Annotated in this window: 56 protein-coding genes (1 of these 56 running past the window's edge); 22 read left to right on the forward strand and 34 right to left on the reverse strand. The window is 70.9% G+C overall.

What is annotated here, in order from left to right:
- Positions 1-123: 123 nt before the first annotated feature.
- Complete coding sequence (gene tyrS / locus CCR79_RS04960; RefSeq protein WP_201169410.1) at positions 124-1,332, reverse strand: tyrosine--tRNA ligase; 1,209 nt, start codon at positions 1,330-1,332, stop codon at positions 124-126.
- 144 nt (positions 1,333-1,476) lie between these two features.
- On the opposite strand from tyrS, the gene CCR79_RS13880 reads away from it, so the two are divergent.
- Positions 1,477-2,973 (forward strand): peptidoglycan DD-metalloendopeptidase family protein, encoded by a 1,497-nt coding sequence (locus tag CCR79_RS13880; RefSeq protein ID WP_201169411.1) that lies wholly within the window; start codon positions 1,477-1,479, stop codon positions 2,971-2,973.
- A complete protein-coding gene (locus tag CCR79_RS04970) occupies positions 2,970-4,094 on the forward strand; it encodes an anhydro-N-acetylmuramic acid kinase (RefSeq protein WP_274601236.1) in 1,125 nt (374 codons plus the stop codon). The genes CCR79_RS13880 and CCR79_RS04970 overlap by 4 nt, the downstream gene beginning before the upstream one ends.
- Before the next feature lie 15 nt (positions 4,095-4,109).
- Here the strand turns inward: CCR79_RS04970 and erpA are convergent, their stop codons facing one another.
- A complete protein-coding gene (erpA, locus tag CCR79_RS04975; RefSeq protein WP_201169413.1) occupies positions 4,110-4,481 on the reverse strand; it encodes an iron-sulfur cluster insertion protein ErpA in 372 nt (123 codons plus the stop codon).
- A 94-nt stretch (positions 4,482-4,575) separates the two neighbouring features.
- Positions 4,576-5,610: an N-acetyl-gamma-glutamyl-phosphate reductase gene (gene argC, locus CCR79_RS04980; protein WP_201169415.1), complete on the reverse strand. Its 1,035-nt coding sequence runs from the start codon at positions 5,608-5,610 to the stop codon at positions 4,576-4,578.
- A gap of 138 nt (positions 5,611-5,748) precedes the next feature.
- Here argC and hemJ point away from each other — a divergent pair, with 138 nt between their 5' ends.
- Positions 5,749-6,174 carry a protoporphyrinogen oxidase HemJ gene (gene hemJ / locus CCR79_RS04985; RefSeq protein ID WP_201169417.1) on the forward strand — a complete coding sequence of 142 codons (426 nt, stop codon included), beginning with the start codon at positions 5,749-5,751 and terminating at the stop codon, positions 6,172-6,174.
- A 76-nt stretch (positions 6,175-6,250) separates the two neighbouring features.
- Here hemJ and bfr read toward each other — a convergent pair whose 3' ends face one another.
- From bfr to CCR79_RS05005, 4 genes are all read right to left on the reverse strand, one after another.
- Positions 6,251-6,751, reverse strand: a complete 501-nt coding sequence (bfr, locus tag CCR79_RS04990; protein ID WP_201169418.1) for a bacterioferritin — start codon at positions 6,749-6,751, stop codon at positions 6,251-6,253.
- Between the two features lie 48 nt (positions 6,752-6,799).
- Entirely contained in the window at positions 6,800-7,072 is a 273-nt protein-coding gene (locus CCR79_RS04995; protein WP_201169420.1) for a bacterioferritin-associated ferredoxin, read from the reverse strand.
- A gap of 70 nt (positions 7,073-7,142) precedes the next feature.
- A complete protein-coding gene (gene ptsP / locus CCR79_RS05000) occupies positions 7,143-9,410 on the reverse strand; it encodes a phosphoenolpyruvate--protein phosphotransferase (RefSeq protein ID WP_201169423.1) in 2,268 nt (755 codons plus the stop codon).
- A gap of 11 nt (positions 9,411-9,421) precedes the next feature.
- Positions 9,422-9,967, reverse strand: a complete 546-nt coding sequence (locus CCR79_RS05005; protein ID WP_201169426.1) for an RNA pyrophosphohydrolase — start codon at positions 9,965-9,967, stop codon at positions 9,422-9,424.
- Positions 9,968-10,099: 132 nt separating this feature from the next.
- Here CCR79_RS05005 and CCR79_RS05010 point away from each other — a divergent pair, with 132 nt between their 5' ends.
- From CCR79_RS05010 to CCR79_RS05020, 3 genes are read left to right on the forward strand one after another with little or no spacing between them, the layout of a single operon-like run.
- Positions 10,100-10,783 (forward strand): HAD-IB family hydrolase, encoded by a 684-nt coding sequence (locus CCR79_RS05010; protein ID WP_201169429.1) that lies wholly within the window; start codon positions 10,100-10,102, stop codon positions 10,781-10,783.
- Positions 10,768-11,139 carry a CidA/LrgA family protein gene (locus CCR79_RS05015; RefSeq protein WP_201169431.1) on the forward strand — a complete coding sequence of 124 codons (372 nt, stop codon included), beginning with the start codon at positions 10,768-10,770 and terminating at the stop codon, positions 11,137-11,139. Before CCR79_RS05010 ends, CCR79_RS05015 begins: the two co-directional genes overlap by 16 nt.
- Positions 11,132-11,863, forward strand: coding sequence for an LrgB family protein (locus CCR79_RS05020; protein WP_201169434.1), 732 nt, complete (start codon positions 11,132-11,134; stop codon positions 11,861-11,863). Before CCR79_RS05015 ends, CCR79_RS05020 begins: the two co-directional genes overlap by 8 nt.
- On the opposite strand, the gene lnt is transcribed toward CCR79_RS05020, so the two are convergent.
- From lnt to glyA, 14 genes are all read right to left on the reverse strand, one after another.
- A complete protein-coding gene (gene lnt, locus CCR79_RS05025) occupies positions 11,849-13,378 on the reverse strand; it encodes an apolipoprotein N-acyltransferase (protein ID WP_242510830.1) in 1,530 nt (509 codons plus the stop codon). The two genes, CCR79_RS05020 and lnt, sit on opposite strands and share 15 nt — an antisense overlap.
- A complete protein-coding gene (locus CCR79_RS05030) occupies positions 13,365-14,240 on the reverse strand; it encodes an HlyC/CorC family transporter (protein ID WP_201169448.1) in 876 nt (291 codons plus the stop codon). The genes lnt and CCR79_RS05030 overlap by 14 nt, the downstream gene beginning before the upstream one ends.
- 8 nt (positions 14,241-14,248) lie before the next feature.
- Positions 14,249-14,713 carry an rRNA maturation RNase YbeY gene (ybeY, locus tag CCR79_RS05035; protein WP_201169450.1) on the reverse strand — a complete coding sequence of 155 codons (465 nt, stop codon included), beginning with the start codon at positions 14,711-14,713 and terminating at the stop codon, positions 14,249-14,251.
- Positions 14,710-15,783, reverse strand: coding sequence for a PhoH family protein (locus CCR79_RS05040; RefSeq protein ID WP_201169452.1), 1,074 nt, complete (start codon positions 15,781-15,783; stop codon positions 14,710-14,712). Before CCR79_RS05040 ends, ybeY begins: the two co-directional genes overlap by 4 nt.
- Before the next feature lie 4 nt (positions 15,784-15,787).
- Positions 15,788-17,158 (reverse strand): tRNA (N6-isopentenyl adenosine(37)-C2)-methylthiotransferase MiaB, encoded by a 1,371-nt coding sequence (gene miaB / locus CCR79_RS05045; RefSeq protein ID WP_201169825.1) that lies wholly within the window; start codon positions 17,156-17,158, stop codon positions 15,788-15,790.
- 94 nt (positions 17,159-17,252) lie between these two features.
- Positions 17,253-17,753 (reverse strand): phosphatidylglycerophosphatase A family protein, encoded by a 501-nt coding sequence (locus CCR79_RS05050; protein ID WP_201169454.1) that lies wholly within the window; start codon positions 17,751-17,753, stop codon positions 17,253-17,255.
- The gene (thiL, locus tag CCR79_RS05055) at positions 17,750-18,724 is read right to left on the reverse strand and encodes a thiamine-phosphate kinase (RefSeq protein ID WP_338018462.1); all 975 of its coding nucleotides are present in this window, start codon (positions 18,722-18,724) and stop codon (positions 17,750-17,752) included. The genes CCR79_RS05050 and thiL overlap by 4 nt, the downstream gene beginning before the upstream one ends.
- Complete coding sequence (gene nusB / locus CCR79_RS05060) at positions 18,721-19,188, reverse strand: transcription antitermination factor NusB (protein ID WP_201169456.1); 468 nt, start codon at positions 19,186-19,188, stop codon at positions 18,721-18,723. Before nusB ends, thiL begins: the two co-directional genes overlap by 4 nt.
- Positions 19,188-19,658 carry a 6,7-dimethyl-8-ribityllumazine synthase gene (gene ribH / locus CCR79_RS05065; protein WP_011813696.1) on the reverse strand — a complete coding sequence of 157 codons (471 nt, stop codon included), beginning with the start codon at positions 19,656-19,658 and terminating at the stop codon, positions 19,188-19,190. The genes nusB and ribH overlap by 1 nt, the downstream gene beginning before the upstream one ends.
- 96 nt (positions 19,659-19,754) lie before the next feature.
- On the reverse strand, positions 19,755-20,876 hold the full coding sequence (gene ribBA, locus CCR79_RS05070; RefSeq protein WP_238634782.1) for a bifunctional 3,4-dihydroxy-2-butanone-4-phosphate synthase/GTP cyclohydrolase II: 1,122 nt from the start codon (positions 20,874-20,876) through the stop codon (positions 19,755-19,757).
- A 4-nt stretch (positions 20,877-20,880) separates the two neighbouring features.
- Positions 20,881-21,549, reverse strand: coding sequence for a riboflavin synthase (locus CCR79_RS05075; RefSeq protein WP_201169461.1), 669 nt, complete (start codon positions 21,547-21,549; stop codon positions 20,881-20,883).
- 4 nt (positions 21,550-21,553) lie between these two features.
- Positions 21,554-22,669, reverse strand: coding sequence for a bifunctional diaminohydroxyphosphoribosylaminopyrimidine deaminase/5-amino-6-(5-phosphoribosylamino)uracil reductase RibD (gene ribD / locus CCR79_RS05080; RefSeq protein WP_238634043.1), 1,116 nt, complete (start codon positions 22,667-22,669; stop codon positions 21,554-21,556).
- Positions 22,656-23,123, reverse strand: a complete 468-nt coding sequence (gene nrdR, locus CCR79_RS05085) for a transcriptional regulator NrdR (RefSeq protein WP_201169462.1) — start codon at positions 23,121-23,123, stop codon at positions 22,656-22,658. The genes ribD and nrdR overlap by 14 nt, the downstream gene beginning before the upstream one ends.
- 23 nt (positions 23,124-23,146) lie before the next feature.
- On the reverse strand, positions 23,147-24,397 hold the full coding sequence (gene glyA / locus CCR79_RS05090) for a serine hydroxymethyltransferase (RefSeq protein WP_201169464.1): 1,251 nt from the start codon (positions 24,395-24,397) through the stop codon (positions 23,147-23,149).
- Positions 24,398-24,943: 546 nt separating this feature from the next.
- Between glyA and trhA the strand changes: the two genes are divergently transcribed.
- The 4 genes from trhA to CCR79_RS05110 are packed head-to-tail and all read left to right on the forward strand — an operon-like array spanning position 24,944 to position 27,451.
- A complete protein-coding gene (gene trhA / locus CCR79_RS05095) occupies positions 24,944-25,621 on the forward strand; it encodes a PAQR family membrane homeostasis protein TrhA (protein WP_201169466.1) in 678 nt (225 codons plus the stop codon).
- 31 nt (positions 25,622-25,652) lie between these two features.
- Complete coding sequence (locus tag CCR79_RS05100; protein ID WP_201169467.1) at positions 25,653-26,717, forward strand: calcium/sodium antiporter; 1,065 nt, start codon at positions 25,653-25,655, stop codon at positions 26,715-26,717.
- A gap of 33 nt (positions 26,718-26,750) precedes the next feature.
- Positions 26,751-27,296 carry a lactoylglutathione lyase gene (gene gloA / locus CCR79_RS05105; RefSeq protein WP_201169469.1) on the forward strand — a complete coding sequence of 182 codons (546 nt, stop codon included), beginning with the start codon at positions 26,751-26,753 and terminating at the stop codon, positions 27,294-27,296.
- 2 nt (positions 27,297-27,298) lie between these two features.
- Complete coding sequence (locus CCR79_RS05110; protein ID WP_201169471.1) at positions 27,299-27,451, forward strand: hypothetical protein; 153 nt, start codon at positions 27,299-27,301, stop codon at positions 27,449-27,451.
- Positions 27,452-27,454: 3 nt separating this feature from the next.
- Here CCR79_RS05110 and CCR79_RS05115 read toward each other — a convergent pair whose 3' ends face one another.
- The 3 genes from CCR79_RS05115 to djlA all read right to left on the reverse strand — a co-directional run bounded on the left by CCR79_RS05115 (position 27,455) and on the right by djlA (position 30,294).
- Positions 27,455-28,870, reverse strand: coding sequence for a M20/M25/M40 family metallo-hydrolase (locus CCR79_RS05115; protein ID WP_201169472.1), 1,416 nt, complete (start codon positions 28,868-28,870; stop codon positions 27,455-27,457).
- Positions 28,863-29,408, reverse strand: a complete 546-nt coding sequence (locus CCR79_RS05120; RefSeq protein WP_201169475.1) for a macro domain-containing protein — start codon at positions 29,406-29,408, stop codon at positions 28,863-28,865. The genes CCR79_RS05115 and CCR79_RS05120 overlap by 8 nt, the downstream gene beginning before the upstream one ends.
- Before the next feature lie 79 nt (positions 29,409-29,487).
- Complete coding sequence (gene djlA, locus CCR79_RS05125; RefSeq protein WP_201169478.1) at positions 29,488-30,294, reverse strand: co-chaperone DjlA; 807 nt, start codon at positions 30,292-30,294, stop codon at positions 29,488-29,490.
- 146 nt (positions 30,295-30,440) lie between these two features.
- Between djlA and CCR79_RS05130 the strand changes: the two genes are divergently transcribed.
- The 7 genes from CCR79_RS05130 to CCR79_RS05160 all read left to right on the forward strand — a co-directional run bounded on the left by CCR79_RS05130 (position 30,441) and on the right by CCR79_RS05160 (position 37,803).
- Positions 30,441-31,778 (forward strand): FAD-dependent oxidoreductase, encoded by a 1,338-nt coding sequence (locus tag CCR79_RS05130; RefSeq protein ID WP_201169481.1) that lies wholly within the window; start codon positions 30,441-30,443, stop codon positions 31,776-31,778.
- Positions 31,775-32,539, forward strand: a complete 765-nt coding sequence (locus CCR79_RS05135) for a DUF1365 domain-containing protein (protein ID WP_201169484.1) — start codon at positions 31,775-31,777, stop codon at positions 32,537-32,539. Before CCR79_RS05130 ends, CCR79_RS05135 begins: the two co-directional genes overlap by 4 nt.
- The gene (locus CCR79_RS05140) at positions 32,536-33,759 is read left to right on the forward strand and encodes an SAM-dependent methyltransferase (RefSeq protein ID WP_201169486.1); all 1,224 of its coding nucleotides are present in this window, start codon (positions 32,536-32,538) and stop codon (positions 33,757-33,759) included. The genes CCR79_RS05135 and CCR79_RS05140 overlap by 4 nt, the downstream gene beginning before the upstream one ends.
- Positions 33,752-34,648 (forward strand): MerR family transcriptional regulator, encoded by an 897-nt coding sequence (locus CCR79_RS05145; protein ID WP_201169489.1) that lies wholly within the window; start codon positions 33,752-33,754, stop codon positions 34,646-34,648. The genes CCR79_RS05140 and CCR79_RS05145 overlap by 8 nt, the downstream gene beginning before the upstream one ends.
- Before the next feature lie 3 nt (positions 34,649-34,651).
- Positions 34,652-36,085 (forward strand): FAD-binding domain-containing protein, encoded by a 1,434-nt coding sequence (locus CCR79_RS05150; RefSeq protein WP_201169492.1) that lies wholly within the window; start codon positions 34,652-34,654, stop codon positions 36,083-36,085.
- Between the two features lie 10 nt (positions 36,086-36,095).
- The gene (locus tag CCR79_RS05155) at positions 36,096-36,983 is read left to right on the forward strand and encodes a phosphoribosylaminoimidazolesuccinocarboxamide synthase (protein WP_201169495.1); all 888 of its coding nucleotides are present in this window, start codon (positions 36,096-36,098) and stop codon (positions 36,981-36,983) included.
- Between the two features lie 124 nt (positions 36,984-37,107).
- The gene (locus CCR79_RS05160; RefSeq protein ID WP_201169498.1) at positions 37,108-37,803 is read left to right on the forward strand and encodes a Crp/Fnr family transcriptional regulator; all 696 of its coding nucleotides are present in this window, start codon (positions 37,108-37,110) and stop codon (positions 37,801-37,803) included.
- A 122-nt stretch (positions 37,804-37,925) separates the two neighbouring features.
- Here the strand turns inward: CCR79_RS05160 and gap are convergent, their stop codons facing one another.
- A complete protein-coding gene (gap, locus tag CCR79_RS05165) occupies positions 37,926-38,936 on the reverse strand; it encodes a type I glyceraldehyde-3-phosphate dehydrogenase (protein WP_201169501.1) in 1,011 nt (336 codons plus the stop codon).
- Positions 38,937-39,139: 203 nt separating this feature from the next.
- On the opposite strand from gap, the gene metK reads away from it, so the two are divergent.
- On the forward strand, positions 39,140-40,300 hold the full coding sequence (gene metK / locus CCR79_RS05170) for a methionine adenosyltransferase (protein WP_201169503.1): 1,161 nt from the start codon (positions 39,140-39,142) through the stop codon (positions 40,298-40,300).
- A 32-nt stretch (positions 40,301-40,332) separates the two neighbouring features.
- Positions 40,333-41,109, forward strand: coding sequence for an SDR family oxidoreductase (locus CCR79_RS05175; RefSeq protein ID WP_201169504.1), 777 nt, complete (start codon positions 40,333-40,335; stop codon positions 41,107-41,109).
- Positions 41,110-41,376: 267 nt separating this feature from the next.
- Here the strand turns inward: CCR79_RS05175 and CCR79_RS05180 are convergent, their stop codons facing one another.
- The 3 genes from CCR79_RS05180 to CCR79_RS05190 all read right to left on the reverse strand — a co-directional run bounded on the left by CCR79_RS05180 (position 41,377) and on the right by CCR79_RS05190 (position 43,447).
- Positions 41,377-42,252 carry a PfkB family carbohydrate kinase gene (locus CCR79_RS05180; RefSeq protein ID WP_201169505.1) on the reverse strand — a complete coding sequence of 292 codons (876 nt, stop codon included), beginning with the start codon at positions 42,250-42,252 and terminating at the stop codon, positions 41,377-41,379.
- Positions 42,253-42,313: 61 nt separating this feature from the next.
- On the reverse strand, positions 42,314-42,706 hold the full coding sequence (locus CCR79_RS05185; RefSeq protein ID WP_201169506.1) for a YajD family HNH nuclease: 393 nt from the start codon (positions 42,704-42,706) through the stop codon (positions 42,314-42,316).
- Positions 42,707-42,829: 123 nt separating this feature from the next.
- The gene (locus tag CCR79_RS05190) at positions 42,830-43,447 is read right to left on the reverse strand and encodes an NAD(P)-dependent oxidoreductase (RefSeq protein WP_201169507.1); all 618 of its coding nucleotides are present in this window, start codon (positions 43,445-43,447) and stop codon (positions 42,830-42,832) included.
- A gap of 228 nt (positions 43,448-43,675) precedes the next feature.
- Between CCR79_RS05190 and CCR79_RS05195 the strand changes: the two genes are divergently transcribed.
- Complete coding sequence (locus CCR79_RS05195; protein WP_201169509.1) at positions 43,676-44,884, forward strand: DEAD/DEAH box helicase; 1,209 nt, start codon at positions 43,676-43,678, stop codon at positions 44,882-44,884.
- Between the two features lie 93 nt (positions 44,885-44,977).
- Here the strand turns inward: CCR79_RS05195 and CCR79_RS05200 are convergent, their stop codons facing one another.
- Entirely contained in the window at positions 44,978-46,240 is a 1,263-nt protein-coding gene (locus tag CCR79_RS05200; protein WP_201169512.1) for a M20/M25/M40 family metallo-hydrolase, read from the reverse strand.
- A 75-nt stretch (positions 46,241-46,315) separates the two neighbouring features.
- On the opposite strand from CCR79_RS05200, the gene CCR79_RS05205 reads away from it, so the two are divergent.
- Positions 46,316-47,590 (forward strand): FGGY-family carbohydrate kinase, encoded by a 1,275-nt coding sequence (locus CCR79_RS05205; RefSeq protein ID WP_201169515.1) that lies wholly within the window; start codon positions 46,316-46,318, stop codon positions 47,588-47,590.
- Here the strand turns inward: CCR79_RS05205 and CCR79_RS05210 are convergent.
- The 5 genes from CCR79_RS05210 to CCR79_RS05230 form a co-directional block, all read right to left on the reverse strand.
- The gene (locus tag CCR79_RS05210) at positions 47,587-48,105 is read right to left on the reverse strand and encodes a hypothetical protein (protein ID WP_201169518.1); all 519 of its coding nucleotides are present in this window, start codon (positions 48,103-48,105) and stop codon (positions 47,587-47,589) included. The two genes, CCR79_RS05205 and CCR79_RS05210, sit on opposite strands and share 4 nt — an antisense overlap.
- A 322-nt stretch (positions 48,106-48,427) precedes the next feature.
- On the reverse strand, positions 48,428-52,114 hold the full coding sequence (locus tag CCR79_RS05215) for a PAAR-like domain-containing protein (RefSeq protein ID WP_201169521.1): 3,687 nt from the start codon (positions 52,112-52,114) through the stop codon (positions 48,428-48,430).
- Positions 52,111-53,145, reverse strand: coding sequence for a hypothetical protein (locus CCR79_RS05220; RefSeq protein ID WP_201169524.1), 1,035 nt, complete (start codon positions 53,143-53,145; stop codon positions 52,111-52,113). The genes CCR79_RS05215 and CCR79_RS05220 overlap by 4 nt, the downstream gene beginning before the upstream one ends.
- Positions 53,142-54,161 (reverse strand): DUF2169 domain-containing protein, encoded by a 1,020-nt coding sequence (locus tag CCR79_RS05225; protein ID WP_201169527.1) that lies wholly within the window; start codon positions 54,159-54,161, stop codon positions 53,142-53,144. The genes CCR79_RS05220 and CCR79_RS05225 overlap by 4 nt, the downstream gene beginning before the upstream one ends.
- Positions 54,162-54,172: 11 nt before the next feature.
- A complete protein-coding gene (locus CCR79_RS05230; RefSeq protein WP_201169530.1) occupies positions 54,173-54,634 on the reverse strand; it encodes a hypothetical protein in 462 nt (153 codons plus the stop codon).
- A 178-nt stretch (positions 54,635-54,812) separates the two neighbouring features.
- On the opposite strand from CCR79_RS05230, the gene CCR79_RS05235 reads away from it, so the two are divergent.
- On the forward strand, positions 54,813-55,589 hold the 5' portion of the coding sequence (locus CCR79_RS05235; protein ID WP_201169533.1) for an adenosylmethionine--8-amino-7-oxononanoate transaminase. The gene runs 582 nt beyond the window's last position; 777 of the gene's 1,359 nt are visible here — the first part of the coding sequence; it begins with the start codon at positions 54,813-54,815; its stop codon lies off the right edge, out of view.

The raw sequence follows: 55,589 nt of genomic DNA on the forward strand, positions 1-55,589 counted from the left end.
GTTACGCGACTGTGAAAGCTTGTCAACGCTTTGTCTCGTCGCCGGCGGATCCCTTGGAATCCGTTCGACGCCGCGTTGCCGCCGCGTCGAGAGCTGCGCATTGTACGGGCTGCACGGAGCAGGTCAAGCCCCTTTTTCACTGACCCGCGCAAACCGACGCTTGCCCACCTGCAAGAGGCACCCGACGCCGGCCTCCAGGCGCGCCTTGGGATCCTCCACGCGCTCACCGTCGACCCGCACCGCCCCTTGTCGGACCATGCGCAGCCCTTCGGAGGTCGAGCCGACCAACCCCGCCTCCTTGAGCGCCGTGGCGATGCCGATCCCGCCCTGCTCATCATAGGACAGGGTGACGTGCGGCACATCCTCCGGGACGGCGCCGTGCCGGAACCGCGCGACGAAGGCCTCACGCGCCCGCTCGGCCTCCGCCCGCCCGCGGAAGCGCTCGGCCAGCTCGAAGGCCAGGGCGTCCTTGGCATCCCGCGGGTTCATCCCCTCCTCGCTAATGCGGCGCTGCATCGCCTCGACCTCATCCCAGGGGCGCAGGCTAAGGAGCTCGAAATAACGCCACATGAGCTCATCCGAGATGGACATCAGCTTGGCGTAGATGTCCTCCGCGGACTCCTTCACACCCACGTAGTTGCCCAGCGACTTGGACATCTTCTTGTGACCATCGAGACCGACGAGCAGGGGCATGGTCATCACCGTCTGCGGCTTCTGCCCGAACTGACGCTGGAGCTCGCGGCCGACGAGCAGATTGAAGCGCTGATCCGTGCCTCCCAGTTCGAAATCGGCCTCCAGCGCCACCGAGTCGTAGCCCTGGATCAGGGGGTAGAGGAACTCGTGGATCGCAATCGCCGAACCGGCCTGGTAGCGCTGGTGGAAGTCGTCGCGCTCGAGCATGCGCGCGACGGTGTAGCGGGAGGCGAGCTGGATCAGATCCCCAGCCTGCATGGTGCCCATCCAATCGGAGTTGAACACCAGCCGCGTGCGCTCCGGATCGAGGATGGCGTAGATCTGCTCCTCGTAGGTACGCGCGTTTTCTCGCACCTCCTCCGGGGTCAGCGCCGGCCGGGTGGCGCTCTTGCCGCTCGGATCCCCGATGGTGGCGGTGAAATCGCCGATCAGGAACAAGACCTCGTGACCGAGGTCCTGAAACTGCCGAAGCTTGTTGATCAGCACCGTGTGGCCGAGGTGAAGATCCGGCGCGGTGGGATCGAAGCCGGCCTTAATGCGCAGCCGCTTGCCCGACTCCAGGCGCTCTTCGAGCTCCGCCTCCGGGATGATCTCCTCGACCCCGCGCCGGATCAGCGCCCGTGCATCTTCCTTCGTCATGCCTCGCCCCCTGCCCATCACTATGTAAAATCGCGTATTGTACCGTAACCCCCGGATTGTGGCCGAGCCCGGCGCCGCGTCAGTGGCTGCCGCGCACGCTCGCCCGGGACCGATCCCGCGAAGCGCCGACTGGAGCCTAGCCCCGTGCAGACCCGACTGACCGAGCTCGATTTCAAGGGCCGCCGGCCCGCGACGGGCCGACGCCGCCGGCACCGCCGCCCCGTGCTGCGCATCGCTGCCATCACCGGCAGCGCGAGCGCCGCCGCCGTCCTGATCTGGCTCTGGATGGATGGCTCACCGTCCCCGCAAGGGTCCCCAGCCGACTCCGAACTGGTGCTGCCCCCCGCCGAGGCCGCACCGGCCACCGCAGGCACGCGCACGGACAACGCCAACGGCCTTGAGGAGGCGCCGGCCGGCCGACTGACCACCCTGGCGCTCGCCCCTGCAGCCGACGAAAGCGATCCGCTGCCGGCCTCGACCGAAAGGGAAGACGAGGCCGCGCGGGCCGACGTACGCCCAGAGCTGGAGGAACACGAGGTCACGGTCCGCTCCGGCGACAGTTTTGCTCGCATCCTCTCCCGGGCCGGGCACACCGCCGGTGACGTGCAGCGCATCCTCAACGCCGGCGAGCCCGCCGAGTCCGCGCTCACGCGCCTGCGCCCGGGACAGACCCTGACCCTGCTGCGCGACGACGAGGGGACGTTGGCCGGGGTGCGTTTCGCCATGGACCCCGAGCAGAAGCTGCTCGTCCGCCGCGGCGATGACGGCTTCGAGGCGAAGACCGTGCCCCGGGAATTGGAGCGCGAACTGCGCCAGGTCGAGGGGACGATTGAGGGCTCGCTGTTTCTCTCCGCCCGCCGTTCCGGCTTGGACGATCGGATGATCATGCAGCTCGCCCGGGTTCTCGATGGCGACATCGACCTGGGGCGGGACCTGCGTAGCGGCGACACCTTCTCCGTGCTCTACGAGCGCACCCTTGGCCCCGATGGGCAGACGCTGCGCAAGCGCCTCAAGGCGATGCGCCTGGAAGGCGCCCGCAAGACGCTGGAGGCGCTGCGCTTCGAGGACCCGGACGGCCGGGTGAGCTTCTACACCCCGGACGGCACCAGCCTGGCGCGGACCTTCACCCGCTACCCCCTGGATTTCGAGCGAATCAGCTCCCACTTCGATCGCAATCGCCGCCACCCGATCCTCGGCGTGCGCCGGCCCCACCTGGGCGTGGATCTGGCTGCGCCCACCGGCACACCGGTGCGCGCCGCCGCCGACGGGCGCGTGGTGGAGCGCCGCCGCAACGGGGGCTACGGCCGGGTGATCACCCTGCGCCACGGCGAACGCTACCAGACCCTGTACGCCCACCTGTCGCGCTACGCCTCGGGCCTGAGCGTGGGCGACCGCGTCCAGCGCGGCGAGGTCATCGGCTACGTGGGGGCCACCGGGCAGGCCACTGGCCCGCACCTGCACTACGAGTTTATCGACAACGGCCGCCACCGCAACCCGGTAACCGTGGACCTGCCCCGCGCCGAGCCGCTGCCCGACGAGCATCGCAGCGCCTTCCGCGAGCACGCCGCGCCGCTGCTGGCGAGCCTGCGCGGCGAGTCGTCGGCGGACATCCAGCTGGCCAGCGGTGAGGAGCGCCGTTGAGCGAACGTGGCGCCGAGGGAGGCTACATCGGCCTGATGTCGGGTACCAGTGTCGACGGCATCGACGCCGCGCTGCTCCGCCTGGGTGCCGACGGCGCGGTGGGCGATATTGTCGCCAGCGCCTGGAGCCCGCTGAACGACGCCCTCGCCGCTGCGGTCCACGAGGTCGGCGCAGAGACGCCGCTGCACCGGCTCTGCGAGCTGGACCGGCGCCTGGCAGAAGCCTTCGCCGCAGCCGCGGCGGCGCTGCGGCAGCAGGCTCCCGCCGAGCTGCCGGTGCACGCCGTCGGCTGCCACGGCCAGACCGTCTGGCACCAGGGGCCGGACCCCACCACCGGGGAGCCGGGACACAGCCTGCAACTCGGCGACCCGAACCGTATCGCCAGCCGCACCGGGCTACCGGTGGTGGCTGACTTCCGCCGCCGGGATATTGCCGAAGGCGGGCACGGCGCACCGCTGGCGCCCACCTTCCATGCGCATTGTTGGGAGCAGCAGGATGAGGCGGTCGCGGTGGTCAACCTGGGCGGGATCGCCAACCTGACCCTGCTACCGGCCGACGGCGGCCCGGTGATCGGCTTCGACAGCGGGCCGGCCAACACGCTGCTCGACGCTTGGGCGCGCCGCCACCTGGGCGCGCCCTTCGACGCCGACGGCACCTGGGCGGCCAGCGGCCGCGTGGATGCCGCGCTCCTGGCGCGGCTGCGCAGCGACCCCTACTTCGCCCGGCCGGCTCCGAAGAGCACCGGCCGCGAGTACTTCAACGCGGCCTGGCTGCTGAAGCACTGCCAGGGCACCGAGGAGCCGGTGGACGTCCAGGCCACCCTGGCGGAGCTGACAGCCAGCACCGTGGCCGATGCGCTGCACGCGGGAGGGGGCACCCCGCGCCGGGTACGGGTCTGCGGCGGCGGGGCCCGCAACGAGCACCTGATGAGACGGCTACAGGCGCACTGCCCGGGGGCGGACGTGGCCAGCACGGCAGTGCTGGGTATGGACCCGGACTACGTGGAGGCGGCCGCCTTCGCCTGGCTGGCCTGGGCCCGCCTCCACGGCCACCCCGGCAACCTGCCGTCGGTCACCGGAGCACGGCGCCCCGCCGTTCTGGGCGGCGTCTACGCACCGTGACCCCGGCGGCGCGGCTCAGATGGAGAACGAGGAGCCGCAACCACAGGTGGTGGTGGCGTTGGGGTTGCGGATGATGAACTGCTCGCCCTCAAGGCCACTGGAGAAATCGACCTCCGCGCCCTGCAGATAGATGCCGCTGACCGGGTCAACGACGATCTGCACCCCGCGCTTCTCGATGATGGTATCGCCCTCCTCGACGGTCTCGTCGAAGGTAAAACCGTACTGGAAGCCGGAACAGCCGCCGCCGGTGATGAACACGCGCAGCTTCACGTCACCGCCCTGCTCATCCTGGAGCAGCTCGCGGACCTTGTCCGCGGCGGCATCGGTGAAGATCAGCAGCTGATCGTCGGCCGGGGCGTGGGTCTCGGGCTCGGCGATATCGCTCATGGGTGGTCCCTCCGCAGGTGGACGCCGGGGCCGACAGGCCCCTAGCGGATAACATGCATTTTGTAGGCGCCTACCCGCCAGGTCAAACCGGCCCCTAGGGCACGTAGGCCAACCCCTCCAGCCCGGCGGTCTCGTCGAGGCCGAACATCAGATTGAGGTTCTGGACCGCCTGCCCGGCCGCCCCCTTGGTGAGATTGTCGATCACCGAGAGGATCACCGCCCGGTCGCTGCGCCCCGGCGGCTGGTGCAGGCCGATGCGACAGTCGTTGGTGCCCCGGACCCAGCGCGTCTCCGGATGGGCGCCGCGGCCGACGAGGCGGACGAAGGGCTCTTCGGCGTAGCGCTGCCGGTAAAGGGCCTCGAGCTCGTCCAGCGGACGATCCACGGCCACGTGCAGGGTGGCCTGCATGCCACGGGTCATCGGCACCAGATGGGGGACGAAGGTCACATCCACCGGTGCCCCGGCGGTCTGCGCCAGGGTCTGCTCGATCTCCGGCAGGTGGCGGTGGCCGCTGGCGCCGTAAGCCTTGAAGCCCTCGTTGGCCTCGCAGAAGAGGGTGGCCACCTTGGCCGCCCGGCCGGCACCGGAGACACCGGACTTGCAGTCGGCGACCACCGGTCCATCACCGAGCGCACCGACCTCGAGCAGCGGCAGCAGCCCCAGGGCCACGGCCGTGGGGTAGCAGCCCGGATTGGCCACCAGCCGCGCCGCCGGCAGGGCGTCGCGGTAGCGCTCGGGCAAGCCGTAAACGGCCTCTTCAAGCAGCTCGGGACAGCTGTGGGCCATGCCGTACCACTCGTTCCAGACCGCCGGGTCGCGCAGCCGGAAGTCGGCCCCTAGGTCGATCACCCGGCAGCCGGCCTCGAGCAGCGCCGGCGCCGACTCCATGGCAATCCCGTTGGGCGTTGCGAAGAAGACCACATCGCAGCGGCTCAGACGCTCGGTGTCGGGCGCGGTGAAGACATTGTCGACCACCCCCTCGAGCGCCGGCATAAGCTCGTCCACCCGGGTACCGGCCTCGGCCCGCGAGGTGATCTCCGCCAGCCGCAGCCCGGGGTGGCGCGCGACCAGGCGCAGCAGCTCCATGCCGGTATAGCCGGTACCGCCGACAATGCCTACTTCGATCATGGGTCTTTCCTCTCCCCCTGGTTTCCGGTTACTGATAGCCGCATGGGCTCCCGCCGCCACGCGGGCAGGGCCTACAATACGCGCGGAGCCGGCGCCGAGCGAGACGCCGCCCCTATCCAAACGTCAGGAGGACCCGTCGTGCTGTACATCTGGATCCAAGCCTTCCACGTTATCGCGATCGTGACCTGGTTCGCGGCCCTGTTCTACCTGCCCCGGCTGTTCGTCTACCACGCCATGGCCGAGGACGAGATCAGCAACGAGCGTTTCAAGGTCATGGAGCGCAAGCTCTACCGCGGGATCATGAACCCGAGCGCGATTGTCGCCGTGGGCCTGGGCATCTGGATGCTGGTCTTGTTCCCGCAGCTGCTCAACGAGGGGTGGATGCTGACCAAGCTGGCCCTGGTCACCCTGCTGATCGCCTACCACCTGTACTGTGGCCAGCTCCTGCAGGCCTTCGCCGACGACCGCAACGAGCGCAGCCATGTCTGGTACCGGGTCTTCAACGAGTTGCCCGTACTGATCCTGATCTCGGTGGTCGTCCTCGCCGTGGTCAAGCCCTTCTAGACACCCCCAAGCGCACGGGACCCCGCCGGCGTCGCCGACGGGGTCCCGTGCAGCAGCGATCCGCTAGGCGGCGGGCTCAGCCCTCGCCTTCGCCCTCGCCTTCGTTAGCCGCAACCATCTGCATCTGCAGATAGCTGGCCTCGCCGAGCTGGTCCATGAGCTTGATCTGCGTCTCGAGCCAGTCGGCGTGGCCCTCCTCGTCGGCGATCAGGCTGGTGAACAGGTCGCGCGAGGCGTAGTCCTGCACCGACTCGCAATACGCCGCCGCCTCGCGGTAGTAGGCCAGGCTGTCGTGCTCACCGGCCAGGTCCGCCTCGAGCATCTCACGCACGTTCTCGCCGACCTTGAGCTTCTCCAGCTCCTGGAGGTTGGGCAGGCCACCGAGGAAGAGGATACGCTGCATGAACTGGTCGGCGTGCTGCATCTCCTCGATGGACTCCTCGTACTCCTTGGCGCCGAGCTTGTCGAAGCCCCAGTCGTACGCTAGGCGGGAGTGGAGGAAGTACTGGTTAATCGCCGTGAGCTCTTTCTTGAGCCCGCCGTTGAGGTATTCGATGACCTTCTTGTCACTTGCCATGGCGCCCCCTTGTGAACGCGTTCCTGAATGTAACCGTGGCTGATTCTATCAAGGCCCGGGCGCAGCGTCTGTCGATCCGGCGGCCGCCCGGGGGGCAGGCGGCTCCACTGTCACCGGTTCCGGCCCGGTCGAACCGGCAGCACGCCGCTCCAGCGGGCAGTCGGCGCACTCGCCGAGCAGCTGCCGCGCCTCGGGGCCGCATTTGCCGCAGCAACCGGCCACCCCCAGCCGTGTGCGCAGCTCGCGCATGGAGGCGCACCCGCAGGCCACTGCCTCGCGGATCTGCCGCTCGGTTACGGCGTTGCAGATACAGACGTACATGGCAGGCCCCCGATCACTCCGACAAGGGACCATCACACCTTGAACGCGAGTGATTGTCAATTGCGAGGATTTACTTGCCCGCGCGCATCAGTCCGCCGAGTTCGTATTCCTCCAGCGTGCGGCGCAGCATACGCCGGACCTCCTCGGGGGAGTCCATCTCGACGGCGCGGTTGGCCAGCTCGGCAGCGCGGGCGACCGGCACCCGGCGCACCACCCACTTGATGCGCAGCAGGCTCGAGACGCTCATCGACAGCCCCTCGATGCCGAAGCCGACCAGCAGGATCGCCCCCGCCGGATCGCCGGCCATGCCGCCGCAGACGGTCAGGCGCTTGCCGTGACGCCGCGCCGCCTGTGCCACATGGCGCACGGCCCCGAGCACGGCCGGATGGAGCTCGTCGTAAAGCCCGGCAACCCGACTGTTGTTGCGGTCCACCGCCAGCAGATACTGGGTCAGGTCATTGGAGCCGAGGGAGAGGAAGTCGGCCTGATCGCAGTAGCGATCGATCTGGTAGATGGTGGCCGGCACCTCGATCATCACGCCCAGCGGAGGGATGCGCGCCTGGATGCCCTCCTCGGCCAGCTCCTGGCGGGCACGCAGCAGCAGCCGGCGCACATCGGCGATCTCCTCGAGCCGGCTGACCATCGGCAGCAGGATCTGCAGGTTCCCCAGCCCCACGTCAGCGCGCAGCATGGCGCGCAGCTGCGTAAGGAAGATCTCCGGGTGGTCCAGGGTCAGACGGATGCCGCGCCAGCCCAGGAAGGGGTTCTCTTCCTCGATCGGGAAGTAGGCCAGCGACTTGTCGCCGCCGACGTCCAGCGTGCGCAGGGTTACCGGCTGCGGCGCGAACTGCTCCAACACCCGGCGGTAGAGATCGGCCTGCTCCTCCTCGCCGGGAAAGCGATCGCGGATCAGGAACGGGAACTCGGTGCGGTGCAGTCCAATGCCGTCACAGCCGGCGGCCAGCGACAGGTTGATGTCCGAGATCAGGCCCGTATTGGCGTAGAGGGCGATCGTGCGCCCGTCGGGGCTGGTGGCCGGCTCGTCACGCACCGCCTCAAGCCCCTCGGTGAACTCCGCCTCGTCGCGGATCAGGCGCTGGTACTCATGCTCGACGGTCTCGGTCGGGTCGACGTAGAAGCGCCCGGCGTAGCCATCCACTACCACCGGCCGACCGTCCATCTGCCGGGTGCGCAGGTCGTCGACGCCCATCACCGCGGGGATGCCCAGCGCCCGGGCGAGGATGGCCACATGGGAGTTGCGCGAGCCGGTGGCCGAGACGACGCCGACGAGATGGTCGTGGGGGATCTCGGCGAGCTGCGAGGCGCTCACCTCGTGGCCCACCAGCACGGCCTGATCGGGCAGGGCCTCGACCCGGCCACCCTCGTCGCGCAGCCGCCCGAGGATCCGCCGGCCAAGATCGCGGATGTCGCTCGAGCGCTCGCGCAGGTAAGGGTCGTCCATGTTCTCGAAGACCTGCACGTGCTCACCGATGACCTGGCGCAGCGCCCCGGGCGCCCAGTTGCCGGCGCGGATGCGCTCGACGGTCTCGTTGACCAGGCTGTCGCCCTCGAGCATGCGCAGGTAGACGTCGAAGAGCATCTGCTCGTCGGCGGTGACCGAGGCGGAGATCTGCTGACCGAGCTGGCGAAGCTCCGCCGTGACCTCCGCCACCGCCTGCTCGAAGGCCGCCACCTCGGCTTCCGGGTCGGTGGCGACGCGGTCGGGGATGGCATTGAGATCCGATTGCGCGTAGGGCACCACCGCCGTACCGATGGCCACCCCGGGCGCCCCGGGCAGTCCGCGCAGCGCGCGGCTGTCCTCGGCCACCGGCTCGTCGCCAATACCGTGGATGCCGCCGCTGGCCCGAGCATGGGCGATGGCCCCCGCGAGCTGCGCGGCGAGGGTGACGAGGAAGGCGACCTCGCTCTCCTCGAAGCGGCGCTGCTCCGTCTGCTGGACGACGAGCACGCCGAGCACCGAACGGTAGTGGATGATGGGCACGCCGAGAAAAGAGGAGTAGCGCTCCTCGCCGGTCTCGGGGAAGTAACGAAAACGCGAGTGCGCCGGGGCGTTCTTGAGGTTGATCGGCTCCTCGCGCTCAGCGACCAGGCCGACCAGCCCCTCGGCGGAGGTCAGCCGCACACGGCCCACGGACTCGCTGTTGAGTCCGCGGGTGTCCATGAGCACGAAGTCGCCCTGGGCGGCATCGAGGAGGTAGACCGAGCAGACATCCACCGCCATGGCGTCGGCCACCCGCTCGACGATGATTCGCAGCCCCTGGCGCAGGTTGGGCGCTGCGTTCACTTCCCGGGAGACGCGGTGGAGGATTTCCAGCATGGGGCCCCGCCCTATCGCAATCGTCGCCGCGCCGCCGGCGGGATGGCTGCAGGGGTGCCACCCTCGGTACCGGTTCCGGCCCAGTCACCGGCCTGCAGGCAGCCGGAAAGTTCCTGCAGCGCCTGGCGGTAGACCTGGCGCTTGAAGAAGATGACCTCGTCGACCGGATACCAGTAGTCGACCCAACGCCAGCGGTCAAACTCGGGACGCGGCACCCGGTCGACGCGCACCCGCTGCTCGTCGGCGAGCAGGCGCAGCAGGAACCAGATCTGTTTCTGCCCGATACACCGGCTGCCACGGCGCCGGATCATGCGGCGGGGCAGGCGGTAACGGAGCCAGCGGCGCGTCGCACCGAGCACGGCCACGTCCGAAGGCGTCAGGCCGATCTCCTCGCGCAGTTCGCGGTAGAGCGCCTCCAGCGGGGTCTCGTTGGCCTCGACCCCGCCCTGCGGGAACTGCCAGGCGTCTTCTCCGGCCCGCCGAGCCCATAGCACCTGGCCGTCGTCGTTGGCGACGATGATGCCGACATTGGGCCGAAAGCCGTCAGAATCGACCACCCGGAGACGCCTCCCTACGCGGAAATTGCCGATGTTATTCTTTCACAGGGGGTGCAACCCGGGCAACGTTGCCGCAGGGCCGGGCCCGCCTGATCCCCGCTCCCCACCCACCCGATAACCGGAGGAGGTGCAGTGTCCGTCGCCCTGTTCGACCTGGATAACACTTTGATCGCCGGTGACAGCGACAGCCTGTGGGGCGAGTACCTGGTAGCCCGCGGAGCCGTGGACAGCGAGGCCTTCGCCGAGACCCACCGGCGCTTCCACCAGGACTATATCGAGGGGCGACTGGATATCGACGCCTTCCTCGCCTTCGCCCTCAGCCCCCTGGCCGAGCACCCGGAGGAGCAACTGAACGCCTGGCGTGCCGACTTCGTCCGCGAGTGGATCGAGCCGCTGGTGCTGCCCGCCGCCGAGGCCTTGCTCGACGAGCACCGCCGCGCCGGGCACCGCCTGGCCATCGTCACCGCCACCAACCGCTTCGTCACCGCGCCCATCGCCGAGCGTCTGGGGGTTCCCACACTGCTGGCCACCGAGCCGGAGCGCCGCGACGGCCGCTACACCGGCCGCCACACCGGCACCCCGACCTTCCGCGAGGGCAAAATCCGGGTGGTCGACGCATGGCTGCGCGAGCGCGGGCTGGAGCGGGCCGAGAAGTGGTTCTACAGCGATTCGCTCAACGACCTCCCGCTGCTGCGTCATGTCGAGCACCCGGTGGCCGTGGATCCGGACGAGACCCTACGCAGCGAGGCCCGGCGCAACGGCTGGCCCGTGCTGACCCTGCGCCAGACGGAGACGCCCGAGTGCTGCTCGGCCTGACCCTGCTGCTCGGGTTCCAGCTGCTCGGCGAGGTCATCGCCCGGCTCTTCGGCTTGCCGCTGCCCGGCCCGGTGATCGGCCTGGCCCTGCTGTTCGCCACGCTAATCGCCGTGGGCCGCGTCCCCACGGGGCTGCGCACCGCTGCCGAGGGGCTGCTGCGCTACCTGGCGCTGCTGCTCATCCCAGCGGGGGTGGGCATCCTCCTGCACCTGCCGCGGCTGCAGACGGACGCCGTGGCCATTACCGCGGCGCTGGTGGTCAGCACCGGGGTGGCGCTGGCCGTGACCGCGGCGCTGTTCCAGTGGCGCTGGCTGCGCCGCGGGCGCGCTGGTCGGGCGGAGGACGACGGTGACTGAGGATTTCCAGGACATCTGGGCCTTCCTGGCCGAGAGCCCGCTGCTGGGGCTCACGGTCACCTTGGTGGCGTTCCTGATCGGGCAGGCGCTCTGGCGACGGCTGGGCAACGCCCCGCTGGCCCACCCGGTACTGATCGCCACCGCCCTGCTCATCCCCTTCCTGCTGCTCACCGGCACCGACTACGACACCTATTTCGAAGGGGCTCAGTTCATCCACTTCCTGCTCGGCCCGGCCACCGTGGCCCTAGCCGTGCCGCTGTTCGATCAGCTGCCGCGCATCCGGGAACTGCTGCTGCCGATCACCGTCTCGGTGGTGGCCGGCAGCCTGGCCGCGGCGCTGTCGGCGGTGTGGGTGGGGGCGGCACTGGGCGCCTCGCGGGAGACCCTGCTGTCGCTGGCGCCCAAGTCGGTCACCTCGCCAATCGCCATGGGCATTGCCGAGCGGCTGGGCGGGCTGCCGTCACTGACCGCCGGTCTGGTGCTGATCACCGGCGCGCTGGGCTGTCTGATGGCACCACTGATCTTCCGCCTGCTGCGCATCCACGATGAGGCGGCACGCGGCCTGGCGCTGGGCCTGTCCGCCCACGGCTTCGGCACGGTGCAGGCGTTCAGCAGCAGCGCCGCGGCCGGGGCCTTCGCCGGCTTGGGCCTGGGGCTGGCCGGACTGGTGACCGCCTTCCTGCTGCCGGTGGCCCTGCCTTGGTTGGCGTCAGTCGGCGGCTGAGGCCCGCCGGCGCCGGGCGTACCAGCGCAGCCCACCGGGCAGCACCAGCGCGGCGGCGAGCAGCCCGAGCAGCGGTCCATCGCCGATGCGGGCGTAGGGGGTGACGCCGCTGCGCCGCTCCACCTCGGTAACCAGGGTGGCCACCTCGAACTGCGCCCGTCGCTCCACCACCCCACCGTCGGGACCGATCACCGCGGTGATCCCGGTGTTGGTGGCGCGCAGCATCCAGCGCCCGGCCTCGGCCGCGCGCATGCGCGCCTTCTGCAGGTGCTGATGGGGCGCCAACGAATCGCCAAACCAAGCGTCGTTGCTGACGTTCACCAGCAGATCCACCGCGCCCGCCGTGCGCCGCACGGCGACGGGGTAGGCCACCTCATAGCAGACCGTGGCGCCCAGGCGCAGGCGATCATCGACGGCCAGCGGCTCCGGGCGCGGCCCGGGGCTGTAGTCAGCCATCGGGGCGCCGAGGAAGTCGAGGCTCCGACCAAAGAGATCGCGGAACGGGACATACTCGCCGTAGGGGACCAAGTGGCGCTTGTGGTAGACATCGCGCTGCTCGCCGAGGACCACCACGCTGTTGTGCAACTGCCCGCCGTCCGGAGCCCACTCCCGGTAGGGGATGCCGAGCACCAGCGTCCCCCCGGCCTCGCGGACCCGCTCGGCGACCTGCTCCAGGTACGGCTGTACCGTATCGAAGCGACGCGGTATGGCGGTCTCCGGCCAGACCACCAGGTCCGCCCCGGCGTGCTCGGCGGTCAGCTCAGCGTAGCGGCTCTGGATGCGCTCGAGCTGCACCGGGTCCCACTTGATGTCCTGACTGAAGTTGCCCTGGATCAGCGCCGCGCGCACCGGCTCGCCTTGGGCCTCGGTCCACGGCCGGTCCGCTGCCAACCCGGCGGCGACCGCCGCCACAGCCAGCGCCGCCACGCTCGCCCCGCGCCGCCACCCGGGGGCCGTCACCAGCCACGCCGCGGCGCCGGCGAACAACACCAGCAGGGCGCTCAGCCCGAGCACACCGATCACCGGCGCCAGCCCGGCCAGCGGCGTGTCCAGGGCGGCGTAGCCGACGAACAGCCACGGGAACCCGGTGAACAGCCAGGTACGCAGCCACTCCACCGCCACCCACGCCGCCGGCAGGGTGACCAGCAGGCGCAGCCCGGGGCCGCGCCCCAAACCGCGCCCGAGGGCCACCGCCAGCATGGGGAACAGCGCCATAAAGGCGACGAACACCACGGTGACCAGCCCCGAGAGCGCCGGACCGGCACCGCCGTAGTCATTGATGCTGACGAACACCCAGGAGACGCCGACGCCGAACTGCCCCAGACCGAAGGCGTAGCCGGCCTGCAGGGCGCGCCGACGCGGTGCCAGCGCGGCCACGGCAAAGAGCACCGCCGGGGCGAGCACCGCCAGCAGCGCCCAGTCCAGCGGCGCGAAGGCCAGCGGCAGCCCGGCTCCGGCCAGGCCAGCGGCGAACACCCCGGCGCGCCCGGCAGCGAGACGCTCAGCCGTCGTCATCGCCCTCGCTCCCCACGGGCATGACCCGCAGCAGGTGGATGCGGCGCTGATCGGCGCGCAGGACGCGGAACTCGAAACCGGCGAAGACGATGCGCTCGCCGCGGCACGGCACGTGTCCGAAGCGCTGCGCCACCAGGCCGCCGACGGTGTCGAGGTCGTCCTCCTTGAGTCCGGCGGAGAGGGCCTCGTTGAACGCCTCGATGGGCGTGACCGCCTTGACGATCCAGCTGCCGTCGTCACGGGCCAGGATGGGGGCATCCTCATCGAAGTCGTGCTCGTCGTCGATCTCGCCGACAATCTGCTCGATCACGTCCTCGATGGTGACGATCCCGGCCAGACCGCCATACTCGTCGACCACCACGGACATGTGGTTGCGGCTCTCGCGGAACTGCTTGAGCAGCGCATCGAGCCGCTTGCTCTCGGGGATGAACAGCACCGGGCGCAGGACCTCGCGCAGCCGGAAGCCGTTGTGCCCCTCCTCGTGGAAGAGGCGCAGCAGGTCCTTGGCCAGGAGGATCCCGATGACGTCGTCCTTGCTCTCGCCGGTGACCGGGAAACGCGAGTAGCCGGTGCGCACGATGGTCGGCAGCAGGTCGCGCGGCTCGGCATCCCGGGCCACAGTGGTGACCTGGGAGCGGGGGATCATGATATCGCGGGCCTGGAGCTCGGAAACATGGAGCACGCCCTCGATCATGGACAGGGCGTCGGCGTCGAGCAGACCGAGCGACTGGCTGCGGCGCAGGTGCTCGACCAGCTCGTCCCGCGAGCGAGGTTCGGGCTGGGTCACCAGCCGGCGCAGGCGATCGCGCCACGAGACGCTCTCGCCAGCGCCGCTGCTACTGTTCGCTTCTCCGTCGGGCATGACCTCTTTCAACGCTCTAGATAGGGGTCCGGCACCCCAAGCGCGGCGAGGAGGCGCCGCTCCTCGGCCTCCATCCGCTCGGCCTGCGCCGGCTCCTCGTGATCGTAGCCCAGCAGATGCAGGGCCCCGTGGACCACCATGTGCGCCCAGTGGTCCGCCTCCGGTTTGCCCTGTTCGCGGGCCTCTTGGGCCACCACCGGGGCGCAGAGGACCAGATCGCCGAGGATCTCTGCCGCTTCGGGAGGCAGGCCCGGCGGTAGCTCGCAGGGGAAGGAAAGCACGTTGGTGGGCTTGTCGCGCCCGCGATAGGCGTGGTTGAGCGCCCGGGACTCGTCCTCGTCGACGATGCGCACGGTGAGTTCGCCGCCGCGACCATGCGCATCGAGCACCGGCGCAAGCCAGCGCTGCACCTGCGCGGTGTCCGGCGCCGGCGTCCCGGCGACGTGCTGGAAGGCCAGCTCGAACTCGCTCACTTGCGTCCCTTGCCCGTACCCTGACCGCCGATCTGGCGACTCCGCGAATCGTACGCCTCGACGATGCGCTGCACCAGCGGGTGGCGGACGACATCCGAGGCGGCGAAGAAGGTGAAGCTGACGCCATCCACCTCGTGGAGCACCTCGACCGCATCGCGCAGCCCGGAGGGCTTATCCGGCGGCAGGTCGATCTGGGTGACATCGCCGGTGACCACGGCTGTGGAGCCGAAGCCGATGCGCGTGAGGAACATCTTCATCTGCTCGACGGTGGCATTCTGCGCCTCGTCGAGGATCACGAAGGCGTGATTCAGGGTGCGCCCGCGCATGAACGCCAGGGGCGCGACCTCGATGACGTTGCGCTCGATCAGCCGGCTGACCCGTTCGAAGCCGAGCATCTCGAACAGGGCGTCGTAAAGCGGCCGCAGGTACGGATCGACCTTCTGCGCCATGTCACCGGGCAGGAAGCCGAGGCGCTCACCGGCCTCCACCGCCGGGCGCACCAGGACCACCCGGCGCACTTCCTCGGCCTCCAGGGCCTCGACGGCGCACGCCACCGCGAGGAAGGTCTTGCCGGTGCCGGCGGGACCGATGCCGAAGCTCAGGTCGTTGTCGCGGATGCGCTGCACGTAGGCCCGCTGCCCGGGGCCGCGACCGCGCACGACGGTCTTGCGGGTGCGGATCGCCGCCGCCTCTTCGTCGCGCTCGTCGCGCCGCCGCTGCGCCGGCGCGCTGGCTTCGCTATTGGCCTCCCCATCGGCCTCCTCGTCCGGCTGCCCGGCCTCTTCGTGGAGCTCCTGCAGCCGCGCCTGCTGCAGATAGAGGTGCACGTCCTCCGGCTCGAGGTGCTGCGCGGCAGCGGCCTCGTAGAGTTCCTCAAGCACCTGCCGGGTGACGCGCACCGCCGTGTCCTCGCCGATGACACGGAAGCGATGCCCCTGGTTCTGGATCTCGACCGCCAGGCGCCGTTCGAGCTGGCGGAGGTTCTCGTCGAACTGCCCGCACAGCCGTGCCAGTCGTTCGTTGTCGGCCGGGGTCAGCTCGAGGTCGATAGCTTGCGGCCGGTCGCTCACGCCGTCACCCGCCTGCGCCGACTGCTGCGTGCATGGCTTGTTCCTCCACAGAGACGACGCGCCCCCGCAGTGAGTGGGTGCGCGCGTCGGTGATCTCAACTTCGGCAAAGCGGCCGATCCACGACGGATCACCCGGGAAGTTCACCACCCGGTTGCCCGAGGTGCGGCCACAGAGCTCGCTCGGGTCACGCCGGGACGGACCGTCGATCAGCACCGACTGCTTGGTGCCGAGCAGTGCACGGGCGGCGGCACTCTGCTGGTCGTGCAGGCGAGCCTGCAGGCGCTGCAGCCAGGCGCGCTTGTCGGCCTCGGGGACCCCGTCGTGGAGCTCCGCAGCCGGCGTCCCCGGCCGCGGGCTGTAGACAAAGCTAAAAGCGCCGCCGTCGAAACCGACGCGATCGACCAGGGCCAGGGTCTCTTCGAACTCGGCCTCGGTCTCACCGGGGAAGCCGACGATCAGGTCGGTGGCGAGCACCAGCCCGGGACGGACGGCGCGGATCTCCTCGATCAGTGCCTCGTAGGCGGCAGCATCGTGGCCGCGCTTCATGAGCTTGAGGATGAGGTCTGAGCCGCTCTGCACCGGCAGGTGGAGAAAATCGGCCAGCTCGGGTACCTCGCGGTAGGCGTCGATGAGCCCGCTATGGAACTCCGCCGGGTGCGAGGTGGTGAACCGGATGCGGTCGATTCCCGGGATCCGCGCCACCGCCTCGATGAGCAGGCCCAGATCGGCCGGCTCGCCGTCGTCGAGGGCGCCGGCGTAGGCGTTGACGTTCTGCCCGAGCAGGTTGACCTCGCGCACCCCCTGCCCGGCGAGGCTGCGCACCTCGGCGAGGACGTCGGCCACCGGCCGACTGATCTCGTCGCCCCGGGTGTAAGGCACCACACAGAAGGAGCAATACTTGCTGCACCCCTCCATCACCGAGACATACGCGGTAGGCCCCTCGGCCCGCGGCTGCGGCAGGTGGTCGAACTTCTCGATCTCGGGGAAGTCCGTGTCGACCTGTGCGCCCCCGCCGGCGCGCCGGCGCGCCAGCATCTGCGGCAGCCGGTGCAGGGTCTGCGGCCCGAAGACCAGGTCGACGAAGGGTGCGCGGCGCAGGATCTCGGCCCCCTCCTGGCTGGCCACACAGCCGCCGACGCCGATCAGCACCGAGGGGTTTTCCTGCTTGTAGCGCCGCCAGCGGCCGAGCTGCGAGAAGACTTTCTCTTGAGCCTTCTCGCGCACCGAGCAGGTATTGAGCAGCAGCAGGTCGGCCTCTTCGGGGCGCTCGACCCGGTGGGCGCCGGCCTGGCTGACCAGCACGTCGACCAGACGCTCGGCGTCGTAGTCGTTCATCTGGCAGCCCTGAGTCTCTACATAGACGCGCTCGCTCACCGTCTGCGCCACCTCGCGGTTTGCTCTCGCTTCACGGAATTCGTTTCCCGACATTCTAGCTTTGGCCATGCGGCACGCCCAACGACCCCGACGGTCATCCGGCAAGTGGCGCGAACAGCGCCACGCTGGCGTACCACAGGGCCGCCGCGGCGGCGCCGGCGGCGACGTCGTCGGCCATGATCCCCAGCCCGCCGTGCAGGCGCCGGTCGAGCCAGCGGATGGGGCCGGGTTTGAGGGCGTCGAAGAGTCGGAAGAGCACGAACAGCAGCGCGGCGTCCACCCACACGGAAAACACCCCGAAGCCGGTGACCAGCGGCAATGCGGCCACCAGGTAGCCCCCCACCTCGTCCCAGACAATGGCCGGGTGGTCGTGGACCCCGGCCTCCTCGGCCGCCCGGCCGCAGATCCAGACGCCGACGACGATCACCGCCAGGGTGACCAGCAGATAGAGGCTCAGCGGTGCGACATAGAGCAGCGCGAACAGCGGCAGCGCCGCCAGCGTGCCGAACGTCCCTGGCGCCCGCGGTGCCAAGCCAAGTCCGCCGGCGGTAGCGAGCCAGTGCAGGGGTCTACGCAGACGGAACGGTGTGTTCAAGAGCCCTCCGCGAAGTGGTCGTAGCCGCCGGGATCCAGGGCGCAGACCACCCCGCCGGCGTCCACGCCGCGCAGCCCGGGCGTCTCCTCGACCGTGCCGATGCGCGTCACCGGGGTGGCGGCATGCTCGCGCAGGCAAGCCATCTCATCCTCGCGCTCCACCGGCAAGGTGAAGCAGAGCTCGTAGTCATCGCCGCCGTGGAGCAGGTGGCGCAGATCCCCGCGCTCGTCGATGAAGGCCTGGGAGCGGGGCAGCGCCTCCAGCTCCAGAGTGCCCCCAACACCGCTCTCGTCGAGCACCCGCGACAGGTCGGCGGCCAGCCCGTCGGAGACGTCGATGGCCGCACTCGCCCGGCCGAGCAGGGCCGTCCCGGCCGCCACCCGCGGCTCGGGCCGGAACAGCCGCCCAGCCAGGTAGGCGGGGTCGCCGGCCAGGGGCGTCGCCTCCTCGCGCTCGAGCCACAGCTCCAGGCCGAGGGCCGCATCCCCCAGGGTGCCGGTGACCCAGATGCCGTCACCGGGCCGGGCACCGCCGCGACGCAGGCCGTGCTCGCCGGCGACCGAGCCGAGGGCGGTGACCGACACCGACAGCGGTCCGTGGGTGGTGTCACCCCCGACCAGGGCCACCCCGTGACGGTCGGCCAGCGCCTTGAAGCCAGCGCTGAAACGCTCTAGCCACTGCGGATCCTTCTCGGGCAGGGTCAGGGAGAGCAGGGCCCAGGCCGGCCGGGCACCGACGGCGGCCAGATCGCTGAGATTGACCGCCAGCACCCGGTGGCCCAACGCCTCCGGCGGGATGTCCCCGGGAAAGTGAATGTCCTCGACCAGGGTGTCGCAGCAGGCGGCCAGCAGGCCGGTGTCGGTGTGCAGCAGGGCCGCGTCGTCGCCGACCCCGAGCGCGACCCCGTCACGCTGCGCGGTCAGGTCGTGGAAATAGCGCTGGATGAGCGCTGCCTCGCCTCCGCCGATCACTGCCGATTCCCTCGCCCGGGTTTGCGCTCGCCCCGCTCGGCGGCGCGCAGCCCCACGGTGGCGCCGAAGCGGTCGAGCACGCCGTTGATGTAACGGTGCGACTGGTCGGCGCCGAAGCGGCGCGCCAGCTCCACCGATTCGTCGATGACCACGCGGTAGGGCACCTCCAGGCGCTCGGACAGCTCGTAGGCGCCGAGGCGCAGGATCGAGCGCTCCACCGGATCGAGCTGCGCCAGGGGCCGGTCGAGCAGCGCCGAAAGCTGCTCGTCGAGCTCCGCAGCACGGTCCGTGATGGCGTAGATCAGTTCGCGGAAGTAGGCCACGTCGATGTCACCGAGGCCGGCGGCGAGGAACTGCCGCTCGATGTCCTCGGCCGACGCGCCGGTGACCGCGTACTGGTAGAGCGCCTGGACGAGCTTGGAACGCGCCCGGGAGCGGCGCTTGCCTTCGCCTGAAGCCGCCATTACGCCTCGAGCTGCCGCATCAGATCGACCATCTCCAGGGCCGAGAGCGCCGCCTCGGCGCCCTTGTTGCCGGCCTTGGTCCCGGCGCGCTCAATGGCCTGCTCGACGGTCTCGACGGTGAGAACCCCGTAGGAGACCGGCACGCCGGAGCCCATCATGGCCTGGGCAACGCCCTTGGTGCACTCGGCGGCCACGTACTGGTGGTGGTCGGTGCCGCCGCGAATGACGGCGCCGAGGGCAATCACCGCATCAGCGCGACCGGCGTCGGCCACGCGCTGGACCGCCAGCGGCAGCTCGAAGGAACCGGGCACGCGGATCAGCTCCAGATGCTCCTCCGGGACGCCGTGGCGCCGCAGGGTGTCGGCGGCGCCGTCGATCAGCCGATCGACGATGAGATCGTTGAAGCGCGCCGCCACGAGGGCGAACCGCGCGTCCTGCAGCGCGACGAGTTGTCCTTCGGTTACTTGCATGCCTGGTTTCCTGAAGAAAGTTTCGGTAGGACCGGCGCTTGCGCGGGTTCCGGCGCTAAACTACAAGCCCGGCGGGCGCCCCGCAAGCGCCGGCGGTCAGCCCTCGGGGGTGACGTACTCCACCACCTCCATGCCGAAGCCGGAGAGCGCGTGCATGCGACGCGGGGCGCTGAGCACGCGCATGCGGCGCACCCCGAGATCGGTGAGGATCTGCGCGCCGATGCCGTAGGTGCGCAGATCCAGTGGCACGCCGCCGCTCTCCTCGCTGCAGCCGCCGCCCTGGTAGCAGCGCATGTGCTCGAGGATGTCGTCGTTGGCGTCGGCATTGCGCAGCACCACCACCACGCCCGACTCGGCTTCGGCCACCTGGCGCAACGCCGAACGCAGCGGCCAGCCGCAGCGCGGCCCGGTGGCACCGAGCAGGTCGGCCAGCGGGTTCTCCAGGTGCACGCGCACCAACGCCGGGGTCTCCTCATCCACCTGCCCGGCGACCAGGGCGAAGTGGAGCGCGCCGCTGACATTGTCCTGGTAGGTGTGCATGCGGAAGGTGCCGTACTCGGTGGGCAGCTCGCAGGCGCCGACGTGCTCTACCGAGCGCTCGTTGCGCACCCGGTAGGCGATGAGATCGGCCACGGTGCCGATCTTCAGCCCATGGGTCCGGGCGAACGCCATGAGGTCGTCGCGCCGCGCCATGGTGCCGTCCTCGTTGAGGATCTCGACGATCACCGCCGCTGGGGCAAAACCGGCGAGTCGGGCCAGGTCGCAGCCGGCCTCGGTATGCCCGGCGCGGGTGAGCACGCCGCCGGGCTGGGCCATCAGCGGGAAGATGTGCCCGGGCTGGACCAGGTCCTCGGGGCGCGCACCCGGCGCCACCGCCGCCTGCACGGTTCGCGCCCGGTCGGCGGCCGAGATGCCGGTGGTCACACCCTCCGCCGCCTCGATGGAGACGGTAAAATTGGTGGTGTTCTTCTCATCGTTGTTATGGACCATCAGCGGCAGACGCAGCTGCTCGCAGCGCTCGCGGGTCAAAGTCAGGCAGATCAGGCCCCGGCCGTAGCGGGCCATGAAGTTGATGTCCTCGGGCCGGATGAGGCTCGCCGGCATCACCAGGTCGCCTTCGTTCTCCCGGTCCTCGTCGTCGAGGATGACCGCCATGCGCCCCTGGCGCAGGTCCTCGATGATCTCCTCGATACTGTTGAACTGCACCGTCTCGCTCATGCCCTCATCCATTCCCGAATCCGGCCTGTCGTAGCTGCTCAAGGGTCAGCCCACCGCCGCTGCCATCTCCTGTCCCGTCGCTTCCGGCGCTGAGCAGCCGCTCGACGTACCGCGCCACCAGGTCCACCTCGATGTTGACCGGATCGCCGGCGCGGCGTTCCCCCAGGTTGGTGGCGGCCAGGGTGTGCGGGATCAGGTTGACCTCGAAATCCCGCCCGGCAACGGTGTTGATGGTCAAGCTGACACCGGCCACGGCGATGGAGCCCTTGACGGCCACGTAGCGGGCGACCCCCTCCGGGACCCGGAAGCGCCAGCGCTCGGAGCCACCGGCCGGCGCCCGCTCGACGACCTCGCCGACCCCGTCGACGTGCCCGGTGACCAGGTGGCCGCCCAGCGGCGTGGTGGGGGTGACCGCGCGCTCCAGATTCACCCGCGCACCGCTGCGCAGCCCGCCAAGGGTGGTGCAGCGCAGGGTCTCATCGGAGACGTCGGCACGGAACTGCCCATCCTCGATGCCAGTGGCGGTCAGGCAGACGCCGTCGACGGCGATGCTGTCGCCAACCCGACACTCGGCCAGCCCCAGGTCAGGGGCGTCGATGCGCAGAATCCGCCCGTCGCCGCTTTGCTCGATGGCGGCCACGCGGCCGCACGTCTCCACGATCCCGGTGAACATCCCGTTAATCCAACCTCGCGGTGATGCGGATTTCCTCCCCCACCCGGCGCACATCGCTGAACGCCAGCGGGCGGCGCTGGGCCATGGCGTCGATGCCGGGCAAAACCAGCAACGGCCGGGCCGCGTCGCCCATCAGGTGGGGGGCGGTGTAGACGATCAGCTCGTCGACCAGACCCGCCTGCACCCAGGCTCCGGCCAGGGTCGGCCCGGCCTCCACCCAGACCTCGTTGATCTCGCGATCGGCCAGGGCGTCGAGCACCGCACCCAGGTGGAGCCCTCCCTCCTGCAGAGGGATGGGCAGCAGCTCAGCCCCACAGCCGCGCAGCGCCCGCGCCCGGGCCTCGTTGACGTACTCGGCATGACCGACGAGCACCGGCCCCGGCGCCCGGAACAGCGCTGCCTGCGGCGGCGTGGTCAGGCGCGGGTCGAGGACCACGCGCAGCGGCTGTCGCTCGGCCGGAACCGCCGGTTCGACGTCGCGGGCATCCAGACGGGGGTCGTCCGCCCGCACGGTCCCCACCCCGGTGAGGACCGCCGCGGCCTGCGCCCGGCCCCGGTGGACATCGCGGCGCGCCGCCGCTGAGGTGATCCAGCGGCTCTCGCCGGAGGCCATGGCTGTGCGCCCATCCAAACTCGCCGCCAGCTTGACGCGTACCCACGGGCGCCCACCGGCGATCCGGCGCAGAAACCCACGGTTGAGCGCCTCGGCATCGGTGGCCAGCACGCCCTCGGTGACCGCTACTCCGGCGGCCTCGAGCTGCGCGATGCCGCCGCCGGCGACCCGGGGATTGGGGTCGCGGTGGCCAACCACCACCCGGGCCACACCGGCTTCGATCAGGGCGCGGGCACACGGAGGCGTGCGCCCGTAGTGGGCGCAGGGCTCCAGGGTGACATAGGCGGTGGCGCCGGCAGCCTCGCCGCCGGCCGCCTGCAGGGCCGCCGCCTCGGCGTGCGGCCCACCGGCCTGCTCATGGGCGGCCTCGGCCACCACCGCCCCGTCACGCACCAGCACGCAACCGACCCGCGGATTGGGGTGCGGCGGCGGGAACACTGCGGCCGCTCGCCGGACGGCGCGGGCCATCCAGCGGGCATCGTCCCGGTGGCTCTCAGTCGTCGTCACGCCGGTGCTGCTCCAGGCCTTCGATGACCTCGCGGAAGGCGCCGACATCCTCGAAACGGCGGTAGACCGAGGCGAAGCGGACATAGGCGACCACGTCGAGCTCGCGCAGCTCTTCCATCACGTACTCGCCAATGGTGCTGGCCCCCACCTCGCGGTCTCCGGCACCGGAGACCCGCTTGCAGACGCGGCGCACCGCCGCCTCGACGGCCTCAGTGGCCACCGGGCGCTTCTCCAGCGCCCGCCGGAAGCCAAGGCGCAGCTTGTCCTCGTCGAACGCCTCGCGCCGCCCGTCGGACTTCACCACCCGGGGGTAGACCAGTTCGGGGGCCTCGTGGGTGGTGAAGCGCTCGCCGCAGGACGGGCACTGGCGCCGCCGCCGCACCTGCTCCCCCTCACCGACCAGGCGGGAGTCGACCACGCGGGTGTCGGTGTTCTGGCAGTAGGGGCAGCGCATGGGCGGTCAGCCGTCGTCCGGCATCAGCCGTAGACCGGGAACTCGCGACAGATCTGCTGCACCTCGCCGCGCACGCGCTCGACCACCGACTCGTCGCCCATGTTGTCGAGGACGTCGCAGATCCAGTCGGCCAGGCGCGTGGCCTCGGCCTCCTTGAAGCCGCGGGTGGTGATCGCCGGCGTGCCGATGCGCAGGCCGCTGGTGACGAACGGCGACTGCGGGTCGTTGGGGACGGTGTTCTTGTTCACCGTGATGTTGGCCCGTCCCAGCGCGGCGTCCGCATCCTTGCCGGTGAGGTTCTTGGGGGTCAGATCCATCAGGAAGAGGTGGTTGTCGGTGCCGCCGGAGACGACGTTGTAGCCGCGCTCGATGACGCGCTGGGCCATGGCGCGGGCGTTGGCCACCACCTGCTCCTGGTACTGCTTAAACTCGGGCTCGAGGGCCTCCTTGAAGGCCACGGCCTTGCCGGCGATGGCGTGCATCAGCGGGCCGCCCTGAGTCCCCGGGAAGACCAGCGACTGGAACTTCTTCTCGAGATCCGGGTTGGAGCGGGCGAGGATGATGCCGCCGCGGGGACCGCGCAGGGTCTTGTGGGTGGTGGAGGTGACCGCGTCGGCATAGGGGATCGGGCTGGGGTAGACCCCGGCAGCGACCAGGCCGGCGATGTGCGCCATATCCACGACCAGGTAGGCGCCCACGGAGTCGGCAATCTCGCGCATGCGCGCCCAATCGACCACCTGGGAGTAGGCGGAGAAGCCACCGATGACCATCTTCGGCTGGTGCTCGGTAGCCAGGCGCTGGATCTCGTCGTAGTCGATCTGGCCGTCGTCGTTGATGCCGTACTGGACGGCATTGAACAGCTTGCCCGAGAAGTTGACCTTGGCACCGTGGGTCAGGTGGCCGCCGTGATCGAGGCTCATGCCCAGGATGGTGTCGCCGGGCTTGAGCAGGGCATGGAAGACAGCAGCATTGGCCTGGGAGCCCGAGTGGGGCTGGACGTTGGCGTAGTCGGCGCCGAAGAGCTGCTTGGCACGGTCGATGGCGAGCTGCTCGGCTACGTCGACGTGTTCACAGCCGCCGTAGTAGCGCTTGCCGGGGTAGCCTTCGGCATACTTGTTCGTCAGCACGCTGCCCTGCGCTTCCATCACGCGGGGACTGGCGTAGTTCTCGGAGGCGATCAGCTCGATGTGATCCTCTTGGCGCTGGCGCTCGTCCTCGATAGCGGCTGCCAGCTCCGGGTCGTAACCCGCGATGGTCATGTCTCGGGAGAACATATCGACTCCTTGCTCGGCTTGGGATCCGGCATTGCACAATCCGCCAGTATAACCGAAATTCCTCCCGGGTCCGAATCGCGCGCCGGTCGCCTTATGCATCAGGGCGATAGCGCCGCGGATGGAGGCTCGGCGGGGAACGCGCCCTTGGGCCCGGCCCCTCCAGCCACGCGCCCGCCGAAGCCCCGGTCGGCGGAGGCGCCCCCGGCTTGCCGGATCATTGCGGACGCGCCGAGCAGCACAGCCCCGGCGGGGGATCAGCGCGAAGCTTTGCCGGTTCGCGCTGATCAGCGAGGTTCTGTCTGAGCGGCGCGCCAGCGCCGCGAGTTTAGCGAGCGGCCCCGCCGGGGTGAGCAACACAGGGAACCCCGCCGATAGGCGGGGCGCGTTCGCCGATCCGGCAAGCCGGGGGGCGCCTCCGCCGACCGGGGCATCGGGCTGGGCGTACCGGCCAGGTCGCGCGCGTTTCCCACCCCGCCTCCACGCGCCGTCCACTGTAGCGGATCGACCCTTGGAGCCCGCCGCAGCGATCTTCCTATACTGTGGGGTATGAGCCTCAGCGCCCGAACCTACAGCCGCGCCGAACAGGCCGCCGACCGAATCCTGCACTGGGTGGCCATCGCCGCCGCCCTGGCCGGAGCGGCCGTTCTGGTCACCCTGGCCATCCAGCGTGGCGACCCGACCCTGATCGGCAGCGTCACCCTCTACGGGCTGGCGCTGGTCGCCCTGTTTCTAGCCTCGGCGCTGTGCAACCACGACCTCACCGACCACCACTCGACGCGCGCCGAACGGCTGCGCCGCCTGGATCACGCGACGATCTTCTTTATGATCGCCGCGACCTACACCCCGTTCACCGTCAACGCCCTCGAGCCACCCCACGGCTGGGCGCTGCTGGCCTTCGTGTGGGCGGTCGCGCTGATCGGCATCGGCGCCAAGCTCCTGCTGCCCCGGCCGCCGGGCCGGGCGTTCTCGGTGGTCCTGTGCCTGACCCTAGGCTGGTCGGTGGTGGTCGTCCTCGATCCGCTGGTGGCGGCACTGTCCACGGCCGGGCTAATCCTGCTGGTACTCGGCGGCGTCCTGTACAGCGCCGGGGTACTGCTCTACCTCTGGCACCGCCTGCCCTACCACCACGTCGCCTGGCACGGGATGGTCCTCGCCGCCGCCAGCTGTCACTATGCAGCCGTTCTGGCGGGCGTAGTCCTGGCGCCGGAACCGACCCAGCTCTGATCCCTCCGGGGCACCTGCGTAACGGGCCGACATGACCGATCTACTGCTCTTCGCCGCCGGGCTGGCCGGCGTCATTGCCGGTGCCGAGCTGCTCGTCCGCGGCGCCAGCCAGTTGGCCCGGCGGCTGGGCCTCGCTCCGCTGGTCATCGGACTGACCGTGGTCGCCTTCGGCACCAGCGCCCCGGAACTGGCCATCACCCTGCGGGCCGCCTTCACCGACCACGCCGCCGATCTGGCACTGGGCAACGTCGTCGGCAGCAACATCGCCAACATCCTGCTGGTGCTCGGACTGGCGGCGCTGATCGCGCCGATCGTCGTCGCGCGGCGGCTGATCCGCATCCACGTGCCAGTGATGCTGGCCGCCTCGCTGCTCACCTTGCTCCTCGCCCGGGACGGGACGCTGGCCGGTTTGGACGGCGTGATCCTGCTCACCGGGTTGGCCGGCTATCTGGCCCTGACCCTGGCCCGGGACCGGGGCCAAATCGCGGCCGAGGCCGAACCGAGCGCTCCAGCACGCCTCCCCGGGGCCCTGCTGCGACTGGTGATAGGCATCCCGTTGCTGGCCGTGGGCGCCTTCCTGCTGGTGGACGCGGCGGCGGCGCTGGCCGCGGCACTGGGGATCAGCGATCTGGTCATCGGCCTGACCCTGGTGGCAGTGGGCACGTCACTGCCGGAGATCGCCACCACGGTCAGCGCCTACCGGCTCGGCGACCGCCAGATGGCGGTCGGCAACCTGGTCGGCAGCAATATCTTCAACCTCCTGGCCGTCCTCGGCCTGGCCGCTCTGGCCGCGCCTGGCGGGGTGACGGTGAACGCCGCCGCCCTCGCCTTCGACCTGCCGGTGATGCTCGCCGTCGCCTTCGCCTGCCTGCCCGTTTTCTTCACCGGGCACACCGTCGCCCGCTGGGAGGGGGCGCTGTTCCTTGGGTATTACGCCGCCTACTGCGCCTTCCTGTTCCTGGCCGCGGCGCAGCACCAGGCCCTGGGCCCCTTCAGCGCCGTGATGCTCGGTTTCGTGGTGCCCCTGACGCTGATCACGCTGGCCGTGGGCGTCACGCGGCAGCTGCGCGACTACCGCCGCGGGTTGTATAGTTGACGTGACACCCGAACCCTCTGGGAGTAGCCGACGATGAGCCGCCACTTCGACGCCGCCGCCGGCCTATGCGAGCAGCCAGAGCCGGAGACCGACGGTTTCAAGCTCAACCACACCATGCTGCGCATCAAGGATCCGCAGCGCTCCCTGGACTTCTACACCCGGGTACTGGGTATGCGCCTGGTGCGCCGCCTGGACTTCGAGGAGATGCGCTTTACGCTCTACTTCCTCGCCTTCCTGGACGACCGCCAGGCTGCCGAGGTCCCCAGCGAGGATGGTCCGCGCACCACCTGGAACTTCGGCCGCGAGGGGGTGCTGGAGCTGACCCACAACTGGGGCGACGAGAGCGACCCGGAGGTGGCCTTCCACGACGGCAACACCGAGCCCGAGGGCTTCGGCCATATCGCCATCACCGTCCCCGACGTCTACAGCGCCTGCGAGCGCTTCGAGGCGCTGCAGGTAGACTTCGTCAAGCGCCCTCAGGAGGGCCGGATGCAGGGCATCGCCTTCATTCGCGATCCGGACGGCTACTGGATCGAGGTGGTGCAGCCCGATCTGCTGGAACGCCAGGGGCTGGGCTGATCATGCCCGGCCTTTTGATGCTGCTCGGGATGGCGGTGCTGATCGTCGCCGGCATCGCCGTGCGCGAGCGCACCGAGGTGATCAGCAACACCGCGTTCATCCTCGCGGCGGTGCTGCTGATCCTGGCCATCCTCGCCTTTACGCGGACGATCTGAGCTTCAGCGCGGCCGACCGGCGAGGGCATGCAGCACCTCGCCCAGGCAGGCAGTCAGCCGGCGAGCCGCGTCGAGGTGCAGGAACTCGTCCGGGCCGTGGGCGTTGGAGCCGGGCCCGGCCACGCCGGTGACCAGGTACTGCGCCGCGGGGAAACGCCGCTCCAGCCAGTTGAGCAGCGGGATGGTCCCGCCCTCGCCCATGTGCACCGGTGCCGCTCCGAAGTGGCCCTGCGAGGCCTCCTCCAGGGCGCCGGAGAGCCATGGCTCAGGCTCCGGCGCGGCCCAGCCGGAAGCCACCGCATCGGGCTCGAAGCGCACCCGCGCCCGGGCCGGCGGATCCTCGCAGAACAGCGTCTCCAGCCCCTCGGCCACGGCCTCCGCATCGACGGTGGGGGGCAGGCGGAGCGCCAGCTTGGTGGCGGTGAACGGGCGCAGCACGTTGCCGGCGGCCTCCACCGGGGGCAGCCCCTCGGCACCGACCACCTCCAGCGTGGCGCGCCAGGTGCGATCGAGGATGCGCTCGGCGGGGTCTTCGGACTGCGCCTCGACCCCGCGCAGGAAGGGGTAGCGGTCGCGAGTCAGGTCGCCGAGCACGGCGCCGGCGTGCTCGGCCTGCTGCCGGCGCAGACCGGGGATGGTGACGCCGCAGAGCTGCGGCAGTACGCGGCCGGTCTCGGGATCCTCAAGGCGGCTGAGGAGCTGGCGCAGGATGCGGAAACTCGACGGCACCACGCCGCCGGCGTCGCCGGAGTGCACCCCCTCACGGAGCACATCCACGCGCAGGGTACCGGTGATCATGCCGCGCAGCGAGGTGGTATTCCACAGTCGGTCGTAGGTCCCGCACCCGGCGTCGGGGCAGACGATGAGATCCGGCTGGCCGATGCGCGGTGCCAGGGCATCGAGGTAGGCCGGCAGGTCGAAACTGCCGCTCTCCTCGCACGCCTCGATGACCAGCACGCAGCGGGGATGGCGCAGCCCCGCCGCCTGCAACTCGGCGATGGCCACCACCGCCGAGAAGACGGCGTAGCCGTCGTCCACCGCACCGCGCCCGTAGAGCCGGCCCTCGCGCACCACCGGCTCCCAGGGACCGAGGCCATCAGACCAGCCCGTATTCTCCGGCTGTTTGTCCAGGTGACCGTAAAGCAACGCAGTGCCCGCCGAATCGTCGCTTCCGGGCAGATCGACGAACAGCAGCGGGGTCCGCCCCTCGAGCCGCTCGATGCCCACCTCTGCACCGGGCAGGTGGCGCTGACAGAAGGCCTCCGCCAGCTCCAGCGCCCGGTCCAAGTGGCCGTTGGCCGCCCACTCCGGGTCGAAGTGCGGCGATCGGGCCGGGATGCGCACGAACTGCTCCAGGGCCGGCAGGGCCTCCCGGTTCCAGGTATCGATCACCCGCTGCGTTTCCAGGACGTTAGCCACCTTGTTCCTCCGCCAGCTCTTGAATCACTTGGTCGTGGATGCTGCGCGCTGACTCGTCGGCGAGGACGAAGCAGGCGCGCCGTACGTGCCGGAGCTGCGCCGCCGTGCTGCGCAGGGTGCCCACGGCGACGCGGGCGGCGCGCTCCATGGGAAACCCGAAGGCACCAGTGGACAACGCCGGCATGGCCAGGCTGGTCAGCCAGTGCTCCTCGGCGCGGCGCAGCGCGTTGCGGTAGCAGGCGGCGAGCAGCTGCTCGCCGGGCTCGTCGACGCCGTAGACCGGCCCGAGGCAGTGGATGACGTGCCGGTTCGGCAGGGCGAAGCCGGAGGTGATCACCGCCTGCCCCGGCTGGATGGGCGCCAGCGGCCGGCACGCTTCGGCCAGCTCCGGGCCGGCGGCGCGATGCAACGCGCCAGCGACCCCGCCGCCGGGCATCAGCTGGGCATTGGCGGCATTGACCACGGCATCGCAATCATCCTGGGCGGCAATGTCCCCCACCCGCGTCTCTACAATGAGATCCGCGAATCGTGCCTGCATCCTCCCTCCTGACAACGGCGCCCGGCAACCGGCTGGCCACCGGGGCAACGTGACAAGGCCTCTTCCGGGAAGGTAGCAGTCAGGAGCCGCCGCGGGCCTCACGGATGGCCTCGTAGGCGGCCCGGATCTGGCGGGTCCGCTCGCCGGCGGCCTCCAGCTCCTCCTCCGAGACGCCCCGGGCAATCAGTCGGTCGGGGTGGCTCTGACTGATCGCGCGCCGGTAGGCCCTGCGCACCTCGTCACTACTCGCCCCGCGACTGAGCCCAAGCAGCCGGTAGGCGTGGTCCAGGGTCGGGCGCACGCCGCGGCGGACCGTGCCGCGGCGCAGCTCGGCCAGTCGGGCGTCGAGGTCGGCCCGAGACACCCCCACCTGGTGCCAGATGCGGCGCAGCAGTCTTTCCCGCGGCGCATCCAGGGCGCCATCAGCCAGCGCCACGCGCAGCTGGAACTCCAGAAAGCGGGCCAGCTCCTGGGGACGGTTGCGGCCAACCACCCGCAGCAGGCCAAGCACAGGACGCAGCGGGGCGTCGGGCGCCTTGCCGCGGTTGAAGATGGTGATCGCCCGCCGGCGGCCACGCTCGTCCAGCGGCAGCTCTCCCAGCACCCGGCGGGCGGCGGCGATCTCCTGCTCGCTGACGCGGCCGTCGCTCTTGGCCAGATGACCCATGGTCAGGGCCGTAGCGCCGAGGAAAAGACGCTGCGTGCGGCCCAGGCCGCAGCCGCTCCAGACCAGCCCCACGACCTGGGTCAGGCGCACCCACAGATCGATCAGGGCCCCCACGGCCAAGCCCGCCACCGCCCCGCTCCAGCCGGCGATGAGCCAGCCGCCGAGGGTGGCGAGGATCCGCCCCGACCAGCGGCGAACTATGCGGTACGGCTGCTGCATCCACCTCACCTTCCAGCGCGGGCCAAGGATACCCGAGCGGCTGCGTCGAGGGCAGCCCGCTTGCATCCCCGGCCGCGTTTTACAATGCTCGTCGATCGGGTGACCCTTAGGGGACACGGACGCTGCCAACAAGAAGGGGAATCATCGTGCCGGACAAGCATGTCGCAGTCGTCGGCGGAGGGATCGCCGGCGCCGGAGCCGCCTGGCTGCTGGCGGGCCGGCATCGGGTCACGCTCTTCGAGGCCGAGGACTACGTCGGTGGCCACACCTGCACCATCGACGCCCGCCTGAGCGACGGCCACCACCCGGTGGACACCGGGTTCATGGTCTTCAACCCGCGCAACTACCCCCACCTGTGCGCCCTGTTCGACCACCTGGGCATTGAGGCCCAGGCCTCGGACATGTCCTTTGCCTGCGCCGACCGCGACGACGACCTGGAGTATAACGGCGAGAGCCTGCGCGGGCTTTTCGCCCAACGGCGCAACCTGGTCCGCCCGGGCTTCCTGCGCATGGTCTACGATATCCTGCGCTTCAATCGCCGCGCCAAGCGCGATCTGGCCGGCAGCCTGGACGACCACCTGCCACTGGGCGAGTACCTGGACGCCGGCGGGTACGGCCCCGGGTTCCGCCGCCACTACCTGATGCCCATGGCCGCGGCGATCTGGTCCGCCTCGCCGAGCACCCTGCGCGCCTTCCCGGCCCGGCGCTTCCTGGCCTTCTTCCGCAACCACGGACTGCTCGATCTGGCCGACCGCCCGCAGTGGCACACCGTCCCCGGTGGCGCGCGGCGCTATATCGACCAGCTCCTGCCGGCCCTCCACGCGGTGCACACCAGCACGCCGGTGCGTCGGGTCCAGCGCCTAGACGCAGGAGGCGTGCGGCTGAGCGGTGACGACGGCGAACTGGGCGAGTTCGACGAGGTAGTCCTGGCCGCCCACGCCGACCAGACGCTGGCCATGCTCGACGCCCCCACCGACGAGGAGGCCCGGCTGCTCGGCCAATGCCGCTTCCAGGACAACCTGGCGCTGCTGCACACCGACCCCTCGGCCATGCCGCAACGCCGCCGCATCTGGGCCAGCTGGAACCACATCAGCGCCGCCGACGAGCAATCCCGGCGCCCGGTCTCGGTCACCTACTGGCTGAACCGCCTGCAGCAGGTGCCCAGCGAGCAGAACATCTTCGTCAGCCTCAACCCAGTGGACGCCATCGACGACGCCTACGTGCAGCGGCGGCTGGCCTTCACGCACCCGGTCCTCGACGGGGACGCCGCCGCCGCCCAGGACGCGCTGCCGGCGATCCAGGGCCGCGACCGGCTGTGGTTCTGCGGCGCGTGGACCGGCTTCGGCTTCCACGAGGACGGTCTGCGCTCGGCGGTGCGCGTCGCCGAGCAGCTCGGCTGCCCGCCGCCGTGGGGCGGCGAGGCGCAGGCCGCCCCGGCCAGCGCCACCGCGGCCGCCGGACAGCCGGCGGGGGAGGCGGCATGATCGAAGCCCCTGCGCTCTACGTCGGTGGGGTCACCCACCGGCGCAGCATCGCGCCGCAGTACCATTTCCGCTACCGCTACGCCGCGTTCCTCTTCGACGTTGACGACCTCCCGGCGCTGGATGCGCGGTGCCGGCTATTCGCCTACAACCGCAGCGGGCCGATCAGCCTTCACGATCGGGACTACGGCCCGCGGGACGGTACGCCGCTGCGCCCGTGGATCGATTCGGTGCTGGCCGAGCGCGGCCTGGACACGGCGGACGGCCGCGTCCTGCTGCTGACCGTGCCCCGAGTGCTCAACCACGCCTTCAATCCGCTGTCGGTGTGGTTCTGCCTCGACCGGGACGAGCGCCCGCGCGCCGTGCTCTGCGAGGTGCACAACACCTTCGGCGAGGTCTACGGCTACCTGCTCCACCAGGACGGGGCGCCCATGCCTTTCCCCATTCGCAGCCAGGCCACCAAGGTCTTTCACGTCTCGCCGTTCCTGCCCGTCGACGGCGAGTACCGCTTCCGCTTCTCGGCGCTGACCGAGTCGCTGGCGGTGGCCATCGGCTACCATGGCGAGGAGGGGCGCCGCCTGTCGGCGGTGCAGACCGGTGAGCGCCGTTCGCTGACCGACGGTCAGCTGCTGCGCATCCTCGGCCGGCTGCCGCCGCCGGGGATCCGCGCCCTGGTCGGCATCCACTGGCAGGCGCTGAAGATCTACCTGCGCGGTGGCCGATTCCACAGCAAACCCGAATCACCCAAGGAGCTCGTTGGATGACGCAGATCAGCCAAACCGGATCTGCCCGCACACAACCCGGTGTGCCGCTGGCAGCGCGGCCGCTGATCCGTTGGCTGGCGCGCTTTCGCACCGGCACCTTGCGCCTGCACCTGCCCGACGGCCGCTCGCTGATGTTCGGCGGCGAGATCGATGGCCCAGCTGCCGAGATGACCCTGCACCGGCCGGCCCGACTGGTCGCGCGCGTCCTGCACCGCGGCGACATCGGCTTCGCCGAGAGCTTCATGGCCGGCGAGTGGGACACCCCGGCGCTGGCGCCGCTGATCCAGGTGATGGCCAGCAATGAACACGCCTACAACGCCACGCCGGCAGGGCGCTGGTACACCCGCGCCCTGCTCGGGCTGCTGCACCGACTGCGCGCCAACACCCTGCGCGGCAGCCGGCGCAACATCGCCTACCACTACGACCTGGGCAACGACTTCTACCGCCTGTGGCTGGACGAGACCATGACCTACTCCTCGGCACTCTTCGCCGAGCCCGAACAGCCACTGGCCGACGCACAGCGCAACAAGTACCGGCGCACCCTCGATGAGCTGGGCGCGCAGCCCGGTGAGCGGGTGCTGGAGATCGGCTGCGGCTGGGGCGGTTTCGCCCGGGAGGCAGCCGGTGCCGGGTTGGCGGTGACCGGGCTGACGCTCTCCCGCGAGCAGCTGGCCTGGGCGCAGTCGGCGCTGGCCGAGGCGGACCTGAACGACCGGGCCGATCTGCGCCTGCAGGACTACCGCGAGGTGTCCGGGCAGTTCGACCACATCGTCTCCATCGAGATGTTCGAGGCCGTCGGCCAGGAGCACTGGCCCGCCTTCTTCGACACCGTCTACCGCTGCCTGCGCCCCGGCGGGCGGGCTCTGCTGCAGATCATTACCATCGACGAGGCATCCTGGCCGGTCTACACCGGTGGCCCGGACTTCATCCAGCGCTACATCTTCCCCGGCGGCATGCTGCCCACCGAGCACCACGTCCGCGAGGGCCTCGGCGCCGCCGGGCTGCACTGCGAGCGGGTGACCAGCCACGCCGGTGATTACGCCGACACGCTGCTGGCGTGGCATGAGCGTTTCCTCGCCTGTAGCGACCAGGTCCGGGCACAGGGCTTTGACGAGCGCTTCCGGCGCATGTGGCGCTATTACCTCGGCTACTGCGAGGGCGGCTTCCGTTGCGGGCGCATCGATCTGCAGCGTTTCCTGGTCCGGCGCCCGCATGCCTGACGAGACGCCGGTCTATCCGATCCGCACCGTCGCGGAGTTCACCGGCGTCAACCCGGTCACCCTGCGGGCGTGGGAGCGTCGCTACGGACTCATCCGTCCACACCGCACCGCCAAGGGCCACCGCCTCTACTCGGAGGGCGATATCGCGCGGATCCGGCGGATCCTCCAGCTCCTCGACCGCGGGGTGCTGATCAGCCGGGCCCGCGAAGCGCTCGCCGCCGAGGAGAGCGGCGAGGAGATCGCCGCCGGTGAGGAGCCTTGGCCGGCCTGGCGCAGCCACCTGGCCCGGGCCCTGGCGCGTTTCGAGCCCGCCGCTCTGGACGGCGCCCTGAGCGAGCTGCTCAGCCTCTACCCGGTGGACCGGGCGGCGAGCCACGTTCTGCTGCCGGTGCTCAGCGAGCGCCTGGCCGGCGATGCCGAGGCGGTGGCCGAGGGGCACCTGCTGGCCGCTTACCTGCGCGGGCGCCTGGGGCACCTGGCCAATCGGGCGCCGGCGCAGGGCCAGGGGCAGCGCCTGCTGCTGGCCGCACCGGCGCAGCCGGGACCCGCCACCGGCGTCACCGGCGTGGCCCTGTGCATCCTGGCGCTGACCGCCCTGAACCGGGGCCACCACCCGGTACTGCTCGGCGAGGCGGTGCCGGCGGCGGCCATCGATGCCGGGGCCCGCCGCGCTGCGGCGGACCACCTGCTGCTCTACGGCGGCGCCCATCCGGCGGCAGCCTGGGACGAGGCAGTAGCCAACCTGGCCGGCGGCTGGCCGGGCCAGACGGCGGTCACCGGCCCGGCCGCTGAGCAGCCCGATGGCCTGCCGGCCGGGGTGCGGGCCCTGGCCGGCGAGCCCCACCAGGTCATCGACCGCCTCTGCCACCCACCGCAACAGGGAGACTGAGCCGTGAGCACCGCCCTTGTCTGGCTGCGCCGGGACCTGCGCCTGGCCGATCAGCCGGCCCTGGCCCGCGCCGCACAGGCTGCGGAGCGCATCGCCCCGGTCTACATCCACGCCCCGGAGGAAGCCCGACCCGCCGCCGGCGCAGCCAGCCTGTGGTGGCTGCACCACAGCCTCGCCGCCCTGGACGCCGAGCTGGCCGCCGCCGGCAGCCGGCTTTGCCTGGACAGCGGATCGAGCGCCGAGCGGCTGTGCCACTGGGCGCAGATCAGCGACGCCACGGTGGTCTACTGCACGGCCATCGCCGAGCCGTGGGCCCGACAGCAGGAGGCTGCCGTCGCCGAGGCGCTGGCCGGGATCGGGGCCCGCCTGGAGGTCCTCCCCGACGGCCTGCTCACCGACCCGAGCGCTGTGCGCAACCGCAGCGGCACCCCGTACCGAGCCTTCACCCCCTTCTGGCGCAGTGTCCGCGCGCAGCTGGATCCACCACGTCCGACTTCGCCCCCGGCACTGCCCGGTTTGCCGGAGGCCATCCCGGAACCACAGCCGCTGGAGGCACTGGGGTTGCTGCCGCGCATCCGCTGGGACGAAAAACTGGCTGCCTCCTGGCAGCCCGGTACCGTCGGCGCCACGCAGCGCCTGGAGCGGTTCCTGGAAACGGCAGCAACCGCTTACGCCGAGCAGCGCGACTACCCGGCGCGACCAGGGACCTCGCGGCTGTCGCCGCACCTGCACTTCGGCGAGGTCAGCATCCGCACGCTCTGGCACGCCGTACACGACGCCCGGCAGGCGCAGCCGGCGGCGGCCGAGGCCCTGGACACCTTCCTTGCCGAACTGGGCTGGCGGGAGTTCGCCTACCACCTCCTCTGGCAGCAGCCGCAGCTGCACGACACACCCATCGACAAGCGGTTCGGCCGCTTCGCCTGGCGCGAGGATCCGGACGGCGCCCTGCTCGACGCCTGGCGCCGGGGTGCGACCGGCGTACCCCTGGTGGATGCCGGCATGCGCGAGCTCTGGGCCACCGGCTGGATGCATAACCGGGTGCGCATGGTGGTCGGCTCCTTCCTGGTCAAGAACCTGCGCCTGCCCTGGCAGCACGGCGAGGCGCACTTCCGCGATACGCTGGTGGACTGGGATCTGGCCAGCAACAGCATGGGCTGGCAGTGGGTCAGCGGCTGCGGTGCCGACGCCGCCCCCTATTTCCGCGTCTTCAACCCGGTCCGCCAGGGCGAGCGCTTCGACCCGGATGGCGAGTATGTCCGGCAGTGGGTCCCCGAGGTCGCCGGCCTGCCCAAGAGCCATATCCACCAACCCTGGGCGGCGCCCGCCGACACCCGGGCGCGCTGCGGCCTGCGCCTCGGGCACAACTACCCCGAGCCGCTGGTCGATCTGGCCACCAGCCGCAAGGAGGCGCTGGCAGCATTCCAGGCCCTCGGGTAGGGTAGGGTGCATGACAACAAGTACGCCCGTTTCCCAGACCCGCATCCAGAGCTTGCCGCTGCTGCACAGCGGCAAGGTCCGTGACATCTACGCCGTGGACGACCAACGGCTGCTGATCGTGGCCACCGATCGGCTCTCGGCCTTCGATGTCATCCTTCCGGACCCGATCCCCGACAAGGGGGCGGTGCTGACCCGGGTCTCGAACTTCTGGTTCCGCAAGACTGGGCACTTGGCCGCCAACCACCTGCTCGATACCCCACCGGAGTCGGTGGTGGCCCCGGAAGAGGCCGATCAGGTCCGCGAGCGCGGCGTGGTGGTCCGCCGCCTGCAGGCACTGCCCGTGGAGGCCATCGTCCGCGGCTACCTGGCTGGCTCCGGGTGGCAGTCCTACCAGCAGGACGGCACCGTCTCCGGGGTCGCCCTGCCCGGCGGCCTGCGCCAGTCGGACCGACTGCCCGAACCAATCTTCACGCCGACCACCAAGGCCGCTGTCGGCGACCACGACGAACCGATCTCGTTCGCTCAGACCGTCGAGCTCATCGGCGCCGATCTGGCCGAACGGATCCGCACCATCGCCCTGGAGATCTTCGCGTTGGCCACCGAGCACGCGGAAGCCCGCGGGCTGATCATCGCCGACACCAAGCTGGAGTTCGGCGTCACACCGGAGGGCGAGCCGGTGATCATCGACGAGCTGCTGACCCCGGACTCGTCGCGCTTCTGGCCGGCCGACGCCTGGCAACCCGGCACTGCGCCCCCGGCCTTCGACAAGCAGTACATCCGCGATCACCTCGAGGCGCTGGGCTGGGACAAGCGCCCGCCGGCGCCCCACCTGAGCGACGACGTGATCCGCAGAACCGCGGATAAGTACCGCGAGGCCGAGCGCCTGCTCACCCGCTAGGCGCCGTCCGCGGAGCCGCGGCCATGGACCGACCCACGGGGCAGAATTGATCATGCACAATACAGACGTCGCGAATGTGGTAGAGTCACGCCGTCAGGGCATCAACCCCGCGGAGTGGATCCCCATGGAGCCAAGCGACTGCGAGAACTGCGCCATCCGCTCCGTCGCGCTGTTCGGCGAGATCGACCCGCAGACTGTCGCGCAGCTTCAGGATCAGGCCCAGGAGTTCCGCGAACCGGCAGGGACGGTGCTCTACCAGGAAGGCGGCAGCGCCGACTCGGCCTTTACCCTGCGCGAGGGCATCATCAAGCTGGTGCGCAACCAGCCCGGCGGGCGCGAGCAGATCGTGCGCCTGCTGGTCGGCGGCGACTTCTTCGGTGCCGAGGGGCTGTTCGGCGACGCCCACCACCACAGCGCCATCGCGCTCACCCCGGTCTCCCTGTGCCGGCTGCCCAACACCCTGCTGGAGCAGCTGCGCACCGCCGATCCGACCTTCACCAACGCCCTGCTCAACCGGTGGCGACGCGCCCTCAACGAGGTCGAGACCTTGGCCCTGGATCTGGGTGCGCGCAAGGCCGAGGAGCGCGTGGCCTCGTTCCTTCTCCATTGGCAGACCAAGCACGGCTGCCAGGCCGAGTGGCTGCCGCTGCCGCTGTCGCGCAGCGAGCTAGGCGACCTGCTCGGCCTGCGGGTAGAGACGGTCAGCCGGGTGATGGCGCGCTGGAAGCGCGAGCGGGTCTTCGAGGAGCGTGGCGGCCACGTGCGCCTGCTCGACGCCGACGAACTCCACCAGCTCGTGGAAAGCGCCCGCAGCACCTAGCCACCCGGCGGGCCACCCCCGCCCGGCGCCCGCCGCCAAAACCGCTTCTGAATCGCAAAACCAAAACCGCCCCACCCGGCGATGCCGGATGGGGCGGTGGCTACAGCGAATGCCGCAGCTGGTCAGGCGCGCATCAGCGCCACCGTGGTGTCGAGCATGCGGTTGGAGAAGCCCCACTCGTTGTCGTACCAGGCGCAGGCCTTGATCAGGCGACCGCCCATGGCGCGGGTGAGGGTGGCATCGAAGATGCTCGACGACGGGTTGTGGTTGAAGTCGATGGAGACCAGCGGGTCTTCGTTGTAGGCGAGCACGCCGGCGAGCTCACCCTGGGAGGCCGCCTTCACCACCTGATTGACCTCCTCGACGCTGGTGTCGCGGGAGGCGGTGAAGGTCAGATCCACCAGCGAGACGTTGATCGTCGGCACGCGGATGGCGAAGCCGTCGAGCTTGCCGTTGAGCTCGGGCAACACCAGACCCACCGCCGCGGCGGCACCGGTCTTGGTCGGGATCTGCGAATGGGTGGCGCTGCGGGCGCGGCGCAGATCCTTGTGGAAGACGTCGGTCAGCACCTGGTCGTTGGTGTAGGCGTGAACCGTGGTCATCAGGCCGGCCTCGACCCCGATCTTGTCTTGGATGGCCTTGACCATGGGCGCCAGGCAGTTGGTGGTGCAGGAGGCGTTGGAGACCACCTCGAGCTCCGGGGTCATCTGCTGATGGTTGACGCCGTAGACGAAGGTGCCGTCCACGTCCTTGCCGCCGGGAGCAGAGATCACCACCTTCTTGGCACCAGCCTGGATGTGGGCACCGGCAGCCTCCTTGGTGGTGAACAGCCCGGTGCACTCCATGACGACATCGACCCCGAGGTCCTTCCACGGCAGGTCGGCGGGGTTGCGCTCGGCGCAGACCTTGATGCGGTCGCCGTTGACCACCAGGTCACCGCCTTCCACCTGCACATCGCCGGGGAAGCGGCCGTGGGCCGTGTCGTAGCGGGTCAGATGGGCGTTGGTCTCGGCGTCGCCGAGGTCGTTGATGGCGACGATGCGGATCTCGTCGGTGCGGCCGCTCTCGTAGAGCGCGCGCAGGACATTGCGGCCGATACGCCCGTAACCGTTGATCGCTACGTTGATGGTCATGGATCCTCCTCCCTCAATTACGCTTCATCTTGAATCTGCTGCGGTACTCGCCGGCGCCCCCGCCGTCCTGCACCGCGTCCGTTGCGTCGAAACGGCGACCGCGGCAGTGTAACCGATCCATCCGCGCTGCGGGGATACAGGCCATCAAGATTGAGGATGCCGGTAATTAGCTGGCGCGATAGCTGATTTGTCAGGGGCTTGCCATGGATGATCACTACCTCTTCACCTCGGAGTCGGTCTCGGAGGCCCATCCGGACAAGATGGCCGACCGACTCTCCGACGCCGTGGTCGACGCCGCCCTCGCCACCGACCCCCACGCCCGGGTGGCCTGCGAGACGGCGATCAAGACCGGCATGGTGCTGCTCTTCGGCGAGCTCACCACCTCGGCGTCCATCGACTTCGAACGGGTCGTTCGCGAGACCGTCCGCGACCTCGGCTACAGCGGCTCGCAGCTCGGCTTCGATGCCGACACCTGCGCGGTTCTCCACGCCCTGGGCCAGCAGTCGCCGGACATCGCCCGGGGGGTCGACCGCGACGACCCGCAGAGCCAGGGAGCCGGTGATCAGGGGCTGATGTTCGGCTACGCCTGCGACGAGACCCCGGCCCTGATGCCCGCCCCCATCCATCACGCCCACCGGCTCATGGAGCGTCACGCCCGGCTCCGCCGCGCCGGCAGCCTGCCGTGGCTACGCCCCGACGCCAAGTGTCAGGTCACCTGCCGCTACGCCGACGGCGAGCCGGTGGCCATCGACGCGGTGGTGCTCTCCACCCAGCACAGCGAGGCGGCGAAGCTGGAAACGGTGCGCGAGGCGGTCATCGAGGAGATCCTGCGCCCCACCCTGCCAGCGAGCTGGCTGGATGAGCGGACCCGCTTCTACATCAACCCCACCGGCCGCTTCGTCGTCGGCGGGCCGCTGGGCGATGCCGGGCTCACTGGGCGCAAGGTGGTAGTGGACACCTACGGCGGCATCGCCCGCGTCGGTGGCGGCTGCTTCTCGGGCAAGGATCCGTCCAAGGTCGACCGCTCGGCGGCCTACGCCTGCCGGTACGTGGCCAAGAACCTGGTCGCCGCCGGTCTCGCCCGCCGCTGCGAGGTGCAGGTCGCCTACGCCATCGGGGTCGCGGAGCCGGTCTCGATCTCGGTGGAGACCTTCGGGACCGGGGTGCTGCCGCGGGCCCGGCTGACCGAACTGGTCCGCCGCCACTTCGATCTACGCCCCTACGCCATCATCCGCGACCTCGGGCTGCTGCGCCCGGTCTATCAGATGACCGCCGCCCACGGGCACTTTGGCCGCGACGGCGAGGCCTTCACCTGGGAGCGCACCGACCGCGCCCAGGCCCTGGCCGCCGACGCCGGGCTCTAACCGCGGCGACGAACGCCCCGAGGAGGACACCCATGGCACTGAACTGGATCCCGCAAGGCGGTGAGGTCCTGATCCAGGGGGCCAGCCGCGGCATCGGGCTGCAATTTGTCGAGCAGTGCCTGGCGCAGGATCGGATCGCGCGGGTCTGGGCCTCCTGCCGGGATCCGGCGCGGGCGCAGGCATTGCAGGCGCTGGCCGAGGCCCATCCGCAACGGCTGCGGCTGCTGACCCTAGACGTGACCGAGGAGTCGACCATCCAGGACGCGGCGGCGGAGGTGGCGGCGGCGCAAGGCCGGCTGCATCTGGTGGTCAACGCCGCCGGGCTGCTGCACGACCGGGCCCGGCGGATCCGGCCGGAGAAGCGGCTGGAGGCGGTCACGCCAGAGGCGCTCTCTGCGCTGTTTCAGGTCAACGCCGCCGGCCCGCTGCTGGTCGCGCGTCACTTCCTGCCCCGGCTTGAGCACGGCGATCCGGCGGTCTTCGCGGCGATCTCGGCGCGGGTGGGCTCGATCGGTGACAACCGCAAGGGGGGCTGGTACGCCTACCGGGGCTCGAAGGCGGCGCTGAACCAGTTCATCCGCACCCTGGCGGTGGAGTTCGAGCGCCGGGCACCTCAGGTCAGCTGCGTGGCGCTGCACCCGGGGACGACGGACACGGATCTCTCGGCGCCGTTCCAGGCCTGGGTGCCGACCGATCAGCTGTTCCCGCCACAGCGCACGGTGCGCCAGCTGCTGGCGGTGATCGATGGCCTCGATGCCTCGGACAGCGGCGGGTTCTTCGCCTGGGACGGGCAGCCCATCCCCTGGTAGAGGCGCATCGGGCCTGGCGCGGTGGTGCTGCCGCTGCCCTCCTGCGGGTCCTTTCTGGACGCGCCGAGCAGCGCAGCCCCGGCGGGGGTTCAGCGCGAACCTTTACCGGTTCGCGCTGATCAGCGAGCGTCAGCGCGGCGAAGCCGCGCATTGTGAGCGGCCCCGCCGGGGTGAGCAGCGCAGGGGACCCCGCCGTCAGGCGGGGCGCGTTCAGCGGACCCGCAGGAGGGCAGCGGCAGCACCACCCCCTTGGGCCCCGCGTGGTTCCTAGGCGCCCCCCAGCAACCGGGCGAGTCCGGCGAAACCCTCCTGACCGCACTTGGCCCCGGCCACCTGATTGGCCCGGCGCAGCGCCCGCTCCGGCGCCTGGCCGCGGCTCAGGGCGTCGATCAGCCCGGCATTGAAGCAGTCGCCGGCGCCCACCGTATCCACCACCTGCGCCGGCGGCCAGGCCGGCTCGTGGTGGAGAGTGCCGTCGCCGCGGCGCAGCCAGCCGCCGTCGGCGCCCCAGGCGCAGAAGGCCAGCCCACCGCAGGGCATCCCGGCCAGGAAACCCTCTGGATCGGCGTGGCCCGTGGCCTGCGCGTAGGCGCGGGCGTAGATCGCCACGTCGGCCGCCGCGGCCAGGGCGTGGATCTCCGGGCGGGGCTTCTCGAGTTCCACCGAGATCGGCAGCTGCGGCGCCCGCGCCCGGGCATCCCGAATCATGGCCCGGGTGGCCGCAACATTGCGCCCCTCGAAGTGAAGCCAGTCGACACCGTCCAGGGGCAGCGCAGCGAAGTCCGCGGCGGCAAGCTCAGGGAGATCGCGGTGGTGGACAATGGTCCGCGAGCCGGTGGCACGGCTGACCGTGATGTAGGAGACCGGGGAGCGCGCGCCGGCGCACACCGGCGCATGGCGATAGTCGATGCCGCGCTCGGTCAGTGCTGCAGCGATCCGTGCGGCGTCGGCATCGTCGGCCAGGACGCCGAGCCAGCGGCCGTGGTGACCGAGTTGGGCGAGCACATCCAGGGTATTGGCGGCGTTGCCGCCGCGGGCCACGCGCTGGGCGATGGCCCGCACCTCGTCGTCCTCGGCCGGATAACGTTCGGTGGTATTGATGACGTCGAGGGTGGCGATCCCGACGGCGAGGATCGTCGGCATGATTCGACTCCTTGCGACCGTCTCTCTTGGCGGCTGACCCAGCGGCAGGGCACGGGCGGGATCAGTCGCTGCCCTGCTCCGGATCGCGCCCAAGCAGATCACCGAGCCCGGCGAAGGGCGTGTGCGTCGCCTGGGGAGCGGCGCCGCGCCCCTTCTTGCGCGGTGCTTCCGGGCCGGTGGCCGGACCGATCTCGCGCTGATGCTCGTGGTCGTGGCAATAGAGGCACAGCAGCTCCCAGTTGCTGCCGTCCTCCGGGTTGTGGTCGTGGTTGTGGTCGATGTGGTGGACGGTAAGCTCGCGCACGTTGCGCCGGTCGAACTCGCGCCCGCAACGGCCGCACACCCAAGGGAAGAGCTTCAGCGCCTTCTCCCGGTAGCCGCGCTCGCGCTCGGCGCGCTCCTGCTGGGCCCGGGCGACGATGGCGTCCAGGCGTTTCCCGTCGGACTGCCCCATGGCTGACCTCCCTGATCCGGCTCGATGTACCTGTAGCACCGTCTATGGTAGCCACCCCTCCCCGGCACCGCCACGCCGCCGCGGCGGGCCGGGGCCGTCGGCCGCCCCTGCCGCCCGCGGGGCTCAGCCGGTGATGTAGGGGGTCTGGCGCAGGTAGCGATCCTCGCTCAGCTGATCGAGCAGGAAGGTGGCCACATCGGCTCGGCTCACCGAGCCGGCGCCGGTCTCCCGGTCGGTTCCGGCGCGCCACTGCCCGCGGGCCGGACGGTGGGTCAGCCGCCCCGGGCGAACCACCACCCAGTCGCGGTCGCTGTAGCGCAGGATCCGCTCGAGACGCTCCTTGTCCATCATCAGCTCCTTCATCAGGGTACGAATCAGCAGCCGGAAGACCACCGAGACCTGGGCGTAGCTGTCACCGACCCCCATGGCCGAGATCGCCACCACCCGGGGGACACCCTGCTGTTGCATCGCATCGACGATCACCCGGGTGCCCTCGCTACACAACCGCGGCGGGTTGCGCCGGGTCTGCCCCAGGGCGATGACCGCGCCGTCGCAGTCGTAGAGCGTCCGCCCCACGGCCTCCGGGTCGAGCACGTCGCCAACCACCACCTCGACCCCAGGGAGTTCCGGTACCCGGTCCGCGCTGCGCGCCAGCACCCGACACCGCCATCCGCGCGCCAGGGCCTGGCGCACCGCCTCGGCCCCGACGCCACGGGTCCCACCAAACACCGCAATCTTCATGGACGATTCTCCTCCCCTTCCCGATTCCACTGTGGTACAGTCCACCCGTGTTTGCAGAGGCGCCCCCGAAATTGGCGCCCCAGGTTACCGCCCGACGCTCCTGCGTGATCCCGGCCCGGTACCCTCGAACCGGTCGTGGATCGATCCGCCAAGGCCTTTCCTCGATGTTCCTTTCACTACCGGCGCTTGCGTCGGCGCCTTGGCGTGTCCTGATTCAGGAGTGTCTCTATGACCTTTGATAACCTCGGCCTCTCCCAAGAACTGCTCCGCGCCGTCGCCCAGCAGGGCTACGATCAACCGACCGCCATCCAGGCTCAGGCCATCCCGGCGGTACTCGGCGGCGGCGATGTCATGGCCAGCGCCCAGACCGGCACCGGCAAGACCGCCGCGTTCACCCTGCCGCTGCTCCAGCGCCTGACCGACACCGCTCCGCAGCAGGGCCAGCGCCGCATCCGCGCCCTGGTGCTGACCCCCACCCGCGAGCTGGCGGCGCAGGTCAGCGCCAGCGTGGACACCTACGGCCGCCACCTGCCGCTGCGCTCCACGGAGATCTACGGCGGCGCACCGATGGGCAAGCAGACTGCCGCGCTGCGCCGTGGGGTGGACATCGTGGTTGCGACGCCGGGCCGGCTGATCGACCACCTGGACCGGGGCAACGTGGACCTGCGTCAGGTCGACATGCTGATCCTTGACGAGGCCGACCGCATGCTCGATATGGGCTTCAAGCCGGCCATCGAGCGGATCCTGAAGTCGGTGCCGAACCACCGGCAGACTCTGCTCTTCTCGGCGACGTTCTCCGGCGCCGTGGGCGGCCTGGCGCGCCGTTTCCTCAACGATCCGACGGTCATCGAGACCGGCACCGCCAATGCCGCCGCCGAGGCGGTGGAACAGGGCGCCTACTTTGTGGATGCCGGGCGCAAGCGCGAGCTGCTCACCCAGCTGATCAATGACGGCGACTGGCGCCAGGTGCTGGTCTTCACCCGCACCAAGCGCGGCGCCGACCGCCTGGCCGAGCAGCTGGAGCGCGAGGGCATCCGCTCGCAGTCGATCCACGGCGACAAGAGCCAGGGGCAGCGCGGCCGGGCCCTGGCCGCGTTCAAGCGCAAGTCGGTCCGCGCCCTGGTCGCCACCGATGTGGCCGCCCGCGGGCTGGACATCGCCGGCCTGCCCCACGTGGTCAACTACGATCTGCCCAACAACCCCGAGGACTACATCCACCGCATCGGCCGCACTGGTCGCGGCGGGGACAGCGGGGAGGCCTGGTCGCTGGTCGGCGGCGAGGAGCGCGGCCAATTCAAGGCCATCCAGCGGCTGGTCAAGCGCGAGATCCCGGCGCAGATCGCCCAGGGCTTCGAGCCGGCCCGCCGCGGCGGCGGCAACCCCGGGCGCGGCAACCCGCGCCGCGGTCAGGGCGGGCGTCCCGGGCGCGCCGCCTGACGCCGGCAACCGGCACCCGCAGACCGGGTGAAAGGGGGGTGTCGCCGCGGCGGCACCCCCCTTTTTTGATCCCCACTACCCAGGCGCTGACCGCTAGGCGTCCTTGACACCCTTGGCGGTGGGCCCCGGGTGCGCCAGCCCTGCCGCCTGATCCAACCGCGGATGACCCTGGCGGAAGGTGTCGCGCAGTCGGCCGCTGCCGTCGTCCTGAGCATCGAGGGCCTGCAGGGTCCCGGTGACCAAGTGGATGGCCGCCAGCACATCGCCGGTGTGGCCGCTCTCCGAAATGGTGTGCATGTTGCGCACCGGGATCCCCAGCGAGGCGGCGGTGCAATCGACGTTGCCGAGCACCCCGGCCATGCCGTCGGTGCCGGTATCGCGACCGCTGACGTCGCGCTGGACAGGGATCTCCTGCTCGCTGGCCACGCGCTGGATCACGGCGTTGAGCTGCTCGCTGGCCACGGCACCGACGGTGTAGGTCACCCCGGCCCCCATGGTCAGCGGCTGGAAGCGCTTGTCCGAAACCCCGGGGGCGGCAACGTAGTCCTGGTCCACGTCCACGGCGATCAGTGCATCCGGGCGCAGCTCGCTGGCCAGTACGCGGCTGCCGAAGCGGCCGATCTCCTCGTAACTGGCGATGGCGAAGAGCATGCGCACGTTGCGAGCGCCGCCGGCCTGGGCGATCTGGTGCGCAGCCTCGGCAGTGGTGAAGCACCCCAGGCCGTTGTCCAGGTAGGCCCCGTAGAAGGTGTCCGGGCTGAACCCACGGCGGATAGGCCGGTTGAGGAGGATCGGATCACCGGGGCGGACGCCCAGCCCCTCGACCTGCTTCTTCTTGTTCTCGCCGTGGACCTGCAGCTCCAGGTAGAGCTGCTCCTTCTTGACGCCCTTACGCCCGGTGCGGGTCTCCTCGTCGGCGAAGTGGATGGCCCCTAGGGCCTCGATCGTGCCGCCCTCGATGCGCCGGTAAGCACCGGGGTTCTCCGGGGCCTCGCTGAACAGGGTGACCTCGTGGCCGATCAGCGTGCCGGGCAGGAAGGAGTCGCTGTCGATCCAGACCTTGCCGTCGTCGCCGATGCTACGCACCTGCATGCGGATCTTGTCGGCGTGGCCGACCACCATCACCTTGAACAGGTCGTCCCGCCTCGGGTGGGTATCGAGGACGATCCCGGCGTGCCCCTGGAACTGGTGCACGCGCCAGTCGGCAGGCGCGAACGAGTCGAAGTACGGCTTGAGCACCCCGTAGGTCATGGCCCCTTCGAGGCCAACGGGGCTGGGCGCGGCGAGGACGTCGCGCATGCGCTGGAACTGCTCTTCGGGCATGGACTGGGTCCACGGCTTGCTGGACTGGGACATGGGCCTCCTCTCGCGTGTGGCTATCGGATTGCGTGATACTGGTCGCCAGGCTCACACCATAGCGCAGCTCAAGCCGTGGCATCGAACCGCAGATACGCCAGTGCCGGACTCGACGTCGGCACCTCCGGGTGCCGGGCGGCGGTGGTCGACCACCAGGGCGGGGTACTCAGCCGCGCCCGGGCCGAGTGGCCGGACGGCGTCATGCCCGCCGATCCGGAGACCTGGTGGGTGGTCGCCCGCTCGGCCCTGGCCCGGGCCGTGGCCGAGACGCGGCGACCGGTCGGCCGGGTGGCCGTGGACGGCACGTCCGGCACCGTTGTCTGGACCGCCACCGATGGCACGCCACTGACCCGCGCTATGCGCTACAACGAGCCTGCCGCCGGCACCTGGGCGGCGGTGGTCGCCCACCAGGCGCCGGCGACGAGCGGCGCCCACGGCAGCAGCTCCGGCCTGGCCCGCGCCCTGCACCTGGCCGCGCTCTACGGGTTGCGCGGCCCGTGCCAGCTGCTGACCCAGACCGACTGGATCGCCGGGCGGCTGTGCGGGCGTTTCGACTGCACCGACGAGAACAACGCCCTGAAGCTGGGTTACGATCCGGTCAGCCGGTGCTGGCCGGACTGGCTCCAGAGGGTACCCCTGCCCGACGACTGCTTGCCCGCCGCTTTCGAACCGGGCACCGCCATCGGCACGATCCGCGCCGAGGTGGCCCGGGCCACGTACCTGCGCGACGATTGCCAGATCGTCGCCGGCACCACCGACTCCATCGCCGGTTTCCTGGCCACCGGCGCCCGCGTCGGCGGAGAGGCTGTCACTTCGCTGGGCACGACGCTGGCCCTGAAACAGGTGAGCCGCCAGCCGGTCTTCGCCCCGGAACACGGGGTCTACAGCCACCGCCTGGGCGATCAGTTCCTCGCCGGTGGTGCCTCGAACTGCGGCGCTGGCATCCTGACTCGCTACTTCAGCGAAGCGGAGCTAGAGGCCCTGAGCGCCCGGCTTGACCCGGACCACGACACCGGCCTGGACTACTACCCGTTGCCAGCCGTCGGCGAGCGCTTCCCCTACGCCGACCCGCAGCTGCAACCGCGACTGGAACCCCGTCCCGAAGACCCGGTCCGCTTCCTCCAAGGGCTGATGGAGGGCGTCGCCGCCGTGGAAGCCGAGGGTTATCGCCGACTGCAGGAGCTAGGCGCACCGGCGCTGGAGCGCGTGATCACGGTGGGCGGCGGCGCCGCCAACCCGGCCTGGACGCGGATCCGCAGCCGCTACCTGGGCGTGCCCGTCAGCGCTGCCGAGGAGGCTGAGGCCGCCGTGGGCGCGGCCCGGCTGGCCGGCGGGCTGATCGACACCTAGCTGGAATACCCGCCCTGTCGACGACGCCCGGCCGGCTCCAGGCTGCCGTCCGTGAAGGCGCTCGGGTAACGGCGCAGCACCTCGGGGCCGTACTCCCGGGCGCGTCGCTCGTCGTCCCGCTTGCGGTACGGATCGAACACCCGCCCCGGCGGCAGCGGCTTGCGCGGGTCCATGTACCAGCAGTAGAAGTCCCACTCCTCCTGCAGCCGCCCCAACGGCACACTGAGGTGATTGTCCGGGCGGAGGGCGCTGAACCCGCCGAAATGACCGCCGTAGGACCCCGGACTGTACTCGGGGATGACCTGTAGCTCCTGCCAGGGCACCTCGATGTATTCGCCTTCACCAACCGGCGGGAGGGAGACGGTCTGGTTGCGACGATCGAAGGTCACCGTGTGCGGGGGCCGCTTGCCCCGGCGCATGCGGATATAGCTGCGCAACTGGCGCAGGGCGATGGCCAGGGCATACGCCGGCAGGAAGGCCAGCAGCAGGGAGAGGAGAGCAAGGGCGCCGGTCAACACGGCAAAACCAGACGGATACTCTATAAAAGTGCCGTGCACCGAAATCGCTGATCCTGCCACGAGCAAAAGCAGATAGGAGCCACCCGCGACAAGCGGAGAGAAAACCACATCGCCCGAATCACACTTACAAGCTATCTCGATGCGACTGTCATCTGCCCTAGCCGAGGCAGGAGCTTGTTGTAGTGTCCAGTCTATTATTGGCCAAGAGGGCAAACGGCCCAGATCCTTGGCCAGCCAGGGCCTTAAGGCCGAACGGCGGGCCAGCCAGCGACTGATCAACGGCGGCCGGTAGAACGTCAGTGCCATCGAGCCCTCCCTGTCACGCCCCCGTCCCCTGATCGCCCGCCGCCCGGGTAAGTACCTCCTCCACGGTGAGGGCACGGGCAAGCACCGCGGCCTCGGCCCGGCCGTGCCAGGCGGGTACCGGCACCCGGGCCACCCAGTAGCGAGGTGTCCCGTCCGCCTCGGGCTCCGGCAGGGAGTCGTCACCACCACCACCGGCCGCCGGCGCCACCCGCTGGCGGACGAGGAAATACAGCTCGCCGCGCCACCCCGCCGGGACCGACACCTGGTCCCAGGAGAGCGTCAGGCTCAGGGCGCCCGGCGCCCCCAGGGGCTCCGCCTCAAGGAAGGCGGGCGGCAGCGGGGTGAGCTCTCCGCCAGCGCCGCTCTCGGGACAGCGCAGGACCCGGCACTCCAGGCGGTCCCGCCGCCAGACCACCCCCTCCAGGGTCAGGCGGACCTGACGCAGGCCACCGCGACCGCCCAGCTGCTGGCTGTACTCGGCGGCCACCCGCAGCGGCGGCCGGTGCAGGACCCGCTGCCACCAGGCAGCCACGGCCGGCCAGTCGTCCCAGCTGCCGACTTCGGCGGGCCGCCGGGGCTGCGGCCCGGCCTCCACCGCCCGGGCGACCCAGGCCCACCCCGGATCCCCGGCCGATGCCCCCAGCCGCTGCCGTGCCGATGCGGTGAAGGGGCCATTGCGGCAGAAGTCCGCAAACCGGGCGTCGGTTAAAAGTGAAGCCATCCCGGAAAGAGCAATACCAGCCACAAGGAAAGCTGCGCCTAGAACACCACCACTTGAAAGCCAGAAAATCCCGGCTGCGCTATACATCATCCCGGCGATAAGCCATGTGCGACCAGCCATCTGGTCATCCCGTCCGTACCGTCCTGAAGCCGCTCCCCAGGCATACGCCGCACTCGCAAAGGCTGCCGTCCTGCCGAACCAATTGACCCGGGACGCAAGCCGCTCCATGCGCGCGTACCGCGGGTCCCCCAACGGGATCCGCGGCTTCAGATAGGCCAACCGGGTCTGGGCCAGGAGCTCGGCCAGGGTCAGGGAGGAGGCTACGGCCCCGGCGATGTGGTACCAGTCCTCGGTGCGGGTCTGGCGCACGGCCTGGCCGATGTTGATCAGCTCCAGGGCGCCGAAGACGCTGCGCAGTGCGTGGCCGCCGGAGCTGGTGGAGAGGCGTTCGGCCAGGTCGGCCAGGCGTCCCTCCGGCATGCGGGTGGAACGCAGCTCGCGGACGCGGACCTCCTCCTCGATGCGCAACTCGGCGGCGCGCGGGCTGCCGAGGATCTGTAGCAGGCCATGGCCAGCATCGGCGGTGACGGCGTGGTAGTCCGGGGTGCCTGCGGCAAGGATGCGGAAGCGCCGCTCGTGGCCCTGGTGCTCGATGCGCAGGGTCCGGGTCTCGCCACCTGCTGGCGCCCCGGCCCGGCGCTGGAGCTCGGCGAGCGGGACGCCATCAAGGTCGGGTGCCGGGTAGCTGACCGTGGTCACTTCCAGCCCGGCCAGCAGGGACAAGCCGGGCAGCTCGCGGAAGCGCCGGGTGATGCGCAGCACGTGCTCAAGGGCGTCCCCCTGGTAGGTCACCGGCTCGGCAAAGGTGCTCAGCAGCAGGTACAGGACCTCCGCCGCATCGTCGGCGGTCACCGCACGGCGCTGCTCGGCCAGGTCGCAGCAACGCTCCCCCGCCTGGAGCCGCCGCGGAGCCCGGGCGAGCTGGATTTCCAGATCCCGGGTCGGGCGCGGCAAACCCGACCCCCGTGCCCCGGCGCCCAAGGCCAGGGGCTCCGCCGGCAGCAGGCGCGCCGCCACCCGGGCCAGCCCGGCCGGCTCGCCCTCGGCAGCGAGGACGGTGCGCAACAGGGCACGGGCCTGCTCCAGGTCGGCGGTGTCCGCCTCGCCCTCGGCCTCCGGGGTATCGCCGATGTGGCCGTCGGCTGCGTCTGCCGGCACCGCCAGCTCATGGAAGTGCACCCCCAGGGCGGCCAGGCCCTCTAGGATCCGCCGCGGGCTGTTGTCGACGTAGTCCGCCAGGGCGTCGGCGTAACGCTGACTGCCGAGCAACGCCAACCGCTGGCGACGTACCCGGCGGAGGGCGGCGCGGAGCTCGCTGCGCTCGGCCACGCCGAGCAACCGTTCGAGAAACTCGCGGTCCGGCGACCGCTCGCCGGGACCCAGGCGCTCCTCTACGAAGGCCAGCCGGAAGGTCCCCGCCGCCACCGCGTGGAGCGACTCGGCCGCCGCCAGCTGCTGCTCATCCACCTCGGGCGTCGCCCCGGCGGCCAGACGCTCCGGGTCGGTGCCGGTCTGCAGCCCGACGACCAGGGCCTCGAGATGATCCGCCAGCGCCGCCTGCTCGCGGGCCAGCCGACGCGCCTCACCCAGGGGATCGTCGAGGTAGAGCACCGCCAGGCCGTCGTCGGCGTAGGGGCTGAGGTCCTCGCGCACCGGTTCGGACTCCCCCTCCTCGGCCTCGGCGTCGCAGAAGGCGCCGCTCGCACCGATCCGCCCCGAATCGCCGGGCCCGGTGTCGGCCCTATCGGCAGGATCGATCGGGAAGAAGCGGTCCTCGGCGGGCGGCTCGGCATCCGGCGGCGCTGCGTCGTGGGCACCGGCACGGGGGTCATCAGGGGCAAGCCCACCGGCGGCCGCTACCCGCGCCCAGGGCAGCTGCACGGCCGAGAACAGCCCCTCCAGACTCACCGGTGCGCCCCCGACGCGCATCGGCAGCAGCAGCACCGGCCGCCCCTCGCCGCCCGGGCGCCGCACGTCGCCGCGCTCGTAGGCCAGGTTGACCTCGTGGAGGCGCCCGCGGGGATGGACGTAGCACTCGCGCCACAGGTACCGCCGGCCGCCCTCCCGGCGGAACAGGTAGAGCCAGCCGCCGAAGCCGAAACCGGCGTCCCGGTGGCGCAGCTCGGCGTTGCGGGCAAAGCGCACCAGGGTGGGCATCAGGACCGTAGGCGGCGAGGCGGCGGCCTCCGCCTCGTCCTCCGGGAGCCAGACCGGCTGCTCGGCCCCACGGGTGAGGGGGATCTTGCAGAACCCGTGGTGCCGGTCGGCGTCGATCAGGCTCAGCCTCAGCGCACCGGGGCCCTCCGGGAGCTCCTCGATCCGCGCCACCCACCCCTCGCCGTCGTGGACGCTCCAGCGCAGGGCCCGACTGCGGAACCAGTCGTCCTGCTCGGGCTCGGCCACCACCTCCCCGGGCAGAGGGGCATCGGGTCCGCCGCAGATGTCGACGCGCGTCTGCGGCCGGGGGTGGGAGGCCGGGGCCGGGTCGCCGCCGGCCAGGGTGCTCGGCGGCAGCTGCTCCTGAAGCAGCGGGGCCGGCGGGGTGTTCTCGTGATTGGCTACCATCGGGTCGAGGGCCCGGGCCACCGGCATACCTTCGACGAAGACATCCGGCGAGCCGCTACCGGGGAGGAAGGTGGCCGGCCCGGTGATCGTCCCGGAGACGGTGCCCCCTTTATCGCCGCCCTCGTCACCGCGGGAGCGCGCGAACTGCGAGCCCTCGGTACAAACCGGGTGCCCCTCGACGAAGACCGTGCCGGCGGTGGCCGCGGCGTCGCGAGACTCGGCGACGTTGAGATAGGGGATCGACACCGTCGAGCTGCCCACCGTAGTGCGGCAGACGTCGGTGGTCAGCAACTCGCCGCCCGAGCCGGCGTGCACCAGGGTGCGGCCATTGGCGGTGACCGTGGGCCGGCTCATGCGGATGCCTCCCCGCGCGACCCGCCAGCCTCTCCCCCACCTTCGCCGGGTCGTCGCAGTTCCAGGGCGCCGGCAACTCCGCCGCCCACGGCCGTGAGGAGAACCCGCTGCGGGCCTGACGCGACGCGCAACAGACCGGCCGCCGCCACCAGCTGCAGGGGCAGCGTGGCGGCCCCGGCGAAGCCCAGGGCCCGCCAGACGAGGTGGCGCGCCGCGACGGGCTCCCGGCGCAGAGCGGGCACTAGGCGGCGCGCGTTCGCCCAGGCGTGGCGTTCGGCCGGGGTCCGGCCGAATCCGTGGAGCTCGGCCCGGTCGCCGCCCTCCTCCGCCTCCGGCACCGCCGTCTGGAGCACCCGTTGCCAGGCTCCCGGCTGCTCCGGCGGACCGCCCAGGGCAAAACGCCGGAGCCGCACATCTGCCGCCCCGGCCCCGCGGTCACCGTGCAGTAGCAGGAAGGCGGCACCATCCGCGGCCGCCGGCCCGTCGACGGCAGGGAGACACTGGCGACGGACCCTTGGGTCGGCGCAGGCGGCCGGGGCGGCACAGGCATCCAAGCCACCGATCAGGATGCTTGTCAGGCGGCGCTCGACCACCGCCTGAACGGCGCGGTGAAGCAGCTGCAGGGGCGCCATCGCCCCCTGCGGCCGCCACCAGCGGACTCGCCGCAGGGCCGGCACCCGCTCTACCAGCTCCCCGACCAACCGGTCACGCCGTGCCCAGCACGCCCCGGGCCGGTGCGGGCCCGGCGGCAGGAGCACTGCCGCCGCGGGCTCCGCTGTCGCCAGCCGTTCGCGGAGCCGGGCCGCGCTGTCGCCGAGCAGGCGCTCCATCCGTGCCGCGTAGCCATCGCCCTCCCGGGCCGGATCGCTGAACACCGGGATTGGCTCCTGCGGCGCCTCGCCGAGGACCTCGGGCTGCGCGATGCGGTGGCCATCAACCACCGCGCAGGCCAGGGTGGCGGGATCGGCGCCGGCGGCGTGCTGGACAGCCAGCGGCTGGACGAACACGGCAGCGGGCGTGGTACGGCTCATCGCTCACCCCTTTCCAGGCCACCAGTGTCCACGCGCAGCGCCCAGCCCGGCCCCGGCGATGGCTCCGCCAGCCAGCCCCGCCAGACGACCCACACCCGGGCAGCATCGGCGTCGATGCCCAGGGTGTCGGCGTGCACCGGTACCCGCCGCCCACGCCCGGGCCGGCACAGGGTGACCTGCGGGCCACCGCCGGGCAGCCGCCAGGTGACGGTGCGCTCCGGCTCCGCATCCGGGATCACCCCCTGCAGACGGATGCGCTCACCGCCCTGCAGTGGGGCAGCGATGCGCTGATCCGCAGGGGCGGCGTTCCAGGCATCGGGATGCGGTAGGCGCCGGTAGCGCAGCCGGCCCTGCCGGTAGGCCTCGGCGTCCAGCTGGCCGAAGCGCCGGGCCCGGGGGGCCCAGGCGGCGGCCAGCGGGCCGAAACCAGCCGGGGCCCCGCGCCGGGTCGCGCGCTGACCATCCCACAGCAACCGGGGCTGCGGCCCGGCGGCGGCACCCAGCCACACGGTCCGGTGCCCCCGCCCGACCGGATTGCGGGCATAGCGCCGATGCCGGGGCCCACCCGGTGGCCCGCCGTAGGCCAACTCGTAGGTGAGCGGCACCGGGAGCTCCAGGGGCCGGGGCGGGCTGGACCCGCGCGGCGCCCGCTCGCCGACGGCCCAGACCCGCTTGGGCGCCAGGCAGGGCCGGCCGCCGGCGTCCTCGACGCTCAGGCAGGCCGTCGCGCAGTCCTGGCCCGGCGGCGGCTGCACGGCACCGTGAAGCAGGCAGTCGCAACCCTGCTTGAAGGGGACGCACTCGGAGGCAGCCACCGGCGCACTGTCGGCGGGATCCCCGGCGTAGCGCTCGGCGGGCTCCAGCGCCGGTGGTGCATCGTCGAGGTGCAGCGCGCCGGCCGCCCCACCGCGGAAGAAGCCGGCCTTGACCGCCACCACGATCCCCGGGCGCCCAGCGGCGTCGAGGTCCGCCCAGGCGCGCGCGTCCAGCGGCCCCTGCACCGAAACGGACAGCATCGGCGCAGGCCTCAGTTGATGGCGACGCGTGCCCCGCGGATGCGGTACTCGCCGCGGGCCCGGGTCTCTACCGCCTCGGCGTCGATGCGGACGGTGCCGTCGGCACCGAGTTCCAGCTCGGCGCCGGCCACCTCCAGGCGGATGCCGCCGTGCCCGCCGCGCAGCAGGTAGCTGCCGTCGGGGCGCCGCTCGAGCGCGGCGCGGGGCGGCTCGTCAGCGTCGGCGAGGGCATGGACTAGGTAGAGTCCCCGATCGGCCGGATCGAGCAGCGCCACCACCCGGTCGCCGGGCTTGAGCGAGGCCAGCTCGCGGGCGTGGCCGGCCACCGGCCATTCGCTGATCCCCTCCGGGGTTTCGACGGCCACGCGGGTGGCCCGGCCCTGCGGCGTGGTGGTGAGAACCTCCGCCCAGCAGGCGGCGGTGGCGGCGTACAGCCCCACATTGGCGGGGCCAAGGACCGGTTCATCTTCCATGACGAACGTTCTCCTGTGCTATCCCATCCCTGGTTGCAAGCTTTACGGAACACCCACCGCCCGTGCGCCGTCAACAGTGCAAAACGTAAGGATTCTCCCCGGGCGGTAGACCCACCTCCCGACAGGAGGCAGACTCTCGTCCGGCGAGCCGCGACCCACGACTGCCCGGAGCCCCGCCATGAGCGACCGCAATAGCGAACTGATCCGCCGCGACCTGAACGTCCTGTTCCACCCGACCACGCAGATGAAGGACCACCACGACGGCCTGCCCCTGATTCCGGTGGAGGAAGGCCGCGGGGCGTGGCTTAAGGACCGCGACGGCAAGTGGTACCTGGACGCCATCAGCTCCTGGTGGGTGAACCTGTTCGGGCACTGCAACCCGCGCATCAACGAGGCCGTCCGCGGCCAACTCGAGCGGCTTGAGCACGTGATCCTGGCCGGCTGCTCCCACGAACCGGCGGTGCAGCTGGCCGAGCGGCTGGTAGCGCTCAGCCCCAAGGGACTCGAGCGGGTCTTCTTCACCGACAACGGCTCCTCGAGCATCGAGGTGGCCCTGAAGATGAGCCACCACTACTGGCGCAACACCGGGCACCCGGAGAAGACGCGCTACATCAACCTCTCCAACAGCTACCACGGCGACACCATCGGCGCGCTGAGCGTCGGCGACGTGGGCGTGTTCAAGGACGCGTACGAGCCACTGCTCATGGAGCCGATCACGGTGCCGTCACCGGACTGTTTCCACCGTGAGCCCGGCACCAGCTGGGCGGAGCACTCCGAGCAGATGTTCGTCCACATGGAGGCAGCCCTCCAGGAGCACGGCCACGAGACGGCGGCGGTGATCCTCGAGCCCCTGGTCCAGGGGGCCGGTGGCATGCGCATGTACGACCCGGTCTATCTGCAGCGGCTGCGCGAGGCGTGCGACCGCCACGGGGTGCACCTGATCGCCGACGAGATC

Origin of the sequence: Halorhodospira halophila (assembly GCF_016653405.1) — a bacterium.
Taxonomy (GTDB): Bacteria; Pseudomonadota; Gammaproteobacteria; order Nitrococcales; family Halorhodospiraceae; genus Halorhodospira; species Halorhodospira halophila_A.

What these genes read in the sequence shown, in the direction of transcription:
- tyrS (WP_201169410.1), bottom strand. Translation starts at nt 1,332, where the DNA reads ATGACGAAGGAAGATGCACGGGCGCTGATCCGGCGCGGGGTCGAGGAG.
- erpA (WP_201169413.1), bottom strand. Translation starts at nt 4,481, where the DNA reads ATGAGCGATATCGCCGAGCCCGAGACCCACGCCCCGGCCGACGATCAG.
- argC (WP_201169415.1), bottom strand. Translation starts at nt 5,610, where the DNA reads ATGATCGAAGTAGGCATTGTCGGCGGTACCGGCTATACCGGCATGGAG.
- bfr (WP_201169418.1), bottom strand. Translation starts at nt 6,751, where the DNA reads ATGGCAAGTGACAAGAAGGTCATCGAATACCTCAACGGCGGGCTCAAG.
- CCR79_RS04995 (WP_201169420.1), bottom strand. Translation starts at nt 7,072, where the DNA reads ATGTACGTCTGTATCTGCAACGCCGTAACCGAGCGGCAGATCCGCGAG.
- ptsP (WP_201169423.1), bottom strand. Translation starts at nt 9,410, where the DNA reads ATGCTGGAAATCCTCCACCGCGTCTCCCGGGAAGTGAACGCAGCGCCC.
- lnt (WP_242510830.1), bottom strand. Translation starts at nt 13,378, where the DNA reads ATGACGACGGCTGAGCGTCTCGCTGCCGGGCGCGCCGGGGTGTTCGCC.
- CCR79_RS05030 (WP_201169448.1), bottom strand. Translation starts at nt 14,240, where the DNA reads ATGCCCGACGGAGAAGCGAACAGTAGCAGCGGCGCTGGCGAGAGCGTC.
- nusB (WP_201169456.1), bottom strand. Translation starts at nt 19,188, where the DNA reads ATGGCGGCTTCAGGCGAAGGCAAGCGCCGCTCCCGGGCGCGTTCCAAG.
- ribH (WP_011813696.1), bottom strand. Translation starts at nt 19,658, where the DNA reads ATGCAAGTAACCGAAGGACAACTCGTCGCGCTGCAGGACGCGCGGTTC.
- ribBA (WP_238634782.1), bottom strand. Translation starts at nt 20,876, where the DNA reads ATGAGCGAGACGGTGCAGTTCAACAGTATCGAGGAGATCATCGAGGAC.
- CCR79_RS05075 (WP_201169461.1), bottom strand. Translation starts at nt 21,549, where the DNA reads ATGTTCACCGGGATCGTGGAGACGTGCGGCCGCGTGGCCGCCATCGAG.
- nrdR (WP_201169462.1), bottom strand. Translation starts at nt 23,123, where the DNA reads ATGCGCTGCCCCTACTGCCAGAACACCGACACCCGCGTGGTCGACTCC.
- glyA (WP_201169464.1), bottom strand. Translation starts at nt 24,397, where the DNA reads ATGTTCTCCCGAGACATGACCATCGCGGGTTACGACCCGGAGCTGGCA.
- trhA (WP_201169466.1), top strand. Translation starts at nt 24,944, where the DNA reads ATGAGCCTCAGCGCCCGAACCTACAGCCGCGCCGAACAGGCCGCCGAC.
- CCR79_RS05100 (WP_201169467.1), top strand. Translation starts at nt 25,653, where the DNA reads ATGACCGATCTACTGCTCTTCGCCGCCGGGCTGGCCGGCGTCATTGCC.
- gloA (WP_201169469.1), top strand. Translation starts at nt 26,751, where the DNA reads ATGAGCCGCCACTTCGACGCCGCCGCCGGCCTATGCGAGCAGCCAGAG.
- CCR79_RS05110 (WP_201169471.1), top strand. Translation starts at nt 27,299, where the DNA reads ATGCCCGGCCTTTTGATGCTGCTCGGGATGGCGGTGCTGATCGTCGCC.
- CCR79_RS05120 (WP_201169475.1), bottom strand. Translation starts at nt 29,408, where the DNA reads ATGCAGGCACGATTCGCGGATCTCATTGTAGAGACGCGGGTGGGGGAC.
- djlA (WP_201169478.1), bottom strand. Translation starts at nt 30,294, where the DNA reads ATGCAGCAGCCGTACCGCATAGTTCGCCGCTGGTCGGGGCGGATCCTC.
- CCR79_RS05135 (WP_201169484.1), top strand. Translation starts at nt 31,775, where the DNA reads ATGATCGAAGCCCCTGCGCTCTACGTCGGTGGGGTCACCCACCGGCGC.
- CCR79_RS05140 (WP_201169486.1), top strand. Translation starts at nt 32,536, where the DNA reads ATGACGCAGATCAGCCAAACCGGATCTGCCCGCACACAACCCGGTGTG.
- CCR79_RS05145 (WP_201169489.1), top strand. Translation starts at nt 33,752, where the DNA reads ATGCCTGACGAGACGCCGGTCTATCCGATCCGCACCGTCGCGGAGTTC.
- CCR79_RS05155 (WP_201169495.1), top strand. Translation starts at nt 36,096, where the DNA reads ATGACAACAAGTACGCCCGTTTCCCAGACCCGCATCCAGAGCTTGCCG.
- CCR79_RS05160 (WP_201169498.1), top strand. Translation starts at nt 37,108, where the DNA reads ATGGAGCCAAGCGACTGCGAGAACTGCGCCATCCGCTCCGTCGCGCTG.
- gap (WP_201169501.1), bottom strand. Translation starts at nt 38,936, where the DNA reads ATGACCATCAACGTAGCGATCAACGGTTACGGGCGTATCGGCCGCAAT.
- metK (WP_201169503.1), top strand. Translation starts at nt 39,140, where the DNA reads ATGGATGATCACTACCTCTTCACCTCGGAGTCGGTCTCGGAGGCCCAT.
- CCR79_RS05175 (WP_201169504.1), top strand. Translation starts at nt 40,333, where the DNA reads ATGGCACTGAACTGGATCCCGCAAGGCGGTGAGGTCCTGATCCAGGGG.
- CCR79_RS05180 (WP_201169505.1), bottom strand. Translation starts at nt 42,252, where the DNA reads ATGCCGACGATCCTCGCCGTCGGGATCGCCACCCTCGACGTCATCAAT.
- CCR79_RS05185 (WP_201169506.1), bottom strand. Translation starts at nt 42,706, where the DNA reads ATGGGGCAGTCCGACGGGAAACGCCTGGACGCCATCGTCGCCCGGGCC.
- CCR79_RS05190 (WP_201169507.1), bottom strand. Translation starts at nt 43,447, where the DNA reads ATGAAGATTGCGGTGTTTGGTGGGACCCGTGGCGTCGGGGCCGAGGCG.
- CCR79_RS05195 (WP_201169509.1), top strand. Translation starts at nt 43,676, where the DNA reads ATGACCTTTGATAACCTCGGCCTCTCCCAAGAACTGCTCCGCGCCGTC.
- CCR79_RS05200 (WP_201169512.1), bottom strand. Translation starts at nt 46,240, where the DNA reads ATGTCCCAGTCCAGCAAGCCGTGGACCCAGTCCATGCCCGAAGAGCAG.
- CCR79_RS05215 (WP_201169521.1), bottom strand. Translation starts at nt 52,114, where the DNA reads ATGAGCCGGCCCACGGTCACCGCCAATGGCCGCACCCTGGTGCACGCC.
- CCR79_RS05220 (WP_201169524.1), bottom strand. Translation starts at nt 53,145, where the DNA reads ATGAGCCGTACCACGCCCGCTGCCGTGTTCGTCCAGCCGCTGGCTGTC.
- CCR79_RS05225 (WP_201169527.1), bottom strand. Translation starts at nt 54,161, where the DNA reads ATGCTGTCCGTTTCGGTGCAGGGGCCGCTGGACGCGCGCGCCTGGGCG.
- CCR79_RS05230 (WP_201169530.1), bottom strand. Translation starts at nt 54,634, where the DNA reads ATGGAAGATGAACCGGTCCTTGGCCCCGCCAATGTGGGGCTGTACGCC.